The 57,671-nt window shown below is 70.8% G+C and carries 40 protein-coding genes, 2 tRNA genes and 1 pseudogene (1 of these 43 running past the window's edge); 20 read left to right on the top strand and 23 right to left on the bottom strand.

The window, feature by feature from the left end; genetic code table 11:
- The 4 genes in view from ACFWM2_RS34700 to ACFWM2_RS34685 are tightly spaced (at most 8 nt apart) and all read right to left on the bottom strand, a layout consistent with a single transcriptional unit that may run on beyond the window.
- Positions 1-1,718: the 5' portion of a glycoside hydrolase family 36 protein gene (locus ACFWM2_RS34700; RefSeq protein WP_383288293.1), read on the bottom strand. It extends 130 nt beyond the left edge of the window; the window shows 1,718 of its 1,848 coding nt (coding positions 1-1,718); its start codon is at positions 1,716-1,718; the stop codon falls past the left edge of the window.
- An 8-nt stretch (positions 1,719-1,726) separates the two neighbouring features.
- Positions 1,727-2,596: a carbohydrate ABC transporter permease gene (locus tag ACFWM2_RS34695; RefSeq protein WP_383288290.1), complete on the bottom strand. Its 870-nt coding sequence runs from the start codon at positions 2,594-2,596 to the stop codon at positions 1,727-1,729.
- Positions 2,593-3,534 (bottom strand): carbohydrate ABC transporter permease, encoded by a 942-nt coding sequence (locus ACFWM2_RS34690; RefSeq protein ID WP_383288287.1) that lies wholly within the window; start codon positions 3,532-3,534, stop codon positions 2,593-2,595. The genes ACFWM2_RS34695 and ACFWM2_RS34690 overlap by 4 nt, the downstream gene beginning before the upstream one ends.
- A complete protein-coding gene (locus tag ACFWM2_RS34685; RefSeq protein WP_383288285.1) occupies positions 3,531-4,922 on the bottom strand; it encodes an ABC transporter substrate-binding protein in 1,392 nt (463 codons plus the stop codon). The genes ACFWM2_RS34690 and ACFWM2_RS34685 overlap by 4 nt, the downstream gene beginning before the upstream one ends.
- Positions 4,923-5,164: 242 nt before the next feature.
- On the opposite strand from ACFWM2_RS34685, the gene ACFWM2_RS34680 reads away from it, so the two are divergent.
- From ACFWM2_RS34680 to ACFWM2_RS34650, 7 genes are all read left to right on the top strand, one after another.
- Complete coding sequence (locus ACFWM2_RS34680; protein ID WP_383288282.1) at positions 5,165-7,153, top strand: hypothetical protein; 1,989 nt, start codon at positions 5,165-5,167, stop codon at positions 7,151-7,153.
- A gap of 423 nt (positions 7,154-7,576) precedes the next feature.
- Positions 7,577-8,863 carry an MFS transporter gene (locus ACFWM2_RS34675; RefSeq protein WP_383288655.1) on the top strand — a complete coding sequence of 429 codons (1,287 nt, stop codon included), beginning with the start codon at positions 7,577-7,579 and terminating at the stop codon, positions 8,861-8,863.
- 216 nt (positions 8,864-9,079) lie between these two features.
- The gene (locus ACFWM2_RS34670) at positions 9,080-9,604 is read left to right on the top strand and encodes a toxin (protein WP_383288279.1); all 525 of its coding nucleotides are present in this window, start codon (positions 9,080-9,082) and stop codon (positions 9,602-9,604) included.
- Positions 9,601-10,767 carry an MAB_1171c family putative transporter gene (locus ACFWM2_RS34665; protein ID WP_383288276.1) on the top strand — a complete coding sequence of 389 codons (1,167 nt, stop codon included), beginning with the start codon at positions 9,601-9,603 and terminating at the stop codon, positions 10,765-10,767. Before ACFWM2_RS34670 ends, ACFWM2_RS34665 begins: the two co-directional genes overlap by 4 nt.
- Positions 10,768-10,828: 61 nt before the next feature.
- The gene (locus ACFWM2_RS34660) at positions 10,829-12,007 is read left to right on the top strand and encodes an MAB_1171c family putative transporter (RefSeq protein ID WP_383288273.1); all 1,179 of its coding nucleotides are present in this window, start codon (positions 10,829-10,831) and stop codon (positions 12,005-12,007) included.
- A gap of 14 nt (positions 12,008-12,021) precedes the next feature.
- Entirely contained in the window at positions 12,022-13,461 is a 1,440-nt protein-coding gene (locus ACFWM2_RS34655; RefSeq protein ID WP_383288270.1) for an NAD(P)/FAD-dependent oxidoreductase, read from the top strand.
- Positions 13,462-13,681: 220 nt separating this feature from the next.
- The gene (locus tag ACFWM2_RS34650; RefSeq protein WP_383288267.1) at positions 13,682-13,921 is read left to right on the top strand and encodes an XRE family transcriptional regulator; all 240 of its coding nucleotides are present in this window, start codon (positions 13,682-13,684) and stop codon (positions 13,919-13,921) included.
- Between the two features lie 221 nt (positions 13,922-14,142).
- Here ACFWM2_RS34650 and ACFWM2_RS34645 read toward each other — a convergent pair whose 3' ends face one another.
- From ACFWM2_RS34645 to ACFWM2_RS34635, 3 genes are all read right to left on the bottom strand, one after another.
- The gene (locus ACFWM2_RS34645; RefSeq protein WP_383288264.1) at positions 14,143-14,583 is read right to left on the bottom strand and encodes a hypothetical protein; all 441 of its coding nucleotides are present in this window, start codon (positions 14,581-14,583) and stop codon (positions 14,143-14,145) included.
- 140 nt (positions 14,584-14,723) lie between these two features.
- A complete protein-coding gene (locus ACFWM2_RS34640; RefSeq protein ID WP_383288262.1) occupies positions 14,724-16,103 on the bottom strand; it encodes an APC family permease in 1,380 nt (459 codons plus the stop codon).
- 52 nt (positions 16,104-16,155) lie between these two features.
- The gene (locus tag ACFWM2_RS34635) at positions 16,156-17,037 is read right to left on the bottom strand and encodes a carbon-nitrogen hydrolase family protein (RefSeq protein ID WP_383288259.1); all 882 of its coding nucleotides are present in this window, start codon (positions 17,035-17,037) and stop codon (positions 16,156-16,158) included.
- A 106-nt stretch (positions 17,038-17,143) separates the two neighbouring features.
- Here ACFWM2_RS34635 and ACFWM2_RS34630 point away from each other — a divergent pair, with 106 nt between their 5' ends.
- The 5 genes from ACFWM2_RS34630 (at position 17,144) to ACFWM2_RS34610 (ending at position 21,629) form a co-directional block, all read left to right on the top strand.
- Complete coding sequence (locus tag ACFWM2_RS34630) at positions 17,144-17,878, top strand: FadR/GntR family transcriptional regulator (RefSeq protein ID WP_383288256.1); 735 nt, start codon at positions 17,144-17,146, stop codon at positions 17,876-17,878.
- Positions 17,879-18,030: 152 nt separating this feature from the next.
- A complete protein-coding gene (locus tag ACFWM2_RS34625) occupies positions 18,031-18,690 on the top strand; it encodes a LysE family translocator (RefSeq protein ID WP_383288253.1) in 660 nt (219 codons plus the stop codon).
- Positions 18,691-18,934: 244 nt separating this feature from the next.
- Positions 18,935-19,828, top strand: coding sequence for a YihY/virulence factor BrkB family protein (locus tag ACFWM2_RS34620; RefSeq protein WP_383288250.1), 894 nt, complete (start codon positions 18,935-18,937; stop codon positions 19,826-19,828).
- A gap of 114 nt (positions 19,829-19,942) precedes the next feature.
- Positions 19,943-21,055, top strand: coding sequence for a serine hydrolase domain-containing protein (locus ACFWM2_RS34615; protein ID WP_383288248.1), 1,113 nt, complete (start codon positions 19,943-19,945; stop codon positions 21,053-21,055).
- Positions 21,056-21,350: 295 nt separating this feature from the next.
- Complete coding sequence (locus ACFWM2_RS34610; protein ID WP_383288245.1) at positions 21,351-21,629, top strand: hypothetical protein; 279 nt, start codon at positions 21,351-21,353, stop codon at positions 21,627-21,629.
- 225 nt (positions 21,630-21,854) lie between these two features.
- On the opposite strand, the gene ACFWM2_RS34605 is transcribed toward ACFWM2_RS34610, so the two are convergent.
- The 4 genes from ACFWM2_RS34605 to ACFWM2_RS34590 all read right to left on the bottom strand — a co-directional run bounded on the left by ACFWM2_RS34605 (position 21,855) and on the right by ACFWM2_RS34590 (position 26,099).
- Positions 21,855-24,026 (bottom strand): hypothetical protein, encoded by a 2,172-nt coding sequence (locus tag ACFWM2_RS34605; RefSeq protein ID WP_383288242.1) that lies wholly within the window; start codon positions 24,024-24,026, stop codon positions 21,855-21,857.
- A 133-nt stretch (positions 24,027-24,159) separates the two neighbouring features.
- Positions 24,160-24,981: an NAD(P)H-dependent oxidoreductase gene (locus ACFWM2_RS34600; protein WP_383288239.1), complete on the bottom strand. Its 822-nt coding sequence runs from the start codon at positions 24,979-24,981 to the stop codon at positions 24,160-24,162.
- Between the two features lie 167 nt (positions 24,982-25,148).
- Positions 25,149-25,221 (bottom strand) — tRNA-Arg (locus ACFWM2_RS34595).
- A 149-nt stretch (positions 25,222-25,370) separates the two neighbouring features.
- Entirely contained in the window at positions 25,371-26,099 is a 729-nt protein-coding gene (locus tag ACFWM2_RS34590; RefSeq protein ID WP_383288236.1) for a hypothetical protein, read from the bottom strand.
- A gap of 282 nt (positions 26,100-26,381) precedes the next feature.
- On the opposite strand from ACFWM2_RS34590, the gene ACFWM2_RS34585 reads away from it, so the two are divergent.
- A complete protein-coding gene (locus tag ACFWM2_RS34585) occupies positions 26,382-27,314 on the top strand; it encodes an NAD(P)-dependent oxidoreductase (RefSeq protein WP_383288233.1) in 933 nt (310 codons plus the stop codon).
- Between the two features lie 183 nt (positions 27,315-27,497).
- Here the strand turns inward: ACFWM2_RS34585 and ACFWM2_RS34580 are convergent, their stop codons facing one another.
- Positions 27,498-27,824 (bottom strand): hypothetical protein, encoded by a 327-nt coding sequence (locus ACFWM2_RS34580; RefSeq protein ID WP_383288230.1) that lies wholly within the window; start codon positions 27,822-27,824, stop codon positions 27,498-27,500.
- Positions 27,825-28,016: 192 nt separating this feature from the next.
- On the opposite strand from ACFWM2_RS34580, the gene ACFWM2_RS34575 reads away from it, so the two are divergent.
- A complete protein-coding gene (locus ACFWM2_RS34575) occupies positions 28,017-29,009 on the top strand; it encodes an LLM class flavin-dependent oxidoreductase (RefSeq protein WP_383288227.1) in 993 nt (330 codons plus the stop codon).
- Positions 29,010-29,186: 177 nt separating this feature from the next.
- Here ACFWM2_RS34575 and ACFWM2_RS34570 read toward each other — a convergent pair whose 3' ends face one another.
- Positions 29,187-29,402 carry a hypothetical protein gene (locus tag ACFWM2_RS34570; RefSeq protein ID WP_383288224.1) on the bottom strand — a complete coding sequence of 72 codons (216 nt, stop codon included), beginning with the start codon at positions 29,400-29,402 and terminating at the stop codon, positions 29,187-29,189.
- 201 nt (positions 29,403-29,603) lie between these two features.
- On the opposite strand from ACFWM2_RS34570, the gene ACFWM2_RS34565 reads away from it, so the two are divergent.
- Positions 29,604-29,750 carry a hypothetical protein gene (locus tag ACFWM2_RS34565; RefSeq protein WP_383288667.1) on the top strand — a complete coding sequence of 49 codons (147 nt, stop codon included), beginning with the start codon at positions 29,604-29,606 and terminating at the stop codon, positions 29,748-29,750.
- Positions 29,751-29,826: 76 nt separating this feature from the next.
- On the opposite strand, the gene ACFWM2_RS34560 is transcribed toward ACFWM2_RS34565, so the two are convergent.
- Positions 29,827-30,348, bottom strand: coding sequence for an RNA polymerase sigma factor (locus tag ACFWM2_RS34560; protein ID WP_383288221.1), 522 nt, complete (start codon positions 30,346-30,348; stop codon positions 29,827-29,829).
- A gap of 70 nt (positions 30,349-30,418) precedes the next feature.
- Positions 30,419-31,852 (bottom strand): protein kinase, encoded by a 1,434-nt coding sequence (locus ACFWM2_RS34555; RefSeq protein WP_383288218.1) that lies wholly within the window; start codon positions 31,850-31,852, stop codon positions 30,419-30,421.
- An 811-nt stretch (positions 31,853-32,663) separates the two neighbouring features.
- Between ACFWM2_RS34555 and ACFWM2_RS34550 the strand changes: the two genes are divergently transcribed.
- The 3 genes from ACFWM2_RS34550 to ccrA all read left to right on the top strand — a co-directional run bounded on the left by ACFWM2_RS34550 (position 32,664) and on the right by ccrA (position 46,522).
- On the top strand, positions 32,664-41,387 hold the full coding sequence (locus ACFWM2_RS34550) for an amino acid adenylation domain-containing protein (protein ID WP_383288215.1): 8,724 nt from the start codon (positions 32,664-32,666) through the stop codon (positions 41,385-41,387).
- Positions 41,380-45,186: a type I polyketide synthase gene (locus ACFWM2_RS34545; RefSeq protein WP_383288212.1), complete on the top strand. Its 3,807-nt coding sequence runs from the start codon at positions 41,380-41,382 to the stop codon at positions 45,184-45,186. The genes ACFWM2_RS34550 and ACFWM2_RS34545 overlap by 8 nt, the downstream gene beginning before the upstream one ends.
- A gap of 106 nt (positions 45,187-45,292) precedes the next feature.
- Entirely contained in the window at positions 45,293-46,522 is a 1,230-nt protein-coding gene (ccrA, locus tag ACFWM2_RS34540; RefSeq protein ID WP_383288209.1) for a crotonyl-CoA carboxylase/reductase, read from the top strand.
- 287 nt (positions 46,523-46,809) lie between these two features.
- Here ccrA and rho read toward each other — a convergent pair whose 3' ends face one another.
- From rho to nrtL, 6 genes are all read right to left on the bottom strand, one after another.
- The gene (gene rho, locus ACFWM2_RS34535; RefSeq protein ID WP_383288207.1) at positions 46,810-48,870 is read right to left on the bottom strand and encodes a transcription termination factor Rho; all 2,061 of its coding nucleotides are present in this window, start codon (positions 48,868-48,870) and stop codon (positions 46,810-46,812) included.
- Positions 48,871-49,261: 391 nt separating this feature from the next.
- A complete protein-coding gene (gene thrB / locus ACFWM2_RS34530; protein ID WP_383288204.1) occupies positions 49,262-50,191 on the bottom strand; it encodes a homoserine kinase in 930 nt (309 codons plus the stop codon).
- Between the two features lie 237 nt (positions 50,192-50,428).
- Positions 50,429-51,487 (bottom strand): threonine synthase, encoded by a 1,059-nt coding sequence (thrC, locus tag ACFWM2_RS34525; protein WP_383288201.1) that lies wholly within the window; start codon positions 51,485-51,487, stop codon positions 50,429-50,431.
- A gap of 6 nt (positions 51,488-51,493) precedes the next feature.
- Positions 51,494-52,786: a homoserine dehydrogenase gene (locus ACFWM2_RS34520; protein ID WP_383288198.1), complete on the bottom strand. Its 1,293-nt coding sequence runs from the start codon at positions 52,784-52,786 to the stop codon at positions 51,494-51,496.
- A 158-nt stretch (positions 52,787-52,944) separates the two neighbouring features.
- On the bottom strand, positions 52,945-54,336 hold the full coding sequence (lysA, locus tag ACFWM2_RS34515; protein WP_383288195.1) for a diaminopimelate decarboxylase: 1,392 nt from the start codon (positions 54,334-54,336) through the stop codon (positions 52,945-52,947).
- 7 nt (positions 54,337-54,343) lie between these two features.
- Positions 54,344-55,507, bottom strand: coding sequence for an ArgS-related anticodon-binding protein NrtL (gene nrtL / locus ACFWM2_RS34510; RefSeq protein ID WP_383288192.1), 1,164 nt, complete (start codon positions 55,505-55,507; stop codon positions 54,344-54,346).
- Between the two features lie 31 nt (positions 55,508-55,538).
- On the opposite strand from nrtL, the gene ACFWM2_RS34505 reads away from it, so the two are divergent.
- The gene (locus ACFWM2_RS34505; protein ID WP_383288189.1) at positions 55,539-55,841 is read left to right on the top strand and encodes a hypothetical protein; all 303 of its coding nucleotides are present in this window, start codon (positions 55,539-55,541) and stop codon (positions 55,839-55,841) included.
- A gap of 23 nt (positions 55,842-55,864) precedes the next feature.
- On the opposite strand, the gene ACFWM2_RS34500 is transcribed toward ACFWM2_RS34505, so the two are convergent.
- Positions 55,865-56,440, bottom strand: a complete 576-nt coding sequence (locus tag ACFWM2_RS34500) for a response regulator (RefSeq protein ID WP_383288652.1) — start codon at positions 56,438-56,440, stop codon at positions 55,865-55,867.
- Positions 56,441-56,631: 191 nt separating this feature from the next.
- Here ACFWM2_RS34500 and ACFWM2_RS34495 point away from each other — a divergent pair.
- Positions 56,632-56,703, top strand: a tRNA-Arg gene (locus tag ACFWM2_RS34495).
- A gap of 228 nt (positions 56,704-56,931) precedes the next feature.
- Here ACFWM2_RS34495 and ACFWM2_RS34490 read toward each other — a convergent pair.
- Positions 56,932-57,554 (bottom strand): annotated as a pseudogene (locus tag ACFWM2_RS34490) (replication initiator); the annotation flags it as partial.
- Positions 57,555-57,671: the final 117 nt, after the last annotated feature.

Here is a 57,671-nt window from a genome sequence, read left to right as displayed (position 1 = left end):
CGCAACGGCCGGTCCCCGCCGGTCACCTCGATGACCAGACGGTCCGAAGCCGTGCCGTTGACCAGGGTGATGTCGTCGTACGCGGCGGTGTCGACGGGCACGGTCCGGTCGCTGTGCACGGTGGTGACACGGGCCGTTCCCCGGGTCGCGCTGACCAGCGTGTAGAGCTCGTCGGGCCGGCCGGGCTCGACGTCCCCGTGCAGCAGCACCGGCCGCAGCCGCCGCCACTCGGCGAGCCAGAACGCGAGCGTCTCGCGGTGTTCGCGGGACAGCTCGGTCAGCCGTACGGAGATCTGCGGGACGCAGTGCAGCGAACCGATCAACTGCCGGGCCACGGCGTACGTGGGCGCTTCCCGGTCCCACAGGAGCATGTCGCCGTGGACCGCGCCGCCGACAGCGAGCAGGGCGGTGTCGAGCGTGCGCACCCGGTTGCCGGTGGCGTCGCCCGGGCAGTCGAAGGAGCGCAGCATGTTGCCGAAGGGCGCCATGCCGGGTCCGACGTAGGGCTGGCGCAGTTCCAGCAACAGGTCGCCGTGGGGCCGCAGTTCTTCGAGCGCGGCGCGCAGATCGGTGAGCAGGACGGTCATGGCCTGGCCGACATCGCCGATGTCGGTGCCTTCGTGGTGGGCGTGCGCGCCGTCGCCGCGGTAAGCCATCGCCTCGTCCAGAAAATCGATCTTGAGCCCGTCGAGGCCGTGCTCGGCGACCAGCCGGGTGCACAGGCGGATCACGTGCTCACGCACCTCGGGGCGGCGCGGGTCGAGGACGTGGGCGCCCGGGACTCCGGCGGGCGCGGGAGCGTAGGGGGCGAGCCGTTCGGCGCAATCCGCGCCGGGCCCGAGCAGCAGCGGAGCGACCCAGGCCAGATAACGCAGGCCCTGCGCGCGTACGGCGGACACGTGCGCGGTGAAGGCGGGGAATTTCGCCGGGTCGGGGCGCCAGTCGCCGCACCCGGCGTAGCCACGGCCGCTGCCGTACTCCTGCCAGCCGTCGTCGAGGATGAGCACCTCGCAGCCGAGGGAGGCGGCGACGCAGGCCTCGGCCTCCACGGATGAGGCGTCCACGCGCTGGTTGAAGGCGTACCAGGTGGAGTACACGGGCGCCTGGGCGCTGTCGGGGACCGGCATGGGAGCGCACTGCGGCTGCTGGGCGAACCACTCCCGCAGCCCGCGCAGGGCCGTCGCGACCGTGGGCGCCGAGCGGGCCAGCAGAACCCGGCGCGGGCCGCCGTCGGGGGCCGGAGCCAGGTGCAGATGCACGACATGCGTGTCGTTCTCCTCCGAGACCCCGAAGACGACATCGGTCTCGGGGACCGGGTCGGCGACGGCGAAGGTGAGCCGGGTGCGGCCGTCGTGGTCGTAGAGGCAGCCGGCGGCGGTGCCGTCGACCAGGCTGACCCGCGAGCGGCCCGCCCAGTCGGCGACGAGGGTGCGCTCCCAGCCGGCGCCGGGGTGCCAGTAGCCGGCCGCGTCGCCGAGCGGCACGCTCATCCGCACCTCCGTCGGTGCCGGCCCGCCGTCCGTCCGGATCTCCAACAGGGCTCGCCCGTCGCCGAGTTCGGTGACCGTCCAGTGCGCGCGGGCGTCCGGCGCATGGGCGAGGACCGCGATACGGACGCCGTCGAGGAGCGGCTCGTAGCGCGCCGGGGGAAGTTCGGCCGTGGTGACGGGCGGGGTGGTCACGCCGGAGGTGACACGCTGGGCGGTGCTCAGGGTCATTGCGGGGATCATTCCTTCACGGCACCGGCGAGGAGCCCGGAGACGAAGTGGCGCTGGAGTGCGAGGAAGACGAGGGCCATCGGGATCGCGGCGAGGGCCGTGCCGGTGAGCAGCGCGCCGTAGTCGGTCTGGTCCAGGCCCTGGAGCGACGCGAGCGCGACGGGGATCGTGAACTCACCGGCGTCACGCAGCACGACCAGCGGCCAGATGAAGTCGTTCCACTGGAAGAGGAACAGGAAGATGGCCAGGGCGGCGAGCGCCGGTTTCATCGGCGGCAGCACGATCTTGAGGAAGAGCCGGAACTCCCCGCACCCGTCCATCCGTGCGGAGTCGATGAGTTCGTCGGGCAGCGCGGCCATCGACTGCCGCATCAGGAAGATCCCGAACGGCAGGGCGAGGTTGGGCATGATGACGGCCTGGTAGGTGCCCAGCCACTCCAGGTCGACCATCATCTTGAACAGCGGGATCAGCGTGACCTGCGTGGGGATGACGAGCCCGAGCATCAGCAGGCCGAACAGCGCGCCGCTGCCGCGGAAGCGGAACTTGGCGAAGCCGTAGCCGGCCAGGGTGCAGATCGCTCCGGCGGCGACCGTGTAAATGACCGTGATCAGCAGCGAGTTGACGATGACGTCGCTGAACTGCGCCGTGGACTCCAGGGTGGAGAGGTTGTCCATCAGGTGACCGCCGGGCAGCAGCGGCGGCGGGCTGTCGAAGATCTCCTTGGAGCTGTGGGTGCTGGCGACGACGAGCCAGTAGAACGGCAGCAGGACGGCCGCGACGGCGATGCCCAGGGAGGAGGTCAGCAGGATGGAGCGCGAACGGGCCGGGCCGGGGCCGGATGTGCGGCCGGGCCGCGGCCGGGTGGCGGTGAGGGTCACGACTTCTCTCCCAGCAGGCGGAACTGCACGATGCCCAGGATGCCGATCAGGACGGTGAGGATGTAGGCGACGGCGGAGGCGTAGCCGAAGTCGAAGTATTTGAAGGCGTTCTGGTAGAGGTACACGCCGATGGTGAGGGTGGCGTTGTCGGGACCGCCGCCGGTCAGCACGTACGGCTCGTCGAAGAGCTGAAGGGTGCCGATGGTGGACAGCACGGTCGTCAGCAGGAGCGCGGGGCGCAGCCCCGGCAGCGTGACGTGGCGGAACGACTGCCAGGCGGAGGCGCCGTCGACGGCCGCCGCGTCGTACAGCTCGGCGGGCAGCGACTGGAGCCGCGCCAGGAAGATCACCGCGTTGTAGCCGGTGTAGTGCCAGGTCAGTGCGAGGCTGAGGGAGATCCTGGCCCACAGCGGGTCGGTCAGCCAGGGGACGTCTCCGATGCCCACCAGGCCGAGCAGCCAGTTGACCAGTCCGTACTGGGTGTTGAGCAGGACGGCGAAGATGATGCCGTACGCGACGAGCCCGGTCACCGTCGGCAGGAAGAAGCCGAGCCGGAAGAAGGCGCGGCCGCGCAGGAGTGTGGAGTTGATGGCGACCGCGATGCCGACGGCCAGGGCCAGCATGACGGGCACCTGGACGACCAGGATGATCGCGGTGTTCTTCAGCGCGGTCCACAGCAGCGGATCGTCCAGCGCCCGGGTGTAGTTGCCCGCGCCCACGAACTCCTGGGTGCCGTTGACGTTCTCGTACAGGCTCATCAGGAACGACGAGCCGATCGGATACAGCCTGAAGACCGTGAAGAGGACGAGCGCGGGCAGGACGAAGAGGTACGGGACGGCTCGTCGTCGCAGGATCCGTCCGGTGGGGCGGGGTGCGGTCGCCGGGCGGGAGGCGCCGGCGGCCTTGAGGATGCCGTCCGGGGTGGTGGTCGTGGTCATGAGGCGAGCTCCCGTCCGGTCTGGCGGGCGAGCTGGTCGGCGGCGTGGCGCAGGGCGCGGGCGGGGTCGGCCCCCTTGAGCAGCACCTGGGTCTGCGCGTCGGCGACGGTCTTGAGCGCGCGGGCGTAGTCGGCGGAGTAGTTGACGGCGGGCGACCGCGCCTTGAGGGCGCCCAGGAAGATCTCGCCCTTGTGCTGACCGCTGAAGAACTTCGACGGCTCGTGGAAGACGGGCGCCTCGTACGCCTTGAGCAGGGCGGGGGCGATGCCCTTGCTGCGGTAGATGGCCTCCTGCGACTTCGGCCTGGTGAGGACGTACTCGACGAACGCCCAGGCGGCGGCCTGGTGCATGCTGGAACCGGCGACGGCGAGATGGGTGGAGTTGACGGTCGCGGACGTGGTGCCGCCGCGCTTCACCGCCGGTGGGAGACGGACCTTCCACTTGCCGGATTCCTTGGGGACCAGGCCCTCGATGATGCTGCCGAACCAGGTGGGCCAGGGCAGTACGGCCGCGGTGCCGGCCTTGATCGAGTTCTCCAGTGCGGTCCAGCCGCCCGCCAGATCGCTGACCAGGCCGGCGTCGTTCATCTCCTTGATGAGGGTCATCGCGGTGATGGCCTCGGGAGAACTGAGGGTGATCCGGCCCGCCGCGTCGAAGTAGAACGTGCCCTGGAGCTGGAGCAGCATCTGGAAGAAGTTGGCGGCGTCCGGCTGCGACGCGGGCTTGTCGATGCCCAGCAGATGGACCCCGGTCCTCTTCTTGATCTTCTTCCCGGCGTCGATGGCGTCGTCCCACGTCACCAGCGCCTCGCCGTCGACTCCGGCAGCCTCGAAGATGTCGGCCCGGTAGTAGAAGCCGGCCGAATTGGCCTCCCAGGGAAGGGCGTTGACCTTGCCCTTGCGGGTCACGGTCTGCCACATGCCGTCGGCGAAGGCGTCGCGGTAGCGGTCCGCGCCGAGCGGGCCGAGGTCGGCGAGACCGTCCGGGAACTTCTCGGTGTAGGCCGGCAGATAGTCGACGCCGATGTGCAGGACGTCCGCGAGACCCTGACCGCCGGCCGCCATGGCCGTGGTGATCTTGTCCCAGATCGCCGGGTTTCCGATGTCCTGCACGGTGACGTCGATCCCGGGGTGCTGCGCCTTGAAGGCGGGGACCAGGGCCTTCATGGCGGCGGCGGGGCCCTGCCAGCTCCAGACGGTGATGGCGGCCCGGTCCGGGTCGCCGAGGGTCCCCACCTTGGTGGCACCGGTCACCGAGCAGGCGCCCAGCAGGGAGGCCCCGGCCCCGGCGGCGAGGAGCGAACCGCCGAGCGCGAGCAGGCGCCGTCGGTCGAGCCCACCTCGCGGAGGATCGTCCGGCGGTGGCTGGTTGAGGGGCGAGACGTCCATGGCTGCTCCGGGGTCCGGCGAGTGCGCGGCTCTTGTGGCGCGGCTGGAAGCTAACAAGTGACGGTCGGCACTTGCAAGAGTTCGTTGAAAACTTTCTGCCAGTGCACCTACTCAGAGTGGCACCACGGCTGCATGTCTTGCATGTTTCTTGCGTATGACCATTGAATCTCCTCTTCGGCCCCTGCTAGCTTTCCGCCACCACTGGGCCGCCCGCCCGAGGTCACCGAAGACCGGGAGATCCTATGAAGCCGTCCAGGCTGATGCTGTTCACCGCTGTTGCCCTGCTCGCACCGATGGCCCCGGCACTTACGGCCACGGCTGCGCCGGCCGGCGGCACGGCTCCCGGGTCGGAAACCGTCGCCCGGCCGCAGCTCGCCCTGAGCGACCCGGGCTTCGAGGACGGCGGAACCGGCTGGACCTTCGGCGCCGGCACCGGCGTCGGCACCGGCAACAAGCACGGCGGCGTCCGCTTCCTCTACCTCGACTCCGGGGCCGGCAAGAGCGCGAAGCAGACTCTCGTCGCACCCCGGAACGGCAGCTACGACTTCTCCGCGTGGATCGGGAGCGCCGGCACCGGCGGTACGTACACCGTCCGTGTCAACGGCAAGACCGTCGAGACGGTCAACCTGCCCCAGCACCCCGGGTACGCCCGGTACACCATCAGCCGCGTCGAGCTGAGGACCGGCGACCAGCTGGAGATCTCCTTCGGCTCGGGCAGCAGCTGGGTCAACGCCGACGACCTGATGATCTCCCCCGCCGCGCCGGCCGACCCCAAGGTCACCTCGTCCGACCCCGAGGTCGTCGCGATGTTCGGCTGGGCCAAGAAGAAGGCCAACAGCTGGGTGCAGCTGCCCGGCACGACGGGTCCGGTCAACGTCGACGAGAACCAGACCGGCGGCACCGGCACCGCGCCCTACGAGGCCACTTACTGGGCCGGATACGCCAACCGCAGCGCCTACTACTCCCGCGACATGACCCACCAGCTCGCCGGCGCCCACATCCTCGGTCTCGACACCGAGAACAGGACGATGCTCCGCTCGTACGCGTCGTCGTCCACCGCCGCGCACAAGTACTTCCCGGTGTGGTCCCTCAACTTCGACGCCAAGACCTACCTGAGCATCGACTACAAGAGCCCGGACAACTTCGTGCGTGAGGTGCCGGCCGTCTTCGAACTCGTCGAGAAGGCCGGCCAGGCGTACCTCTGGACCGGCGACAAGAGTTACGTCGACGACCCGGCGCTGTGGGACTTCTACCGGCACTCCACCGAGCAGTTCATCGACCTGCACAACTCGGCCAAGTCCAACGGCAAGGTCAAGGTCGCCGAGGGCACGGGCAACGGCATCTTCTCCGGCGCCGCCAGCTACAACGAGCAGGACGGCGACGGCCTCGCCGAGGCCGGGGACGGCATCGCCTCGGAGTACCAGGCGTATCTGGCGATGGCGACGCTCGCGCGCGGCAAGGGCGACACCGCGCTGGCCAACAAGTACGACCGGCGTGCCGCCGACCTGAAGGCCTACTTCAACGACGACTGGAGCGGCGGCGGAAGCCGAGGCGACATGGTTCGCGCGTACACCACCTCCGGCGCCCCGATCACCGGCTGGGGCAAGGAGAACAGCGTGTTCATGCCGATGAAGCAGATCATCGACCCCGGCCCGCGCAACGACACCTACCTCGACTACATCGAGGCCCAGGAGGCCGGGCCGCAGGGGTCGACCAACATCGAGTCGACGACGTACCTGCCCGACATGTTCTTCAAGAACAACCGCAACGACACCGCCTGGACGTGGATGAAGAAGATCTACGGCCAGCGGGAGATCCAGCACGTCAACTCCAGCCAGGGCCCCAACGGCGACTACCCCGAGGTGTCGTTCACCCTGGTCAGCCAGACCGTCGAGGGCCTGATGGGCATCGCACCGGACGCGGCGAACCACAAGGTGACCACCCAGTCGCGGCTGCCGTCCGGCATGAAGTGGCTCAAGTCGGCGGACGTGCCCATCGGCAAGAGCACGATCACCGTGCGACACGACGGTGCGACGAAGTCGACGCTGACGAACAACGCGCGCAGCGGTGCCTACACCTGGGAGGCCCGCTTCAAGGGCGTCCACGAGAAGATCACGATCAACGGTGTCCCGCAGCGCGTACGCACCAAGAAGGTCGACGGCGTGACGTACACGTACGCGACGCCGACGGTCCGGGCCGGGGCGACCACGGTGGTCAAGGTATCCGGCTGACGCGAGCGGGACGTGACCGAGTGCCGGCCCGGCACTGCCCTTTCCCGGGCGGAGCCGGGCCGGAATTCGTTTGTCGCGCGGCTGCGCCGAGGACTACTGTCCGCTCACCGAGTGACCCCCACGAGGAGCTGAGGAATGCCCGGTCGTCCGAGCGCGCGTTGACGTCGTAGGCCGTGATCGGCCCGTCATCGCGTGCTGCCCTAGATCCGCGGCACAGCGAGCCTTCCCCCACCGGCATGTCCGCGCTTGTCGCGCGCCGGTTGGCGGGCCCTCTCCTCCGCGATCCAAGGGTCCCCTGTGTCGTCCTCTTCTTCGGCAGCTTCCGATTCCGCCTCTTCCGCAGGTTCCGCTGCCGGTTCTTGCGCACGTTCCGATTCCACTGCTTCCGCGGTTCCCGATTCCGGTCGGCCTGGGCCGCCGAGCCTGTGGCGGGGCGGCGACTTCCGCAGGCTCTGGCTGGGCCAGACGGTCTCCCAACTCGGCGAGCACGCCTGCCTGGTGGTCCTGCCGATGATCGCCGTTGTGACCTTCCACGCCGGCGCGGGCGAGCTGGGCGCCCTCCGCGCCGTGGGTCAGGCACCGTTCCTGGTGCTCTCGCTGTTCGTCGGTGCATGGGTCGACCGATGGCGGGCCCGGACCGTGATGATGCTGGCGGACCTAGGTCGAGCGCTGGCGCTGGGCGGAGCCGTCGTCGTGGGGCTCCTCGGCGGGCTCGGCCTGCCGGCACTGCTCGTGCTCGCCTTCACCGTCGGTGCTCTCTCCGTCTTCTTCGACGTGGCCTACCAGGCCTCGCTCGTCCAGCTGGTGACACGCGATCAGCTGATACGGGGCAACAGCGCGCTCGAGGGCAGCCGTTCCGCGGCCCAGATCGGCGGGCCCGCGCTCGGCGGTGCCTTGGTGTCCCTGGTGTCCGCGCCGATCGCCCTCGCGTGCGGCACGCTGTTCTTCGCCCTGTCGTTTCTGTCGATCCGGCGCATCCGCCACGTTCCTCGCGTTCACCCCCGAGGACTGATCGAGCGGCGCGCGGAAAACCCCTCCCGGGTCTGGCGGCAGGTCCACGAAGGCATCCGTTTCGTCGCCAGGAACACCTCGCTGCGGACCATCGGCCTCGCGTCGGCCGCCGCCCAGTTCTCCTTCGCGGCCATGATGACCGTCTATCTGCTCTTCCTGCCACGGGAGCTGCACCTGTCGGGCACCGCCGTCGGGATGACGCTCGCGGCGGCGGGACCCGGCGCCCTGCTGGGCTCCGTGCTCGCCGCCCGCCTCCCGAGCCGGTTCGGGCACGGCGCGGTGCTCGTGTGTGCGGCGGCACTCGGCGACGGCGTACTGCTCTGCGTGCCCGCGTTGCCCGCCTCCTCCGCGATCACGCTCCCCGCGCTGCTGGCCGTCAACTTCACGTTCGGCACCTTCGGCCAGCTGGTCAACGTGACGGTCATGGCCGTCCGGCAGGCCGTCACCCCGGAAAGGCTGCAAGGCCGTACCGCCGCAACGATCACCTGCGCCGGCATGGGTACGACTCCCTTCGGCTCGTTGCTCGGCGGCTACCTGGCGGTGGAGTCGGGCTTGCGCACGGCCCTCCTGATGACGGCTGCGGGCATGATGCTGTCGCCGGTGCTGATGGCTGCCTCCCCGCTCGGCCGGCTGGGCCGGTCCCTGCCGGGCCCGCACACGGCCGAGCGCGATCCCTCAACTCCCCCGTACCGACGATGAGATGCGGCAATACCCGACATTGCCGCCTGGTGAACGGCAGAGCCGATAGCCTCGGGTCGAACGAAGGTCCTAACCGGACGACGCGCCTTGGAGAACGCTCGGTGGCAGCAGACACCTTCCCCCGACATGGTCGTCGGCGACCTCTCCCGGCGCCGGCCAAGTCCCGTCGAGCCACCCGATGCCGCCGGCCACACACAACCGATCGCGGGGAGAACGGTGCGTAGGAGCAAGGAGATGCGCCGGCTCGCCGACACTCTCGTCGATCCCATCCGGGTGCAGTTTCCGGCGGATCCGGATGCCCTGTTCACCGCGCTCGTCGAATCCGTCAGCCGGTGGCGGGGGCGCGAGATCCACGTCGTCAAGGCACACTTCCCGCCGCACACGGCGACCGGACTCTGGCTGGCACGCGAGACCCGCGACGACGTCATCATCGAGGAACGCGCCGCCGTCTGGCACCAGATGGTGATCTTCTGCCACGAGGTGTGGCACATGAACCAGGAGGACGCGCCCCCGGGCGACCGTCTGCCGGACGGCCGGGGAGCCCAACCCGTCGCCGCACGGACCGACTTCAGCCTGGCGGCCGAGCAGGAGGCCGACCGGTTCGGCATGCTCGTCGGCCGTCGGCTCAAAACCTGGCTGGAAGCGTCCGCCCATTCCGTCTACGCAGCCGAGACCAACGGCGCCGACGATCTCGCCGGCCGTATCGGGGCTGCCCTCAACTACCGCGGGAAACGCGGATGAGCGGCCTCATCAACTACCTCAGCTTCGGTGTGCTGTGGGTCGGACTGGCGGCGAAACTCCCCGACCTGGCCCGCGACCGACGTGATCCGTTCCTGCGCGCCATCTGCGTCGTCATGGCGTCTGCCAGCCTCTGCTTCCTCCTCGGCGCACCCCCGTCGGTAGGAGCGGTCAACCGCGTCAGCGGCGTCCCCAACCTCGCCGCGCCGCTCACGTACGCGTCGATCACCGCGTACAGCGCCGCGTCCCTGGTCCTGATCCTCTACTGGCGGGGCGGACCGGACGTACGCCGTGTCGTCCGCCGCTGGATCCTCGGCTACGCAGGCGTCCTCGTCGGCATCGCCACGCTGTTCGCTCTGGGCCACGCGTCCGAGGAGCGCCGTACCGATTTCGACACCTACTACGCGACGACTCCGTTCACCTCCGCGATGATCGTGCTGTACCTGGTCGCGCATCTCACCGCTGTCACCGTCACGGCGATCCGGTGTCTGAACTGGGCCCGGGGGGTGTCCGGTTGGCTGCGCGCCGGCCTCCTGACCATGGGCGCCGGCACCGTCGTCGGGGCCGGCTACAGCATCTCCAAGCTGGCCGCCGTGATCGCGCGCTGGGGCGGCCGCGACTGGGCGGCCCTCAGCTCGCGGGTCTCCCCGGGGCTCGCGGGCCTGGGTGCTCTGATCACGGTCGGCGGGATCCTGATACCACTGGCCGGGCCCACCCTGACGGCCTGGCAGCACAGCCGCCACACCTATCTCCGTCTGGGTGCGCTGGAGCGCGTGCTGGACGAGGTGCTCACCCGCCGTAACCTGCGCCTGCGCCGCCCCCACCGGTTCTCCCCCGCCCTCCTCCTGATGTGGCGTCAGACCAGCATCAACAACGGCCTGGGGTTCCTCAACGGTCTCTTCGACCTCCGGCTGTACGACGAGACGCGCGCGGCCGTTCTGGCGGCCACCGGCGACCACGCCCAGGCGGATGCCACCGCCTGGGCCGCGATGATCGCCGCGGCGGTGGAAGGGGAGCGCGACGGGCAGCAGCCCTCCGGGGCGGGACGCCTGGTGGGCCGGCTTCCGGAACCCGCCGTGCTCGTCCGTATCTCCGAGGCCCTGTCGGCCGGGACCGCCGCCACGGCCCGCCTCCCTGGCAGCCCGGTCCCCGAGGGCGTCGTATGAACCGCAAGCCGACCGCTGCACCACCCCCCACCGCACGCGGAGCCGAACGGAGTACCCAGGCGTGAGCCTTGTCGTGTATCTGGCTGCCGGTGTGTTCGGCGCGTCCGCTGTCCTGCTGTTCCGCAGCCCGTGTACAGCGCTGCGCAATCCGCTGACCGCGTCCACCTGCGCGTCGGTGGCGCTCGGCGCACTGTGCTTCTTCTGCTCCGCGCCCGTCACGCTGGCCGCTGTCAACAGCCTGACCGGCATCCCCAACTTCGGCGCCCCGCTGACGTACAGCGTGATCTCCGCCTACAGCTGCTCCCTGTTCATCCTCCTGGTCCAGTGGCGAGGTGGCCCCCGCGCCGAGGTCAGGCGTATGACCCTGCGCGGCGTGGCCCTGTACGGCGCGCTGATCGTTGCGATCATCGTGCTGTTCACGCTGGCGGACGCGCCCACCGAGAGGCTGACGGACCTCGACACGTACTACGCGAACACGCCCTACATGCGCGAGATGATCGTGCTCTACCTGATCGGGCACGGCGTCTGCACCGTCGCGATGTGCGCCGTGTGCCTGAAGTGGGCACGCAAGGTGACAGGCCTGCTGCGGACCGGGCTGCGGCTGATCCTCGCCGGACTGCTGCTGGACGTCGTGGGGTTCGAGATCGCCAAGTCCTCTGCCGTAGTGGCGCGTTGGCTGGGCCACGATCTCGACTTCCTCTCCACGACCGTCGCCCCGCCCGTGGTGTCCTTCGGCGCGCTGCTCTGCGCTGTCGGCTTCGTGCTCCCCAGGCTCCTCCCGTCGGCGTTCGCCCACTGGCGCAGCCTCGGCGACTACCGCAGGCTGGCGCCTCTGTGGTCCGAGGTACGAGCCGTGGCGATCGCGCCGAAGCCTTCCCCTTCGTGGTGGCAGCTCCCGCAGACGCGACTCCACTGGCTGGAGGTCTCCATCCACGACGCGTTACTCGCGCTGGCCCCGCACTTCGACGACCGGGTGCGCCGGACGGCGCTGGAGGCAGCGCTCGCCCAGGGCAACGGCCGGCGCCGGGCCCTCGTCGTGGCGGAGGCAGCCATGCTGGCGCATGCCGTACGTCATGCGGCGACCGGCACCCAGACCCATCTCGCGGAACCCAGCGATTACCGCCTGCTCGCCACCGGCACCCCTGACACCAGCGGGCTGGTGGAACTCGCCCAGGCGCTGGAGCGATCGCCCCTCGTCACCGCGGCCCGCCAGGGCTCGGTGACGGCATCTCATGAATGAACACAAGGAGACCCATGTCGCGTAGAGCTGTCGTCATCGGAGCTGGACTCTGCGGTGCACTGGCGGCGGCGGCGCTGTCCCCGACCGTCGACGAAGTGATCGTGCTGGACCGCGACGAGCTGCCCGACGGACCCCAGCATCGAAGGGGGATCCCGCAGGGTCGTCACGCCCACCTCCTGATGCCCGGCGGCCTGGCCGCCATGGAGGACCTGGTGCCGGGGGTGAGCGTGCGAAAACACCTGCTGGCCGCGGGTGCCCATGAGATATCGCTCAGCTCGGGGATGGTCGTGCTGACCCCCGAGGGCTGGTTCCGTCGCTGGCGGCACGAGGACCATCACCTGATCACCTGCAGCCGGGCCCTGCTGGACTGGGCCGTGGTGTCCGCGGTGGTGGACAGCACCGCCAATATCGAGATCCGGACAGCGAAGGCCGTCGAACTGATCGGCGACGCCGGCCGGGTCCACGGCGTCCGCATCGAAACTCCGCTGGAGACAACGGGACTTGACGCCGACATCGTCGTCGACGCAAGCGGACGCGGATCACGCATCGTGACCTGGCTGGCCCAGCTCGGCATCACCGACGTGCACGAGAAGCAGATCGACTCGGGGCTCGTGAACGCGACGCGGATCTACCGCACACCAGCAGGTGCCGAAAGGTTCCCTCTGACGATGGTGCAGGCCAACCCGTACATGTCCCTGCCGGGCCGCAGCGGGGTGATCGTCCCGATCGAGGGCAATCGCTGGATGGTCAGCCTCGGCGGCTCCCGCGGCGGCGAACCCCCGGCGAATCCCGACGACTTCGTACGGTACGCGCTCGATCTTCCGCACCCCATCGTGGGCCGGCTCGTCTCCGCCGCCGAACCTCTCACCGATGTGTTCGTCAGCCGCAGCACCAGCAACGTCCGCCGCTACCTGGAGAGGATCCGCGACTGGCCGGACGGCCTCGTGGTCCTCGGTGACGCACTGGCCACCTTCAACCCGGCCTACGGGCAGGGCATGTCGGTGGCCGCGCTCGGCGCCCGGACGCTGGGCCGTGAGGTGCGAGGCGCCGACCCGACCGCACCCGGCCTGGCCCGACGGGTCCAGCGCGCCGCCGCCAAGTCCGTCGACGCGGCTTGGAGCATGGCGGTCAGCCAGGACGTCCTGTATCCGGAGGTACGCGGCGCCCAGCCGACGTTCGTGGACCGGCTCGCCGCCCGGTACACACGGCGCCTCACCAAGGCGGCCACCGGCTCGTACGGCGCGGCGTCCGCCTTGTGGGACGTGACCGGTCTCAAGGCCGGCCCCACCCGCCTGCTGAGACCGGGGACCGTGGCATCCACCCTGACCGGCTCTCCGTTGCCACCCCTGTCCGGGCCGCCCCTCACCGCGCAGGAGCGGGAGTTCCTCCGCACTCTGGAGGACACCTCCCCCTCCTCCTCCCACGGCGGAGAGCCTCCGGCCGAGACGGTGTGACGCGCCGGGCTCGGAACGGGGAGGCCGTCCAGGGCACGTTCGGCGTCCGGCGACACGGCCTCCCGGTACGGCGTACCTTGCGCCCTGCCTCTTGCCGTCCGCGACAAGGCAGGCCCACCACGAGGCCGGCGGCTGTCGCGATCTGTGAACATCCCGTGGCGGATCCGCACATCACCCGAACGAGTCGGGTGAGCTGCCGACATGGGGACACCCGTCAGACATGGACGACCTCTCAGAACTGCTGCAGCGGACGATGCGCCGCCGACGCGTGACCGCCCAGGGTCTCGCCGACCGCACGGGGATTCGCACCCCACGCATCCGGGCCTTCGCCGAGGACGGGAATCACGGACCCGTCCAGCCCACCGAGCAGGAGCTGGTCGAACTCGCCGCCGCACTGGCCCTGCCGCCGCCCGACGTACTGGCAGCCGCCAGGGCTCCGCACGCTGCAACGCCGGCCTGACAACGGCGGCCGCTGATCCAGGGGCGCCGGACGCACCTGGCTGCGATGGCGACTGCGGTACTTCGACGTACGTACGTCGAAGCACCGCACCACGCACGTGTCCTCCCGCCGCCCCGGCGAGCAACAGTCCGCGCTGTCCGGGGCAGCGAAACGCCCGGGCCCGCCGGAGCACAATGCTCTGGCGGGCCCGGGCGGGGCGTGCCTCGGTGGCGTCCGGGTGTTCAGAGACGGCCGCCGGTGAGACGGGAGAGCGGTCCGCGCTGCCGCAGGCCGGCACGGCGGCCGACCGTGTAGGAGCAGAGGACCACGGTGGCGGTCCCCGCTCCGGCAGCGGCGGCCACGACCTTCCTGGCCTTCAGGAGGGTCCAGGCCACGCCGGCCTTCCCGACCGTCTGCTCGGCGGCCGACACAACGGTGCCCTGCACTGTCCTGGCTGCCTCCTTGGCCTTCTCCGACGCCGCTCCACCAAGGCTCACCAGGGCTTCCTTGCTGCCGCGGCCGAGTGCGCCGGCCGCCTCTCCGGTGTTCTTGGCCGCATCGGTGGCAGCCTGCTGCGCCTCCTTCGCGGGGGCCGAGGCCCCTTCGGTCACGGTCTTCTTCGCCGCTCGCGCGTTGGCGGTCGGCGACTGTCCGTTCGTCGTCTTGTTGCTCGTTCCAGCCATGCCCGTCGGTTATCCGGTTCTGCGGTCGGCAAACCGGTCATGCGTCGTACGGGGCCACCGATGGCCGCCCTGCGTCCCGCCGATCCGGCAGCCGTTGTGCCCACGGCCGCCCCAACCGGCCTGCGGCGCAGGCACGTTGACTACTGGGGCACGGGCGCAGCCGCTTCGTCGTCCGCTGCCTTGTCGAACGCCATCGCGGGCGGTGGGATGCGGAACATCCGGGTGAGGTAGGCGAGATAGACGACACCCACGCAGAGCCAGATGAGCCCGAGGGTGAGGGCTCTGCCGTCCAGGTTGTACAGCAGGTAGAGGTCCACGACCGCGCCGATCGCGGGTGCGACGGCGTACGTCACGGGGTTCGGCCGCTCGCCCTCCCGGCGCAGACGGAGGTACGTGGCGATGACGGCGACGTTGACGAAGGTGAAGGCGAGGAACGCACCGAAGTTGATGAACGAGGTGGAGGTCGCCACGTCGAGGCCCAGGGCGATGAGTCCGATCGCACCGGTGAGCAGGATGTTGAGGGCGGGGGTGCGGTAGCGCGGGTGGACGCGGGCGAAGAACGTGCGGGGGAGGGCGCCGTCCCGGCCCATGGCGAGCAGCAGCCGGGACGCGCTCGCCTGGGCGGCGATGCCGGAGGCGAACTGCGCCACCACGAGTCCGGCGAGGAAGATCGAGGAGAAGAGGTCACCACCGATGGTGCGGGCGATCTCGAAAGCGGCCGATCCCTCGTCGTCGAAATGCGCGCCCGGGTGGGCGAGTTGGGTGGCGTAGGCGACCGTCACGAAGATGGCGCCACCGATGAGGGCGATCAGCAGAATCGCGCGCGGCATCGTGCGCTTGGGGTTGACCGTCTCTTCGGTGAGGGTGGTGACGGCGTCGAACCCGAGGAAGGAGTACGCGGCGATGGCGGCGCCCGCCGAAATGCCGGACAGTGTGGTCGCGCCGTTCGAGAAGGGGGTGGTGCTCGCCAGGGCTCCGGCGCCACCGAGGTGGAAGACGTGGCGCAGGGCGAGGACGACGAAGATCAGAATGACCAGGACCTGGAAGACCATCAACAGGTCGTTGACGCGTTCGGCGGTCTTGATGCCGCGCACGTTCAGCGCCGTGGTGATAGCGATGAACGCGACGATCCAGACCCAGAACGGCACGCTGGGGAACTGTGCCTGAAGGTATGCGCCGCCGATCAGCCAGATGACCATGGGCAGGAAGAAGTAGTCGAGCAGAGTCACCCAGCCGACCAGGAAGCCGAGGCGCGAGTCGAGGGCCTTGCGCACGTAGGTGTACGAGGAGCCCGCCACCGGATACGTCGCGGCCATGCGCCCGTAGCTCTGCGCCGTGAAGAGCATGGCGACCAGCGCGAGCAGATAGGCGGTGGGGACCGCCCCGCCCGTGGAGGCGGCGACCACGCCGAAGGTGCCGAGCACGATCATCGGGGTCATGTAGGCGAGACCGAACAGGACGACCGATCTGAGGCCGAGGGTTCGGTCGAGGGTGGGTGCGGCGTCGTTGCCGTGGGACATGGGGTGCTCCGGGGACTGAGTAAAAAGGCAGGGCGGGGAGCCGCGGAGAGGCTCAGGCTGTGGGACGGCCGTGGGGACGCCAGTTCCGCGGGTCGATACGTCCGCCGTAGAGCGGTAGCTCGATGGGCGCGTCGTCGTCGGTGAACTGATCCCACATGCGGGTCACGCCTGCGGTGCCGTAGGTCCGGACGCGGGTCACGTCGTCCAGGTCGATGACGTCGGTGAGGACGGTGCTGCCGTCGCCTGCCGCCTCGGCCCGGATGCGGCCTTCGGGGTCGACGACGAGGCTGTGGCCGCGGCCCACGGGGCCGGCGGTGTTGACGCTGACCACATGCACCTGGTTGACGATGGCGTTGGCGCGGGCCAGAACGGTTTCCTGGGCCCGGTCGGCGGTGGTCGTCATCACGGGGTTGACGATGACCTCGGCGCCCATCCAGGCGAGGTGGCGGGCCACCTCCGGGAACCAGACGTCGTAACAGATCGCGAGGCCGATCCGCCCCGTGCCGGGGATGTCGAACACGACGAACCGGTCTCCCGGGTCGTAGGGCTCACTGGGCCGCCACGGAAAGATCTTCCGGTACGAGGCCACCAGGCGGCCCTCGGGCGAGAGGACGACGGCGGTGTTGTACAGCTGTCCTTCCGGACCGCGCTCGCACACCGTGCCGGGAACCAGCCACAGGCCCAGGTCTCCGGCCAGCTCTGCCAGCGCCTTGACCCGCGGCCCGTCCAGCGGCTCGGCGATGTCCCTCAGCTGCTCGTGCGTCTCCGCACCGAGGCCGTCGACGCCGCAGAGGTGCAGCTCGGGGAAGACTGCCATGCGGGTATGCGGAAAACGGGATCGGATGCTCTCTGCTTGTGCAGCAAACTCGCTGACCTGCGCGTTCGCGGGGAGAGGAGGGAGCTGAGCGAGGGCAAGCGGAAGAGGTCGGGACATGGCCGGAAAATTAGTTCAAGATGAGCAGTTAAACAAGAGCTCCCGGAGCGGACAGCCCTGTGGATCTTCTTCCGCCTCCTGGAATGAGCCCGTTAGGGTGACGCTCATGGCCCGCACCGACGACACCGAGACGCTCCCTTTCGCCACCCTGAACGGCGTGAGCAGGCTCTCCGCGCTGGAGGCCGTGCGCGCCAGGATCGCCTTGGCCGTCGACCTCGGACTGCTGGCCCCCGGGGAGCGTCTTCCCGGCACCGCCCAGATCGCCGGCGGTCTGGGCGTCGGCGAGATCACCGTCCGTCGAGCGCTGGTCTCCCTGTGTGCCGACGGGGTCCTCGAACGCCGGCGGGGACGCAACGGCGGCACTCACGTGGCCGAGAGCCCGGCGCACGGGACGGTCGACGCCGCGGACGCGTACCGCACCGACTCCCCCGCCGTTCATCGCCTGATCGACCACCGGCTCGCCCTGGAATGCGGCATCGCCCACCTCGCCTCGAGCCACGCCTCGCCGGACGACCTGTCCGCCCTGCAGGATCTCGTCGAGGAGATGGACCGGGCGCCGAGCTGGGCGGAGTTCCACGGCTGCGACGAACGGTTCCATCTGCGGCTGGCGGAGGCGACAGGCATACCCTCGATCACCGCCCCGTACGGCGCCGTCCTTCGCGAGCTCTACCGCTACTACCTGCCGTACCCGATGGAAGCCCTCAGGGAATCCAACACGGAACACCGCCTCCTCATCGAGGCCCTCCGCCGCAACGACGCGGCCGAGGCCGGCGAGCTGACCCGCCGCCATGTCGAGGTCCTCCACCGCACGATGTTCGTCGGCCTGATGAACACGGACTGAAGGCCGCCCGCCAGGCCACGTCACCGAGGCCCGCAGCGCGCGTACAGCGGGCCCCCGCACCCGCACCCGCACCCACACCCGCATAACCCGTATGCGAAGTGGAACCCGGTCCAAACGCGCGCCCAGTTGGGGCGTGCAGGACGGAGCGGACGATGTCGGTCAACCTGGCTGGATTCCTCGGCGTGGTCTTGCTCGCGTACCTCGTTCCCGGCCCGGACTTTCTGGTGATCGTCAGGGCGGCGGCACGGCGACCCGCGCTGGGGCGGTCGGCCGCTCTCGGCGCGCAGGCGGGACTGTGCGTGCATATGTGCGCCGCGGCCCTGGGCCTCTCCGTCATCGCCACCCGCTCGGCGCTGGCCTTCACCGTCATCAAACTCGCCGGGGCCCTCTACCTGATCTATTTGGGCGTACGAGTTCTCCTGGACGCCCGTCGGGAAGGGCGCGAGGCCGGGCGCAGCCCACTGGCCCGTCAGCCCGGCGCCACCAGTGGGCGTCCGCCGACCCCCAAGCGCCGGACGCGCCGCCGTGACAGCTTCGTGCAGGGCTTCCTGACCAACGTCCTCAATCCCAAGGCCGCCCTGTTCTTCCTCAGCGTCCTTCCGCAGTTCGTCGATCACGGCGGTTCCCTCACCCGGCAGATCTTTCTGCTGGGGGTCCTGGACATCGTGATCGGCATCGTCTACTGGCTGTTCCTCGTGGGCGTGGCAGCACGTCTGCGCACCGTTTTCGGCCCGGCCCTGCGCCGCCGTTGGGAACACATCAGCGGATGGCTGTTCATCGCGATCGGCATCGGCGTCGCAGCGACCGAATAGACCTGACCGTCCGGAGACGCATGGCCTTCCAGCCCTTGGTCGTCTTCCTGACGTACGTGTGCGCGGGATCCCAACGGGAAGGCGTCCGGTATGCGTCCTCTCCAGCGCCCGGGTCTCCGGCGCCACCGAACCGCAGCACGCCGACTCCAGGCGCGCCTGCGAGCCGGGCGTCACGGCCGTCGGCCGCCGCGCACCCGCTGACCTGCACCGCCGCGACATCGCGAGCACGGCTCGTCAGCACACCATGGACACCACAGGAGGACGCGTGGCCCTGCCGACCACCCCGACGCACACAGCGCCACGAGCGCACGGGACAGCCGACTGGCCACGCGCCATGCGCCGGGTTCCGCTGTCCCTGTGGAACGACAACGTCTCCGACTGGGCCGCGGCACTGACGTACTACGCCGTCCTCGCGCTGGTGCCGACCCTGCTCGTGACCCTCTCCCTCATCGGCCTGGTCAGCCCCGATCTGACGGACCAGCTGATCGCGCACGTCACGGCCTGGGCACCCGCACCGTCCGGCACGGAGCTCCAACAGGCGCTGCGGGACATGGCCGATGAGCGTTCCGCCGCGTTGACACTGGCCGTGGCGGGCGGAATCGGCGCGCTGTGGTCGGCCTCCAGCTACCTCGCCGTGTTCCGGCGCGCCCTGCACACCATGCACGGAGTTCCCGACCAGCGCCCGCTCTGGCACAGGATGCATCGCATCGTGCTGACCGCCCTGATTCTGCTGGCCCTGCTGGTCGCGAGCGCCTTCGTGCTGGTGCTCACCGGGCCGCTCGCCGTGGGCCTGGGCCGGTGGACCGGTGTCGGCGGAACCGCCGCCGCAACCTGGTACCTGCTGCGCTGGCCCGTCCTGGTGTGCCTGGTGACGCTGCTGGTCCTCATTCTCTTCCGCACCGGTCCCCCCGCCGCGCGGCGGCGCAGCCACGCACTCCCCGGAGGCGCGATGGCCGCACTCCTGTGGCTTGCCTCCTCTGCCTGCTTCTCGCTCTACGCCTCCGGCATCGGGAACTACGGGCAGCTCTACGGATCCCTGGCGGGCGTCGTCGTGTTCCTCATCTGGCTGTGGGTGTCCCACCTGGCCCTACTGGCCGGAGCCCAGTTCGCGGTCGAACTGAGCCGCCTGCGCCGGTAGTCCAGTTCGTAGGCCGGCCTGTCATCTCAACGGGGCCGCCTGACCGATGGGCCCCGCAGCCGCCCCCGGAAACTCGGTTGACCGTGTCCGGGCCGTGACCGCTAGATTCCACACATGGCTGACATTCAGGGCTCGTACGATGATCTGTTCACCGCTGTGCCCAACGCGCTCGCCACGCTCCTGGACGCCGGGGACATGGGCGCCTCAGCAGCGGTCTACGTGGACGGCGAGCTCGTGGTGGACATCTGGGGCGGATTCGCCGACGGGGACCGTACGATCCCGTGGCAGCGCGACACGATCGCCAACGTCTGGTCGGTCACCAAGACGATGACGGCGCTGTGCGCCCTGATCCTGGCCGATCGCGGTGAGCTGGACCTGTCCGCGCCGGTCGCCCGGTACTGGCCGGAGTTCGCCGCGGCAGGCAAGGAAGGCGTGCTGGTGAGGCACCTGCTCTCGCACACCGCGGGCCTGCCCGACTGGGACGTACCGCTGACCACCGAGGATCTCTACGACTGGCCGTCCGCCACCGCACGGCTCGCCGCGCAGGCGCCGCAATGGGAGCCGGGCACCGAGGCCGGGTACCACTCGCTCACCCAGGGATTCCTCGTGGGCGAGCTCGTCCTGCGGATCACCGGCCGCACCGTGGGCGAGTTCCTCGCGGACGAGGTGACCGGGCCGCTGGGCGCCGACTTCCACATGGGGCTCTCCCCCGAGCACGACCACCGGGTCGCGCTCTCGGTGCCGCCGCCGTCGCACGACGAGGACTACGCCAGCACCGCGCCCGGCGCCACCGCGACTCCCCCGGCCGGCACCCGCGTACGGGTCCGTGACGGCAACAGCACGGCGTGGCGCCGGGCGCAGATCCCCGCGGCCGGCGGCTTCGGCAATGCCCGCTCGGTCGCTCTCGTGCAGTCGGTGATGGCCTGCGGGGGAACGCTGCGTGGGACGCGGCTGCTGTCCCAGGCGGGCTGCGACCGTGCCTGGCAGGAGCAGTTCAGCGGCGAGGACCGCATGCTGGGCATGCCGATGCGCTGGGGCATGGGCTATGGCCTCTTCGGCAACACCTACGGCTGGGGAGGATGGGGCGGCTCGATCGTCATGATCGAACCCGACGCCCGCCTGGCGGTGTCGTACGTGACGAACCAGATCCTCGCCCCGGAGAACGACACCCGCGGACTGGAGGTCGTCATGGCCGCCTACGACGGGGTGATGGGCCTGCGCGCCTGACCTCACCCACCGCGCGCGCATCACGGTGCGGACGACGGTCTGCGGCTGTTCGAGAGCCCCGGCGAACAGCCGCAGCACCCGCTGGAGCGCGTAGCTCACCGGCAGGCCGGAGTCGGTGGCGCATTCCTCGCCGGGGTTGCGGTCGCCGACGACGACGGAGTGACACTTCCGTACCGGATACCAACGACCCGATGATCCGAATGTCCCGGCCGCCATGGAGGATTGGCGAATGCTCCCTCCCCGACTGCTGTGGTGTGACCCCCGGCCCATCCCCCGGTTCAACAGGCAGGAGCCGGTGACCCAGATCGTCCGTGATCCCGGCTTCTACGAACCGAACGATGAGGACGACTGCTCGACGTTCGGGTACTTCTGCCAGACGCATGACCGCCACTACCGGCACGAAACCTGCGGGGAAGGACGGCATCTCATCGCCCTGCACTGCCAGGAGCACGGGCCGGAGAACATGTGGCCGCAGCCACTCATGCTGGTATTCCCAGAAGGCTTCGATCCCCCTCTGAGCGGCACTCAGCTGGCCTGGGTGCTGGCGGAGGACGAGGCTGTCCAGGACCGGTGATTGGCTGACGCCGTGCTCAACCGGTCGTGCCCGCGCGGAGACGCCATGCTCAACCGGTCGTGCCCGCGCGGAACAGGCCCTCAGAACAGCACGGGCGGCACTCGCGCGGTGAGCGCGGGCACCGCCCGGAGCGATGTCGACGGCGAGGAAAGCGAAGGAACTTGTTTCGGAGAGTGAATTGAGAAGGAAGCCCCTTCATGGCCTCGCCGTGGGCAACGCTAGCATTCAGCCCGGGATCAAGTCGCGCAGATTTTCGAGGGTGATGACCCGGGACTCCGGGTGCAGCCCCTCGGGACGTTCAAGACCGATGTACGTCACTGGCTCGTCCGGGACCGGCTCGCCGTCCCACAGATCCACGGCCGTGGTGGCGTGGGACATCAGGTCGATCAGGTAACGCACCGTCAGCTGCTCGCGCTCCACGATGGCGCGCACCACCTTGGACACCGACACCTGGTTCTCCTCGACCCGGTTGGCCGAGGAGATGCCCTTCAGATACAGATGCAGCCACTTCGCGCGCCACCGGCCGTCGTCCTCGCGCCGGAACACCAGCGGCAGCGCCACTCGCCCCGCCCCGCGAAGCTCCGACTTCATCCGCACCGTGCGCGGCTCGAACGGCCGGCCCTTCTGCTCACCGTCGCGCACCATGAAGCCGAAGAACGACTCCTCGACCTCCTCGAAGCTCTCTCCGGCGTAGATGTTGACCTGCGGAACGATGAATGCGCTGCGTACCCGGTCCAGGGACAGGTTGATGAATTCCGAGGCCCCGTCGGGCGCCTCTGTGACATCGCCCGAGTGCTCGCCCCCGACAGCCGTGAGCGAGGTGTAGGAGAGCCAGGAGTCGGTGCTGTAGTCCGAGTGGAGAAGCAGCGCCGAGAGGTCGTAGTCGGTCCGGCTCTCGGTCTCCTTCCAGTACACGAAGAAGCGCAGCTGTTCGCCGTCGACCGCAGAGACCGAACCTCGGGGCAGTACGCCGAGCCCGGCCGCGGTCGCCCTGCCGCTGAGCGGGAGGGCCACGTCGAGGACTTCGGGGTCGAGCAGCAGCCGGCCCGGCGCGGGGAGCCTGCGGCGCATCTCGGCGTCGAGCGCGGCGATCAGGCGATCGCGGTCGGCGGCGGGGACGGGCGGCCGGTCGTCGGGGGCGACCCAGCCGCGGCCCCGGCGGTTGACGAAGATCCGGGGTTCGTCGGTCTCCCGCTCCCGGTTCTGGAAGTGCTCGCGGACCGACAGCACCACCCGGCCGGAGACCTCGGGAGCGACCCGCACCGCGGCGGCCACCACCGCGTCCCGCTCCTCCTGGTCGGCGGCGATACGCAGCAGGAGGTCCAGGGCGCGGAACAGCTTGCCGGGAGCGGACCCCAGCAGCTGCACCGCACCGAGGACGTCGAACTCGTCGAGCAGCTTCTCGGCACGGCTGTCGAAGGACCGCGCCTCCTTCTCGCCCCGCGCTACGGCGAACACGTCGGCGGCGTGCGGCCAGCGCGGGTACTCGTGCGGGTGGAGACGCTCACCGAGCCGCTTGAAAGGCTCGCGGTGTGCGTGCACATCGGCCAGCTTGGCGGGGTTCTCCGCGATCACGGCGTCGAGGCCCGCGAGCAGCGCACGGCGGGCCGGCCGCGAGAGGGCCCGAAAGCGGGTCGGCTCCTGCAGCGTCACGTCGCCGCCCGACAGCGCGCACGCCAGCCGCAGTACATCGGTGACGGTGTCCAGCAGGAGGTCCGCGCCGACAGTGAGACGGGCCTCGTTGACGACTGCTCGGTTCTCCCGGACCGGGATCGACTCCGGCTGGGGACCGAGCGCGCACCGCTCGGCGAGGGTCTTCAGGTCGCGCAGGTGGTCCTCGCCCAGTGGCGTCGTACTGCCCGCCAAGGCCAGGTACAGGTCCGTGAGCTCGTCGTCCAGGTCCCGTCCGAGGTGCAGAACAGTCACTCGATCGCCCGCGGAAGCGATCAGCTCGTCCTGCGCCGCGAGCATCTCCTCGTAGGTGTGCTGGTAGCGGCCGTACGCAGGAAGGCTGAGCAGGTCCAGCACCCCGTGTGCCAGCTGGGTCACCACGTTCTCGCGCGACTCGTCGTCGCCGAGCGCCTTCGCCACACACCGCATCCAGAACTCTTCGGTGTCCGGCACGTTCGCCGGAAAGTCGATGAAGTACGAGTTGTGCCGGGCGTGGTCGCCCACCATCTCGCTCACGGTACGCAGTGTCAGCTTGGCGGTGTGCACGACCGCGGGCGCGGACAGTCCCGACAGGCGCTCCAGCAGCTCCGCCGAGAGCTTGAAGCCCACGGATGTCAGCGCGGCGTCGAACTGCCGCGCGGCGGTGGCTCCTTCCCCGACGGAGCCCGTGGGGGAGGCAAGGCGGTGGGTGTGCCGGATGACCAGCGGTTCGAGACTGTGCGCCATCCGGGAATGATCGCAGAGGTGTGCGAGCCGGCGCACGGGAGTTCTTTGCAGGCGCCCCGACGCCGTGATCACTTCCGCCCCGCAAGATCATCTCGCCCGCGCAGGGTACGCCCGCCGGGAAGGGACACACTTCCTAACGGGCCGCCTCGGAGGATCCCCCGGCCCGCTCGCAGGCACCCGCATCCGGCTTCGCCCAGTGGATGCCGATGCCCTCCTCGCCGGGGGCGAGTTCGGGTCGCAGGAGGAGGTGGTCGTCGTAGTCCCCTCCGTTCTGGCGGCGGTAGGGCAGGGGGTCGGTCTCCGGGAGGGTGAGGAGGCGCTTGCGCAGCTGCTCCACCGCCTCCTCGTAGTCCTCCTGGGACAAGCGGACCGCACCATTGACCACCAGCGGAGGAAGGACGGACATGCCCGTGTACCAGAGGGTGCCGTGCAGCAGCGGGAAGAGGGTGTCGTTGATGTCGCCGTGAATGCCCCGCGGCCCGGTGGTCGCGGCGTTGGCACCGACGGTGGTCAGCACGAAGGCACGGCGCCCGGACAGACCGCCGTCCCCGTAGCGCAGCGCCCGCCCGGTGTCCGGGTCGGGGATGCCCTGGGCGAACCCCTGGATGAACAGGCGGTCGAACCAGCCCTTGAGGATCGCCGGCATGCCGAACCACCAGAGCGGAAACTGCACGACCAGCGTGTCGGCGTGGAGCAGTTTCTCCTGCTCACTCCGGATGTCGTCGCTGAGAGTGCCTTCGTTCAGCGCGCGCTCGGACTCGGGCAGCACGTCGAGACGCTCGGCGGGGTCGTGCTGGAAGTCGCCGTGGTCGACCACCGGGTTCCAGCGCATCGCGTACAGATCGGACTCGACGACCTCGTGTCCGGCCTGTCGCAACGCGGACACTCCCTCGTCTCGGAGCGCCCCGTTCAGCGAGCGGGGGTCAGGGTGAGCGGACACCCAGAGCACGCGCATACGACCATTCTCCTTCGGGCTATCGGTCACCGTGCCGCGCGCATACCCAGGAGAGGGGAAGCGGATCACCCCGGCTGACGTGGCAAAGCTCACCCGTGAGCCACTGGAGCGATGGCCCCCACCCGCACAACAAAGAACCCCACCCCGGACGACCGGGATGGGGTTTGTGGAGCGCCGGGCAGGCCTTGCACCTGCATCTCCCCACAGGAAGCGGGGCGTCTTTCCTTGGACTACCGACGCGAGACGCTTCACCGGAATTTCGGCGGCGCGCTCAAGATCGAGTATAGCGCAGCAACGAGGGCTCACGCACCCGGCCGTGACGGGAGCTCAGGCCAGGCCTGCTCCATGTGTGGCAGGCACCGTGGACCCACGGTGCGGGACATCCCGTATCAGCTGACCGCGGACGTCGCGGCGATCTCGTAGGCCTCCAGGCCCGGAGTAGCGAGGAGGTCTGCGACGCACTCGGCCGATCCGCCGACGTACGTGCTCACCAGGTCGACGTCACCGCCCACGCACCAGGCGCGGTCCTGCGGCCACCAGAGATCCGGGAGTTCCCTCAGTACCTCGTGGGAGTCCCGCATGGGCGAGTCGGCATCCTCGAGGGGTCCGGAGAGCAGGACTTCGTCGCGGCCGGGTGTGCGGAAGACGGGAACGTCGTCCCAGTCGTAGCGGCCGTAGCCGTGCCACAGGCCGTACCAGCAGTGGCCGGCGGTACGGGTGTGGCGGGACAGCACCGGGATGAGGGAGCGGGCCACGTCGGCGGGTGTGGGGCCCTCGTCCGGGTGCTCGTCCCAGACGCCGGGGACGGCCGGGGTGTCGTCGTTGCGGAAGTGGAACTCGTCCTCGACGCCGATCAGTTCGTGCCAGCGCGTCCCGGCGGTCACCCTCCGGCCGTACAGGGCGGCCACCCGGTCCCAGCGCACGGGTGCGACATCGAGCCGGGCCGGGTGGAGGATCCGCGCGTACGCCTCGAAGCCGGGTGCGCATACTCCCGCCACCGTGCCGAATCCGTCGTTGCCAGGAGGTCGTTGCTCCAGCCAGCGGGCGGGCGTGAGGTCGCGAAGCTCGACGCGGAGGCGGCCGTAGACGGATGGGCTCGGGAACCTGTGAACGTGCATGCCCGCAGTGTCCCTCGCGTCGGTCCGCCCACGCATGGGGGTATGGGTCGGGGGCGGCGGCTCATGCCTGGGCGCCGTGGCGGGACGGTCCGCGGGCCCAATGCGCGAGCGGCTCGTCGCCGTACTGGCCGCGTTTCCGGCGGGCGAAGACCTGGGCGTGTCCGAGTCGTCCATGGGACGACGACCGTACGAGCACCCGTGGCGACCGGCGCGGTGATTCCTTGTCCGGCGCTGTGAGTACTTGCCCGGCGTTGCAATTTCTCTGCCCGGTGCGGTGAGTCCTTGCCAGGAAAATGTCGGGTTCCCGGCGGACCATGGAGTGGGGGCAGACAAAGGGAGTCTTGTATGTCGCACACCTCTACCGTCGCTGTTCTCGGTGCGGGCGCGCTGGGCGCCGCGATGGCGACGCGGCTGGGAGAGACCGGCCACGAGGTCCGGCTGTGGAACCGTACACGGTCAAGGGCCCGTGCTGTGGCGGAGCAGGCCACGGGTGTCACGGCGGTGGATGCGGTGGGCGACGCGGTCTCCGGTGCGTCCGTCGTCCTCACGGTGCTGCGTGACGGCGCCGCGGTCGCGGACGTGATGGCGGACGCCATCGGCCGGCTGGACGACGACGCCGTATGGGTGCAGGCGAGCACGGTGGGTCCGCAGAGTGCGATCGGCCTGGCCGGCCAGGCGCGCGAGCACGGTGTCGCGTTCCTCGACGCCCCGGTGTCGGGCAGCACCGCTCCGGCCCTTCAGGGCAAGCTCGTGTGGCTGGTCGCCGGCCCCGAGGACATCCTTGAGCGGGCGCGTCCCGTGCTGAACGATCTCGGGGCGTCGGTGCTGCACGTCGGGGCGGGGGTCGAAGGCAGCGCCCTCAAACTCGCGGTCAACGCGTGGATGGCCGCCTCGACGGTGGCCATGAGTGACGTCCTCGCGCTGTGCGACGAGCTCGGCGTCGAGCACACGACGTTCACCCGGGTGCTCAAGGCGGGGCCGCTGGCCATGCCGTACGAACTGCAGAAGGTGGACGCGATGGACATGGCGTCGTACGCGCCCGGATTCGCGGTGCAACTCGCTCTCAAGGACATCGACCTGGCCGCGGTGGCCGCCGCTCCCAGCCCCCTGCTGCAAGTCGTCCGTGACCGTCTGAAGGCGACCGTCGCCGCCGGGCACGAGGACGACGACCTCGCCGCCGTCGACTACCTCAGGACGTCGCCGTCGACGACGTGAGGACGGCGGTTCTTCGCCGGCGGCACAGTGGACGAATGCGCGCGGCGTGTGACCTGTGCGCCCGTGCGAGCCTCGGACGGTGCGGAACATGCCGACCGAGGCACCAGCACCCTGACCGCCTGCCGTGGGCGGCGGGAGCCGTCATTCTCGGAGTGCTGCCCAGGCACTCGGCCACTCGGACCATCAGAAGCCCAGGACGACGTAGATCACGAATCCCGTGAAGCCGATGTGGAAGAGGACCATGCAGATCCACTGAGGAGGCCGCATCTGCCAGGACGAGGCGCGAAGGATCTCCCACTCACTCACGGCATAGGCCGCAAGCCCCAGACCGGCCAGCACCCACAGGACGGTCCACCACCCTGAAGGTCCCGTGCCCAGCCGACTGTCGATCGCGGCAGGGATACGCCTCGCGCGACTCAGCAGGAAGAGGGCGAACAGCAGCTTGTGCCAGCCGTGTCTCAGCTTGGGTGTGGTGCCGGCCTGGTCGCCGGAGATGGATCTTGTGGGCATTCGTCCACCTCACCAGGTCCAGGCCACAAGTGCTGTGGCGGAAGCCACAGTTCCGGTCGAGATGCGCATGACCGACCGGGCGAGTCCGGCGGCACGCTGTGACACGCGCTGGGGGCCGTACCAACGGAGCGCTCCCCTCCCCCGCCGGGCCGAGGGGTGTGTGACGCCAACCCGCGCTCCTATGCTGACCGCATGATCACTCTGCCGCTCTCCGCGCTGGAAGTCGCCATGGTTCAGACCGGCACCCGGGCCGTGGACACGCTGGGTCAGACCACCGAGTTCGCCCGGCGCCTTGACGCTCTCGGCTACCGGCGCCTCTGGTACGCCGAGCACCACCACTCCCCCGCCATCGGTGCCTTCCCGCCCGTCGTCCTGACCGCCCACGCGGCCGCGTCGACGTCGTCGATCCGCTTGGGTTCCGGGGGCGTGATGGCTCCCAACCACGCGCCGATCATGCTGGCGGAGCAGTTCGGCACGCTTGCCGCGCTGCACCCCGACCGGATCGACCTCGGACTCGGCCGCGGCCCCGGCACCTTCGACGACTCGACGGCGCGGGCGCTGAGGCGCGGGGCGGGGCCGACGACGGACGACGAGTACCGCGACGACGTGGCGTCGACGCTGCGGTACTTGGTGGACGAGGTCGCACTCGGCCCGCTGCCCGAACCGTGGCTGCTGTCCTCCAGCACGGCCGGGGCGGCGCTCGCCGCGGAACTCGGTCTGCCGATCGCCTTCGCCCATCACATCCGGCCCGACAACACCCTTGCCGCGGTTGACCATTACCGCGCGCACTTCGCCCCCTCCCCCTGGTGCGAGCGGCCTCGCGTGCTGCTGTGCGTCGAGACGGTGTGCGCCGAGACGCAGGAGGAGGCGGCGCGGCTGGCGGGTCCGATGGATGTCGTCAAGGCCGGGCTGCTCAACGGACGGAGCGACGTCCCCTTCCCGACGCCCGCCGAGGCAGCGGTGCACCCCTTCACCGAAGGAGAGCGGAGGGCGCTGGCGAGTTTCCGCGCCTACCAGGCTCACGGCACCCCCGAGGCCGCCGTACGACGACTGACAGAACTGGCCGCCGCCACCGACGCGGACGAACTGATGCTGGTCACACCGGTGTACGCCCTGGCCGACCGGCTGCGGTCGTACGAACTGGTCAAGCAGCACGCCGCCCTGACCGAGGCCGGCACCGGCTGAATCCTGGGTTCGGCTGTGTCAGTACGGCGATCGGGTCCGGCTGAGTCGGCGTCGCGCCCTTGCGCAGGGCGGCCTGCTCTCAAGGCGTTCGTCGGCGGAGGCCGGGCCGGGCGTCGTGCCATGCCGTGCCGTGCCGTGCCGTGCCGGAGGAAGTTTCACCGACAGCTGCCAACAGGCCTAGTTGGCGTGGTTGTTCCCGGGCTGGATGATCTCGTCCAGGGCTCTGCGGACGGCCTCGTACGCGGAGGCGCGGATGTCCGCCGCGGGCCCGTTCGCTTCTTCGGCATCCGGCTTGGCGGACTCCGCCTTCCAGTGCTCTTCCTCCTGCGCGGCCCAGTCGCGGGCCCGCTGGATACGGCGTAGCAATTCGTCAGAGTCCACGACATCGCTCATGGGCGTCACCTACCCCGCAAGCCGCACGGCACCCCGGCAACCGCGGATCAATACGCGAAGCCCCTCTGCAACAAGGGACGTCGGCACCGGAGGCAGTGGGTACAGGTGAAGGCGTGCGCTCTCGGACCCTTACTCCACGGCAGCGGGGTACACGGGCTGTGCACGGATCCGCTTCACCGACCTCGTTACAGGAGGGTTGTCGTGCCAGGAATGATGGACAAGATCAAGCAGTTCACCCGGAGCCCGCAGGGCCGGCGCACGATCGAGGAGGTACGTCGTGCGTCCGCCGATCCGAGGCGACGGGCCCAGGCCCAGCGCCTGCTGGGCAAGTTGCGCGGACGACGCTGAGGTCACAGCGAGGCTCGCTTCTACGGCCCCGTCCGCCTACCGCGCTGCACGCACCGGCCCGTCGCGGTTGTCGGCCTCACGCCGCCGACGGTTGCCAGGCCTCCTGGAAGCGGCGGCGGGCCCGGTGCAGGCGGGAGCGGACTGTTCCTATGGGGAGGGAGAGGGTCTTGGCCATTTCTTCCTCGTTGAGTCCGTAGACCCGCAGGGTGAGGACCTCGCGGTGTGCTGTCGAGAGCCGTTCGAGGACGTCGTTGATGTGGACGGCGTCCAGCGGGTTCGCCTCGTGCCGAGCCTCGACCGGTGAGCACGTCGCCTCGTCGCCGAGGCGCTTGACCGTGCGGACCGCCTCGCGGATGGTGACGGAGCGGACCCAGCCGTAGAAGGCCGCGGGTTCGCGCAGCGTGGCGAGTCCCCGGTAGATGGCAACGAGGGCCTCTTGCGTCGCGTCGGAGCTGTTGTCGTGCGCGATCGAGAAACAGACCCGGGCGACGTACGGCGTGATGTGGGTGAGCAGGTCGTTCATCGCCGGTTCGTCGCCCGCCTGGGCTCGCGGCAGCAAGGCGGCGACCGGTGCGGGGAGTTCGTGCGCGGTCTTCATCTCGGAGGGTTGCTCCTTGCGGGAAGCCGGTGGGGGTGCGGCTGCGGGAGCCGTGGGGGTGCGGTCGCGCTCAGGCCCTGGGCGCGGAGACGGACGGTGCGTCAGCGGCCGCGCCGGACCCGGTGGCGGCGGTCGCCGCGGTCGCGGTTGTCGCCGCGGCGAAGGACAGCAGCGTGGAACGGACGTCGTCCCGCAGTGCCTCCATGAACGCCGCGCTGAAGCACGCGGTGTAGTGCGGGAACTCGATGGCGAGCCGGCCGTCGAAGGAGACCACGCAGGCCATCAACGGGCTACGGCCGGCCTGCGGGAAGTACTGCTCCCGGGCGGGCACCAGGCGTACGTCGGTGACCTCCGCTCCCTCGGGCAGCCGGGGACCCGGTACGGACCCCATGTTGGTGGCGATCACGGTGCCCGTCTGGAGGGCGGGGTTTCGCGGGACCTCCGGCATGATCCGCATGTCCTGGAAGTGGTCACCGCGTTCGATGGAGTCCCGCAGGTGTACGCCGACTTCGCGGGCCAGCGCCAGCGGCTCGGTGTCCGTGTCGACCGTGACGGCCTGCAGATGCGTGCTGACCGCGGCGACCATCACCGTGGGCGACAGCGGCGGTGTCAGGCGGGAGCGCAGGTCTACGGGTGACAGGCAGCCGAGGACACGGGGGCCGTCGCCGCCGAGGCGGTGGCGGGCGGCGATCAGCAGCGCGGCGCTGACCAGACCGTGCACCGACACGCCCGTTTCACGCGCCAGTTGGCGCAGTCGGGCGGTGTGGCCGGCGTCGAGGAGCAGCCGGCGCACCTCGATGCGGTGCCCGTCCGCCGTGCCCGCAGCGCCAGTTGTGACCGCCGCAGCCTGGCCGTTCGTCGTACTCCCGGCACCGACCACCGCCTCCGGGTCCTGCCGAGGCGTGTCGTACGGCACGAGTTCGACAGGATGGCGCCCGGTCTCGGTAAGGCGCCACTCCAGGTACTTGGCGGTCTCCGACTCGTCCGAAGGGGGCAGCAGTTCGCTGACGGGCGCCGGCCAGTCGACGGACAGCAGCTCCGCACCGGCGGGCGGAGGCGTCGGCCGTGCTCCGGTCCCTTCGACGAGCGCCCCGTACCGGTCCCAGAGGGCGTTGAGAAGCGTGATGGCGCTGTGCCCGTCCGTGATGATGTGGTCCACCGTCAGCACGAGCAGATGCCGCTCGGCACCGGGCTCGGTGGCCAGGACCGCGCGGGCCAGCGGACCTCCCACGGACAGCGGGGAGTTCAGCTCCTCGTCGTACACCTCGGGACCGCCGGTGCGCAGGATCAGCCGCGGGCGTTCGGTGTCCGGGAGGAACTCCAGGGCATACCCCGAGCCGTCGGAAGCGATCCGTGCGCGCAGGCCGGGGTGCTCGGCCGTGAGTGTGTCGAACGCCGTCGACAACGCCGCCGCGTCGAGATGCCCGCGTACGGAGCAGGAGAGCACCGCTCTGCTTCTCTGGCCCACATAGAGGGTTTCCACGGGACACAGCGCGCGTCGCATGCGTTCAGCCTTTCTTGCCGTCTCCGCCATTTCACGCGAGACCGAACGACGGTCCTTCGTAAGGGGTTTCCGGAGTGTTGACGCTCTCGGAGCGGGGGTGAGACAAAGAAAAGCGGACGATGCCACTCGCAGGCAAGGCCGGCACGGCAGGTTCAGGTATTTCCCTAAAGATGGCTGCACAAGGCAACTTGGTCGCATCGGCGACCGTGACGCGCGCGGCGCGGGCGGCGCGCCCGTTCACCCCTCGCCCACCGGATACCTGGCCCTGGGCCACACCTGAACCCACACCGACGTAGGCCCTGGCCTCCGTAAATCCGCCCCGGCGCGGGCATCGGCCGCAGGGCCGCGCTCCACCATCAACTCCCGGTCAAGGGAACGCAGACACCGCCGCAGCCGACTCCCGGCGAACACATCAGAGAAAGTCGATGACGATTCCCGAAATCGAGGCGCGCGGCGCGAACCAAAGCAGGGCGCAAAGCAAGCCGCGCCTGCACCCAAACGCGAACAGCGGAGTCGGCCGCACTTTCTAGGTGTTTCCCTAGGATCCAATTCCGTATGCCCCGGGACGCCCTTGACTGCCCGACTCGGCGTCATGCAAGGTGATGCGGCGCCAGGAGATCGCAGCCGACCAAGCGATTCCGGCGCCTGAGTGTGCGACCGCTTCCCTGTCTATTCACCCCCTGTTCGTGTGGGGCGCCGGACGCGCGCCGGCCGGGGCGACAGGCGGTGGCACCGACTGCGGCCCGTCCGGCTCCGCCGGGCCTTTCACCGTGATTCGTCTGAAGACCGCTCGCCACTGAGGGTTGGTGCCATGTCAGTCCATGAGGACGATCGTCGACCGCTGTCCGGAGCACAGGAGGGCCTCTGGTTCGCCCAGCGCCTCGCACCGGGCACCGCCGCCTACAACACCGGCGAGTACGTGGAGATCCACGGGCCGGTCGACACCGATCTGTTCGAGACCGCGCTGCGCCGCACTGTCGGCGACGCCGACACCTTCGCGCAGCGTTTCCTGGACACCGCCGACGGACCCCGGTGCGTCCGGGCGGAGGCACCCGACGACTGGCCGCTGCACCGAGTGGACGTCAGCGGCGCGGTCGACCCGACGGCCGCCGCGGAGGAATGGATCCGACGTGATCTGGTCACGCCGGTGGACATCGAGCCGGGTCCGCTGTTCTCCCACGCCCTGCTGACCCTCGCGCCCGACCGGTACATCTGGTTCCTGCGCGCGCACCACATCCTGTTGGACGGCTACAGCTACAAACTCGTCGCCCGCCGCCTCGCCGACACCTACACCGCCCTCGCCGCCGGTGAACAACCCGCCCCGGCCGTCTTCGAGCCGGTCGGGCGACTCCAGGCCGAGGAAGCGGCCTACCTCGCCTCCGAGCGTCACGAGCGGGACCGTGCCCACTGGGCGGACCGGCTGGCCGGACTGCCCGAACCCGTACGGCTCACGGAACGGACCGCGGCCCCCACCGCCCCCTTCCTCCGTCGCACCGTGGACCTCACCCCCACCGAGGCCGACACCCTGTCCGCCGCGGCGAAGCGATTCGACGTCTCACGCACCGATCTCCTCGTCACCGCCGTGGCCGCTTACCTGCACCGCATGACCGGCGCCACCGACCTCGTACTGGGACTGGCGACGATGAGCCGCCTCGGCAGCGCCGCACTGCGCACTCCGGGCACCGCCTCCGACATCCTGCCGCTGCGGGTGTCCGCCGCCCCGGACGCGCCGGTCGGCGAGCTGGTGCGGGCCGTGGCCGACGAACTGCGGGCCCTGCGCCGGCATCAGCAGTACCGGGGCGAGTTCCTCCGCCGCGACCTGGGACTGCTCGGCAGCGGGCGGCGGATGCACGGGCCCGTGGTCAACATCGTCCCGTTCACCGAGGATCTGGTGTTCGCCGGCAGTCCTTCCACCTCCCACCACCTGTCGGGCGGTGCCGTCGAGGATCTGCAGATATCCGTCCGTCCCGGAGCCGATCCGGACGGACTGTGGCTCGCCTTCGACGCCAATCCCGCGCTGTACGACGAGCGGGAACTCGGCCTCCATCTGGAGCGGTTCCTCCTCGTGCTGCGCCAACTCGCCGACGCCCGGCCGGAGATGCCGGTCGCCGACGCGTCGCTGCTGCTTCCGGGGGAGGATCCGCAGCAGACGCCCGCTCCCGAGCACACCGTCACCACGACGCTCGCCGAGCGTTTCGAGGAGCAGGCGGCCCGTTTCGCGGATCGGACGGCCGTGTCCTGCGAGGGGGCGTCCTTCACCTACGCCGAGCTGAACGCGGACGCCAACCGGCTGGCCCGTCTGCTGGTCGAACGCGGCGCGGGCCCGGGTCACGTGGTCGCGCTGGCCCTTCCCCGCGGACTGCGCCTGATCTCGACCCTGATCGCCGTACTGAAGACGGGTGCCGCCTACCTTCCCCTCGACACCGGTCATCCCACAGAGCGCCTACGTCTGGTCATGGAGGACGTCGGACCCGCCGTCCTCGTCACCGACAGCGCGCACGCCGCACAACTGCCCGCCCCGGCCGTCCCGGCCGTGGTCCTCGGGGCTCCGGACACCGAGAACGATCTGGCGGGGTACGGCGACGACGACCTGACGGACGCCGACCGCACCGGTCCGACCGGGCCGTCCGACATCGCGTACATCATCCACACCTCCGGATCCACCGGCCGCCCCAAGGGTGTACCGGTGCCGCACGCCAACGTGGTCCGGCTGTTCGAGGCCTCCGCCGCGCACTTCCGCTTCGGCGAGGACGACGTGTGGACCCTTTTCCACTCGTACGCCTTCGACTTCTCCGTGTGGGAGATCTGGGGCCCGCTGCTGCACGGCGGCCGGCTCGTCGTGGTGCCGTACGCGGTCAGCCGGTCCCCGCGGGACTTCCTGCGGCTGGTGCGCGCCGAGGGCGTCACCGTCCTCAACCAGACGCCGTCCGCCTTCGAGCAGCTGATGCGGGCCGACGTCGAGTCCGCCCCTGACGCAGCGTCGCGGCCGTCGGTGGGCGCCTTGCGTTACGTCGTCTTCGGCGGCGAGGCCCTGCACGCGGCGCGGCTGCGTGCCTGGGTCGACCGGCACGGACTGGACGCCCCGGCGCTGGTCAACATGTACGGGATCACCGAGACGACCGTGCACGTCACCCATCACCGCGTGACCCGGGACGACCTGGAGGATCCGCGCCGGGCCAGCGTCATCGGCCGGCCGCTCGCCGACCTGCGGGTCCACGTCCTCGACAGCGCGCGCCGGCCCGTGCCGCCGGGTGTGACCGGTGAGATGTACGTGTCCGGGCCGGGCGTGGCCCCCGGCTATCTGAACCGTCCGGAGCTCAGCGAGGAGCGGTTCGTGCCCGACCCGTTCGGGCGCCCCGGTACCCGTATGTACCGGACGGGCGACCTGGCCAGGCGCCGCGCCGACGGCGACCTGGAGTACGTCGGGCGCGCAGACCAGCAGGTCAAGATCCGCGGCTTCCGTATCGAGCCCGCCGAGATCGAGGCCGTGCTCGCCCGGCACGCGTCGGTCGCGCGGGCTGCTGTGGTGGCCCGCCGGAGCGACGGCGGTGAAACACAGCTCGTCGCCTATGCGATCGCCGCCGACGGGCGGCGTCCCGCCCCGGGCGAGCTGCGCGCCCATCTCGCCGAGCACCTGCCCGAGCACATGGTTCCGGCCGCGTGCGTGCTGGTCGAGGAGCTGCCGCTGACCGCCAACGGCAAACTCGACACGGAGGCGCTGCCCGCACCGGACTTCGCCGCGTCCGCCGGCGGAGCTCGTCCCACGACCCCCCAACAGGCCCTGGTCTGCCGCCTGTTCGAGGAGGTGCTGCGGCTTCCCGCGGACACCGTCGGCACGGACGACAACTTCTTCGACCTCGGCGGCCACTCCCTGCTCGCCACCCGGCTGCTGGCCCGGCTGCGCGCCGAAACGGGCACCGACGTACCGATCGCCGCGCTGTTCGACACGCCGCGGCCCGGCGCTCTCGCCACACGGCTCACCGACGGCACCGACGGCCGGTCACGCCTGCCCGCGCTCGAAGCCGTCGTACGCCCCGAGCGCACTCCCCTGTCCTTCGCGCAGGAACGCATGTGGTTCCTCAACCGGCTGGACGAGGCGTCGGCGACGTACAACATCCCGCTGGTCGTCCCGCTGCGGCGGGCGCTCGACGACGAGGCGCTGCGGGCCGCTCTCGGCGACGTCGCCGACCGGCACGAGAGCCTGCGTACGGTGTTCGCGCAGGACGGTGGCGCCACGTATCAGCGGATCCTCGCGCCCGGCGAGTTGCGGCCCCGGCTGCGGGTCGTGGACTGCCCTGCCGAGGAGGTCGCGGCGCAGGTCGCCGCCGCGCTCCGGCACCGGTTCGATCTGACCCGCGAAAGCGCCCTGTGGACCGCCGTGTTCGGCACCGGAGACGACCGCACGCTGCTGCTGGTCCTGCACCACAGCGCGGCCGACGGCTGGTCGCTCAGGCCGCTCGCCGACGACCTCGGCGCCGCCTACCGGGCGCGGACCGAGGGCGACGCGCCTCGTTGGGAGCCGCTGCCGGTGCAGTACGCCGACTACGCCCTGTGGCAGCGGCGGTTGCTGGCGCCGGCGCCCGACGGGCCGGGCCGTCTGGAGGAGTTGACGGCGTTCTGGCGCGAGGCGCTGGACGGGCTGCCCGAGGAGAGTTCACCGCCGGCCGACCGGTCCCGGCCCGAGGCCACCGCGGGCGAAGGCGCGAGCGTGACCGTTCCGGTGGACGCCCGCCTGCACCAGGCCCTGTTGCGGCTCGCGGACGCCGAGGGCGCCAGCCTCTTCATGGTGCTGCACGGAGCGCTGGCCGCCCTGCTGACCCGGTGGGGCGCCGGGGAGGACGTGGCGATCGGCACCCCGGTAGCCGGCCGGTCCGAGCCCGCACTCGACGACGTGATCGGGCTGGTCACCAACACGCTCGTCCTGCGGACCGACACCTCCGGCGATCCCGGCTTCCGTCAACTGCTCGCACGGGCAAGGGACTTCGACCTCAAGGCGCTGGACCACCAGGATCTGCCCTTCGACCGGCTGGTGGACGAGCTCAATCCGCCCCGTCATCCGGCCCGGCACCCGCTGTTCCAGGTGATGCTCGCCCTGCAGAACAACGAACGGGCCGTGCTCGCACTCGGGGACGACGCGGTCCCGCTGCGACCCACCGCGACCGGCACCGCCAAGTTCGACCTCTTCGTGGACGTCCTCGAACGCCACGACGCGCAGGACGCGCCCGGCGGACTTGAACTGCACGTCGAGTACGCGACGGACCTGTACGAGGCGGCCACCGCCGAGCAGTTCGCCCAGGGACTGCGCGCCCTCCTGGAGGCCGTGAGCGCCGACCCGGAGGTCCGGATCGGCGCGCTGACCCTCCCCGCCCGGCCGTCCGCCCGGTCGGCCACCGGCCCAGGTGCCGCCGCCGCGGCGGTGCTGGAACGCACGGCGCTGTCCGTCCCCGGGATCCGCGACGCGGTCGTGCTCCCCGCGCCGGACGAGGGGCCGCCGACGGCGTACGTGGTGCCGCACCGGGCGGGTGCGGCCGACCAGGTGGAACAGGCCCTCGGCGGATCGGCGGCCGGCACGGTCCGGATCACCGCGGTCAGCGACCTGCCCCGCTCGGCGGACGGCGCTCTGGACACCGGAGCGCTGCGTGCCCTGCCCCCGGTCGACCGGCGGGCCGCGGAGGCATGGCGCCGTCCGCTCACCCGCGTGGCGGGTGTCCGTGAGGTCGACGTCCGCCTGGAGGACGTACCCGAGGAGCTGGATCGCCGGCACGTCGGCGCCCTGCGTCCGGCCGGCGGGCCACCGCCGCAGACGGACGACGCCCAGGACCTCGCCACGACCGCGCCGGCTCTCAGCGAGGGCCCCGCGCTGCCCGAGCCGTCGGTGCCCGACTGGGCGACCGCCCTCACTCGCGCGGCAGGCCGGGCGCACGGCGAGATCGTGCACGTACGCGCGGACGGAAGCGAGACCCGGCGCAGCTACGAGTCGCTCGTCGAGGAGGCCTCCCGAGTACTGGCCGGGCTGCGCAGGGCAGGACTCCGGCCCGGCGACCAGGTGATCCTCCAGTGCGGCGACACCGAGGACTTCGTCGCCGTGCTGTGGGGCTGCGTCCTCGGCGGATTCGTCGCCGTACCGCTGACCGTTCCCGCGTCCTACGCGACCGCCTCGGCCGCCGTCACCAAGCTCGAGGGCATCTGGCGGATGCTGGACCGGCCCTGGATCGTGGCCTCGCGCGAGAGCGAGCCGGGGCTGCGGGACCTCGCTGCACGGCACGAGTGGCCGGGACTGCGCCTGACCACGGCCGACGCCCTGCGGGACGCGCCCGAGGACCGCGACTGGCACCCCGTACGGCCGGACGACCTGATCCTGATGCTGATGACCTCCGGCAGCACGGGCCTGCCCAAGGCGGTCCGTCTCACCCACCGCAATGTGCTGACCCGTTCCGCGGCCACCGAGGCGATGAACGCCCTCGGGGAGCAGGACGTCACCCTGAACTGGATCCCCCTGGACCATGTCACCGGCGTGGTGATGTTCCATCTGCGGGACGTCTATCTCGGCTGCCGGCAGATCCACGCGCCGACGTCATGGATCCTCGAGGATCCGCTGCGCTGGGCGGACCTCGCCCACCGCCACCGCGTCAGCGTCACCTGGGCGCCCAACTTCGCGTTCGGGCTCCTCGCCGAACAGGCACACCGGTTCGGGGACCGCGCGTGGGACCTGTCCCCCATGCGGCTGGTGATGAACGCCGGTGAGGTCGTCGTCGCGTCCGCCGCACGGCGGTTCCTGCACGCACTGCGTCCTTTCGGGCTGGCGCAGGACGTCATGCATCCCGGCTGGGGCATGTCGGAGACCTGCTCGGTGGTCACCGACTGCGTGCTCCCGGGTGAAGCACCGGACCACGACGAGTCGTTCGTCAGCTGCGGACTGCCGTACCCCGGGTTCGCCATGCGGATCGTGGACGACCAGAACACCGTGCTCGCCGAGGGCGACGCCGGCCGGCTCCAGGTGCGCGGGACGTCCGTGACGGGGGGTTACCACGACAACGCGAAGGCGAACGCCGAGTCGTTCACGGACGACGGCTGGTTCGACACCGGTGACCTGGCGTTCCTGCGTGCGGGCGAGCTGTACATCACCGGCCGCGCCAAGGACGTCATCATCGTCAACGGCGTCAACCACTACAGCCACGAGATCGAGGCCTGTGTCGAGGAACTGCCCACCGTCGTAAGGAGTTTCACGGCGGCCTGCGCGGTGCGCTCCGATGCGTCGGCCGGCACCGACGAACTCGCCCTGTTCTTCCACCTCTCCCCCGGCCAGGACCCGGCGGCCGCCCTCCGGGAGATCGGCGGCAAGGTCACCCGCGAGATCGGCGTCAGCCCCGCCTTCCTGATCCCGGTCGCCGCCGACGCGATCCCCAAGACGGAGATCGGGAAGATCCAGCGCACCAAGCTCCGCAAGAGCTTCGAGGCCGGCGACTTCGACGATGCCGTGCGCGAGGCGCAGCTGCTGCTCGGTACGGCCGCCACCCTGCCCGACTGGTTCCTTCGTCCGACGTGGCAGCGGGCCGAGGCCCTGCACCGGAGGGCACGCCCGGCGGGCCACCACACGCTGGTCCTGGCGGGTGGCGATCCCCGCACGGAGGACGTGGTCCGGCACATCGCGGGCCGGCTGCGCGCCGGGGCGGGACTGTGCACCGTCGTCACGGACGGTCCGGCGTACGAGCGACTCGACGCCGCCCGATACCGGATCCGGCCCGGCAGTGAGGAGGACCATGCGGCGCTGCTCGCACAACTGGCCGCCGACGGACGGTCCGTGGACACCGTCGTGCACCTGGGCTCGCTGCACGGCCTGCCGGCCGACGGCCCGTGGGAGGGGCAGGACAGCGCCGGATCGCTGCTCGTGCTCGCCCGCGCCCTGGCCGGGCGTCCGGTTCCGCAGCGTCCGCTGGACCTCCTGTTCGTGACCGCCGGGGCCCAGAGCGTCACCGCCGACGACCGCCCGGGCCTGGCCCAAGCCACCGCGGGCGCCCTGCTCAAGTCGCTGCGGGAGGAGCTCCCTTGGCTGCGGGGCGTCCACCTCGACCTGCCGCCCGGCGGGGAGGCGGAGCCGACCGACGCGATCATGGCCGAGGCCCTGAGTCACCCCACCGACGTCGAGATCGCGCTCCGAGGCGGACACCGCCATGTGCGCCGGCTGGCGCCGCTGCCCGAGCCGCTCCCCCGTACCGCACCATCCGGGGACGACGGCTTCCACCTGATCAGCGGTGGTCTCGGCGGTGTCGGGAGCGAGGTCGCCGCCCATCTGCTGAAGACACCGGGAACAAGGCTGCTGCTCCTGGGACGCACCCGGCTGCCCGCCGAGGGGACCTGGCAGCGGCACCTCGACGACGCGGGACCCGCCGCCGGCCGGATCGAAGCGCTGCAACGGCTGCGGCAGCTCGGCGAGGTGCGCTACGAGTCCGTGGACGTCACCGACCCCGAACAGGTACGGGCAGCCGTGCGCGAGGCCGCCGACACCTGGCACGTCCCGCTGACCTCGGTGCTGCACCTGGCCGGCGCCTTCGACGAGCGTCCCGTCCAGGAACTCGCGCCCGCCGACTGGGCGGAGGCGCTGGAGGCGAAGGTCCGCGGCGCCTGGACCCTGCACTCGGTCGCCGCCGAGCACCCGGTGACCTCCTTCGTCACCTTCTCCTCCGTCAACGGCTACTTCGGTGGCGCGATGAACGCCGCCTATTCGGCCGCCAACGCCTTCCTGGACGCCCTCGCCGTGCACCGGCGCCGGGCCGGCCTGCCCGGGCAGAGCCTGGCCTGGAGCATGTGGCGCGACCGCGGCATGAGCCTGGGCTACCAGCTCACCTCGCTGACCGAGGCCCGCGGCTACCGGGTGCTGGAGGCTGCCGCCGCGCTGCGCTCGTTCGACCTCGCCCGCACCGTGGACGCCCCGCACCTCCTCATCGGCGCCGACCGTACGGCCCCGTGGGTGCGCAGTCATGTGCTGTCCCCCGTACGGCAGTTGCGGCGCCTCGCCGGTCGCGTCGCACTCGACGAGGGCGCCGATCTGGGCGCCCTGTACACGGCCGCGGCCGGTGCCGCCGAGACGGCCGGCGCCGGTGACGCCTGGGTGCTGCGGTCGGCGGGCACCGCCGCACAGCCGTCGGACCCGGGAGCCGGGGAGGAACTGCGCCGGCTGGAGAACGAACTCGCCACGCTCTGGTGCGGTGTGCTCGGACGCGACCGGGTCTCCCGTGACGAGAACTTCTTCGACCTCGGCGGCAACTCGCTGCTGCTGGTCACCGCGCAGACGACCATCAACAAGGCGCTGGGCTGCGAACTGAGCGTGGTCGACCTGTTCGCGCACCCCACGGTGCGGGCCCTCGCCCGGCACCTGACCGAACAGGGCGCCACGGTCCCCGCGCCCGCGCACGGGGTGACGGCGGCGCCCGAGCCGACCGGACTGGACCGGGCCAAGGAACAAGCACAGCGGCAGCGCGAGGCCCGCACGGCGCGCCGCTCCGCACGGGAACGGAAGGACCGAGGCCATGGATGAGACGACGGACCCGCAGGACGGTGCGGCACCCGCCGTCGCCGTGATCGGCATGGCGGCCCGCTTCCCCGGCGCGGACGACGTGGACGCGTTCTGGGACAACCTCGCGAACGGCCGGGACTCGGTACGGCCCGTCACCGACGAGGAGTTCCTCGCCGCCGGGGGCGACCCGCGCGACCTCGACGACACCTCGCTCGTCCGCATGGCCTCGGTCATCGACGGCATGGAACTCTTCGACTCGGGCTTCTTCGGCTACAGCCCCGCCGAGGCCGCCGTCGTCGACCCGCAGCAGCGGCTGCTGCTGGAGACGGCCTACCACGCCCTGGAGGACGCGGGCTGCCCGCCCGAGTCGGCCGCCGGAACGGTCGGCGTGTACGCGGGCAGCGGTGACAGCCGCTACTACCCCGCCCACGTGTACCCGAGGTTCGCCGGGCAACCCGGCTCGGTGGAACTGGTGCATGCGGCCACCTCCAACTCCCTTGGCACGCTCGCCACCCGGATCTCCTACGAGCTCGGTCTGACCGGCCCGAGCGTGTCGCTTCAGACGGCGTGTTCCACCGCGCTCGTCGCGCTGCACACCGCGTGCCAGGACCTGATCGAGTACCGCTGCGACACCGCGCTCGCCGGTGCGGTGTCCCTCAACCCCTCGGCGCTGCTGGGCTATCGGCACGTCCCGGGCGGCCCGTTCTCGCCCGACGGGCGCTCCCGCACCTTCGCCGCCGACGCGGCCGGCACCTCCTCGGGCGACGGGGTGGGAGCGGTGGTCCTCAAGCGCCTGGAGGACGCTCTCGCCGACGGCGACCGCATTCGCGCGGTGATCCGGGGCACGGCCATCAACAACGACGGGCGCCGCAAGGTCGGCTTCACCGCCCCCAGCACGCCCGGCCAGACCGAGGTCGTCCTCGCGGCGCAGGCCCAGGCGGAGGTCGACGCCGACACCATCGGGTACGTCGAGGCGCACGGCACCGCCACCCACATCGGCGACCCCATCGAGGTGGCCGCGCTGACCGAGGCATTCCGGCAGAGCACCCAACGGCGCGGATTCTGCGCCCTGGGCTCGGTGAAGGCCAACATCGGGCACCTGGGTGCGGCCGCCGGCATCGCCGGGTTCATCAAGGCGGTCCTCGCGCTGGAGCACCGCAAGATCCCGCCGAACCTGCACTTCGAACGGCCCAACCCGCTCATCGACTTCGCCTCCGGGCCGTTCCGGGTACCGACCGCACTGGAGGACTGGCCGGCGGGCGACCATCCGCGGCGGGCGGCGGTCAGCGCCTTCGGTATCGGCGGCACCAACGCGCACGTCGTCCTGGAAGAGGCACCTGCCACCACCCCGGCACCGCCCCGCCCACCCGAGGACGGCCACCGGCACGTCCTTCCGCTGTCCGCGCGGACGGCCGGCGCACTGCGCGGCCAGGCCGACGCTCTCGCCGACCACCTTCAGGCACGGCCCGGCCTGCGGTTGGACGACGTCGCCCACTCGCTGCGCGTGCACCGGCCGGCCCTGCGCCACCGGCTCACCGTCACCGCGACCTCGGTCGACGAGGCGGTCGCCGCCCTGCGCGCCGGCGGCCCGGCCGGGGCACCGGTCCCCGACGAGACCCCGAAGGTGGCGTTCCTGCTGCCGGGCGGCGGAACGCAGTACGTGGGCATGGGCAAGGAGCTGTACCGCGACAACGACGTCTACCGCGACGCCGTGGACCGCTGCGCCCGCATCCTGCGCCCGGTGACCGGCCACGACCTGCGCACCGTCCTGTTCGAGGACGCCGAGCCGGGCAGCCCGTCCGCGTTCCTCGCGCTCGTCGTCACCGAGTACGCGCTCGCCACCACCCTCATCGAGGCGGGCATCCGCCCCGACGCGCTGATCGGGCACTCGCTCGGCGAGTACACCGCCGCCTGCCTCGCCGGCGTGCTCGACCTGGACGAGATGCTCCCCGTCGTCGCCGAGCGCATGCGGCTCATCATCTCCTCGGGCGGCGCGACGGTCGGGGTGGCGGCCCCGGCCGAGACCCTGTTGCCGCTGCTCGACGACCGGCTGTCCCTGGCCGCGGTCAACGGTCCCGCCGCCTGCACGGTCGCCGGGCACACCGACGCGGTGGCGCGGCTGGAGCAGGAACTGACGCGCCGCGACGTGCCGTTCCGCCGACTGCGCGTGCCGGCCGCCGCACACTCCCACGTCCTGGACCCGATCCTGGAGACCTTCGCGGGCCATCTGCGCTCCCTCACCCTGCGCCCGCCGCGCATCCCGTACGTCACGAACGTCACCGGCAGCTGGGCCACCCCCACGCAGGTCACGGACCTGCGGCACTGGCTCGACCACACCCGGCGCACGGTCCGCTTCGCCGACGGCATCACCGCGCTGTGGGAGCGCGACCGTCCCGTACTCGTCGAGATCGGGCCCGGTGACAGCCTCACCAAGCTGGCCCGCGCGCAGCTCGCGGACCACGGCCCGGTGACGGTCACCACGATGCGGCACGCCAAGGCCGACAGCCCCGACGGCTTCGTCCTCGCCGAGGCGCTCGGCCGGCTGTGGAGTGCGGGCGTGGACACCGCGCTCCCGGACGGCGCCGGCAGCGCCGTACCGCCGAGGCGGGTTCCGCTGCCCGGCTACGCCTTCGAGCGCCACCGGCACTGGATCGACGCCCCGGGCGCCCGCACCGGCGCCGGCCAGGCGTCCGCGACGGACACCGCCGACAGCGGCAGCTCGCTCGCGCCGCGACCCCACCTGACCACGCCACACCTCGCGCCGCGCACCGAGCACGAACGGGCGGTGACCCGGCTGTGGGAGGAGACACTCGGCATCGGCGGCATCGGGGTCAACGACAACTTCTTCGACCTCGGCGGCGACTCCATGCGTGCCGTGCTGCTGGCGGGACGGCTGCGCCAGGCCGGGGTGCTGGACGCGCCCGCCGCCTCGCTGCTCGCCGCACCGACCGTGGCGGGGCTGCTGGAGACAGTCGGCCAGGACAACGCCTCCGACGCCCTGCGGCCCCTGCTGCCGCTACGGACCGAGGGCACCGATACGCCCCTGTTCTGCGTCCATCCGGGAGCGGGCGTGTCATGGCGCTACACCGGGCTGCTGCCCCATCTGGGCGCGGACCAGCCGGTGTTCGGCATCCAGGCCACCGGACTCGACGGCACCAAACCGCCTGCGCCGGACGCCGCTTCCATGGTGGCGACGTACGTGGAACTGGTCCGCGAGGTGCAGCCCCGGGGCCCGTACCGGCTGCTCGGCTGGTCCTACGGCGGATTCGTGGCGCACTCGATGGCCTGTGTCCTCCAGGAGCAGGGCGAGAAGGTCGAACTGCTCGCCCTCCTCGACGCGCCCCTGCCGCACCGCGTCCCCTACTCCCCCGAGGCGGCCGAACAGCAGGTCGCGGCCCTGCTGATGCGGGTGACCGGGCTGCCGGTCACCGCGCAGTCGGACATCCCGGCCGTCGACAGCGTCCTCGAACGCATCGGCGAGCTCGCGAGCGCCGACGACGCCTCTCTGCCGGTGACGCGTGAGGAGGCGGCCGCTATCGCCACCGTCATGCGCAACAACCTGCGCATCGCACCGGAGTTCACCCCGGGCGTGTTCCACGGCGATGTGCTCTTCTTCAGCGCGGCCGAGGATCCCGCCGCTTCGGACGAGGCGGCCGACCTTGCGCTCGCGCCCGGCAAGGCGGACAGCTGGCGCCCCTATGTGGACGGCACGTTCGCGGACCACACCGTGCCGTGCGGGCACTACGAGATGACCGAGCCGGAGCCGATCGCCCACATCGGGGCGGTGGTCGCCAAGGCGCTGCGCCCCGCGTCCGGTTGATGCGCGCCGGGCCGCCTTCCTCGCACCCCCTCGACTCGCCGGGGCGCACCCCGGCTACCGGCCGGTTCCCGCGGCCGACGACGATCCCACCGCTCAGGAGATCCCCGTGACCGTGACCCAGGACCTCTACGAACTCGGCGACGCACCCGAGATCGGTACCGCACCACGACAGATGTACGCCTCACTCATCCGCCGCGAGCGCTACGGGCAGCCCATCAACGCCTTCCGTACCGAAGTGGTGGACGTCCCGCTGGTCGGCCGCGGCCAGGTCCTCGTCAAGGTGATGGCGGCCGGCGTGAACTACAACAACGTCTGGGCCGCTCTCGGTTCACCCCTGGACGTCATCACGGCACGCCAGAAGGCGGGCGCGCCGGAGGACTTCCACATCGGCGGCTCGGATCTGTCCGGCGTCGTGTGGGCGGTCGGCAAGGACGTGCGCGGTCTCCGGCTCGGCGACGAGGTGGTCGTGCTGGCCAACCGGTGGGACGAGTCGGCGCAGGACGTCCGGCTCGGCGGTGAGCCGGCCACCTCCGCCTCCCAGCGGGTGTGGGGATACGAGGAGAACTACGGTTCCTTCGCCCAGTTCGCCGTCGTCGACGACTACATGTGCCACCCCAAGCCGGCCCGGCTGTCCTGGGAGGAGGCCTCCTGCTACATGGCGACGGCGGCGACCGCCTACCGTCAGCTGTTCGGGTGGCCGCCGCACACCGTCAGGCCCGGCGACCCGGTGCTGATCTGGGGCGGCGCCGGCGGCCTGGGCAGCATCGCCATCCAGCTCGTACGGCATGTCGGCGGCATCCCGGTCGCGGTGGTGTCCAGCGAGGAACGCGCCGAGTTCTGCGTGAAGCTGGGCGCCCAGGGCTGTATCGACCGGCGCGAGTTCGATCACTGGGGGCGGCTGCCCGACGCGTCGGACGAGGAGGCCATGGCCTCCTGGCTGGCCGGGGCCCGTGCCTTCGGCCGGCGGTTCTGGGAGGTGCTCGGGGAGCGCCGGGCACCGCGGATCGTGCTGGAGCACTCGGGCGCGGACACCGTGCCGACCTCGATCTACCTGTGCGACAACGCGGGCATGGTCGTCATTTGCGGCGGCACCACCGGCTACAACGGCGATGTGGACCTGCGTTTCCTGTGGATGCGGCAGAAGCGCCTGCAGGGCTCCCATGTCGCCAGCGCACGGGAGGCCCGCGAGGTGACCCGCCTGATCGACCAGGGCGTCGTCGACCCGTGCCTGTCCCGGACCTTCTGCTTCGACGAGATCGGCCTGGCCCACCAGCTCGTCCACGACAACCAGCACCCGCCGGGGAACATGGCCGTGCGGGTGAACGCGCGGGGGTGAACGCGCGGACGGTCGTGGGGGGGGGGAGGGGGGGAAGGGGGGGACAAAACGCGGCGTTCCCGCGGGGGGTGGCGGCGGCCCCGCTGCGTGATCACGAATCCGCGTGAAACGGCGCTCACCTGCGATTTCAGCCCGTCGCGCCGACCCCCCGACGACCCGCCCGGCTCGTGATCCTTGTGGCAAAGATCTCGGTCGTGGCCTTACCGGTGCTCTTGTCCGGGTAAAACGCCGAGGGCCGCCCCCCATGAAGCGGGAGCGGCCCTCGGCGTGGATCAGCAGGGAACGCGTCAGTCGTTGCCGTTCGACGGCGTCGTCTTCGCGATCTGCATCAGGAACTCGGCGTTCGACTTCGTCTGCTTCATCTTGTCCAGCAGCAGCTCGATGGCCTGCTGCGAGTCGAGCGCGTGCAGCACCCGGCGCAGCTTCCAGACGATCGCCAGCTCCTCCGGGTTGAGGAGGATCTCTTCCTTACGGGTGCCGGACGGGTCGACGTCCACCGCGGGGAAGATGCGCTTGTCGGCGAGCTTCCGGTCGAGCTTGAGCTCCATGTTGCCGGTGCCCTTGAACTCCTCGAAGATCACCTCGTCCATGCGCGAGCCGGTGTCGACGAGCGCGGTGGCCAGGATGGTCAGCGAGCCGCCGTCCTCGATGTTGCGCGCGGCACCGAAGAAGCGCTTCGGCGGGTAGAGCGCGGTCGAGTCGACACCACCGGACAGGATGCGGCCGGAGGCCGGGGCGGCGAGGTTGTACGCACGGCCCAGACGCGTGATCGAGTCCAGGAGTACGACGACGTCGTGACCCAGCTCCACCAGGCGCTTGGCGCGCTCGATGGCGAGCTCGGCGACCGTGGTGTGGTCCTCGGCCGGACGGTCGAAGGTCGAGGAGATGACCTCGCCCTTGACCGACCGCTGCATGTCGGTGACCTCTTCCGGACGCTCGTCGACCAGGACGACCATCAGGTGGCACTCGGGGTTGTTGACGGTGATCGCGTTGGCGATCGCCTGCATGATCATGGTCTTGCCGGTCTTCGGCGGGGCCACGATCAGTCCGCGCTGGCCCTTACCGATCGGCGCAACGAGGTCGATGATGCGGGTGGTCAGCACACCCGGGTCGGTCTCCAGACGGAGCCGGTCCTGCGGGTAAAGAGGCGTCAGCTTGTTGAACTCCGGGCGGCCACGGCCGGATTCGGCGGCCATGCCGTTCGCGGAGTCGAGACGGACCAGCGCGTTGAACTTCTCGCGGCGCTCGCCGTCCTTGGGCTGGCGGACCGCACCGGTGACGTGGTCACCCTTGCGCAGGCCGTTCTTGCGGACCTGGGCCAGGGACACGTACACGTCGTTCGGACCCGGCAGGTAGCCGGACGTACGGATGAACGCGTAGTTGTCGAGGATGTCCAGGATTCCCGCGACGGGGATCAGGACGTCGTCGTCGGCGACCTGCGGCTCACCGGCGGCGAACTCGTCACGGCCGCGACGGCCCCGACGGTCGCGGTAGCGCCCACGACGGCCGCGGCGGCCGCCCTCGAAGTCGTCGTCGTCCTGCGGGCCGTTGTCACGCTGCTGCCGGTCCTGGCGGTCCTGACGGCCGCCGCCCTGCTGCTGCCGGTCCTGGCGGTCCTGACGCTGCTGGCCGCCACCACCCTGGCCCTGCTGCTGCTCGTCGGCCTTGCCACGGCGGTCGCGGTCACGGCCACTGCGCTCTCCGCGGTCACCCCGGTCGCCGCGCTGGCGGTCGCGACGGCCCTGACGGCCGTCGTCACCGGCGTCGCCCTTGGCGTCGACGGACGCCTCGGCCCTGGTGTCGTTCTTCGCCTCGGCGGCGACCGTCTCGGGGCTGCCCGCCTCGGCAGTGGCCCGGCGCCGGCGGCGGTCACCCGCAGGGGCGTCGTCTCCCCCGCGCTCGGCTTCGCTCGCGCGGGCGGGGCCCCCAGCCGGCTGGCCGGGGATGTCGATCTGCTGCTGGGCCACGGCCTTGTCGGCCTTCTCCGCCTGCTTGTCGGCGGTCTTCGCGGCGGGCGCGGCCTCGTCACCCGTACGGGCCTTGGAGGTGGCCCGGCGCTTCGGCTTGGTCTCGTCGGCGGTCTTGGCCGACGCGCCCGAAGCGGCCTGGGAGCCCCCGGCCTGCGCCTCCTTGATGACCTCGATCAGCTGGCTCTTGCGCATCCGCGCGGTGCCCCTGATGCCGAGGCCCGATGCGACCTGCTGCAGCTCGGCCAGCACCATGCCCTCGAGGCCGGTACCGCGGCGCCGCCGGGAGCCGGCACCGTTGGCAGGCGCGGAGGCGTCCGTGGCGGGCGCGTCAGCGGTCTCCTCGACACGCGCGCCCATCAGATCGGTGGTGTCGCTCACGAAGGGTCCTTCCCTGGAGCGGACGTCGGCCTGTCTGGCTCGGCGACCGGTTGTGCTGTCCGGCTTTGGTCCTGTCTCTGTGGACCGTGCCGGGGCGGTGGTCCGCCTAAGCGGCGGAAGAAATATCTGGTGATGACGATTCCTGAGGCGTGGCACGGAGTGTCTGTGTCACGCGGCTCGGTCACGCCGGTTCCGGAGCGTGCTCGGCAAACCGCTCAATGTCGTCGCACGATGTACGCGACACAGTGTGGTTTGGGAGGCTCCCGGAAGAAAGGTTGTCCCGGACGGGGACACGAAGCACCTCGCCATGGCTGGGGCAGGTGCAGACTTGAGGTTAACACTACCGGATCCAACAAACATTCCCCCTCTCGAAATCCGGCAACCGTGGCTCCTAATTGACGCTGACGGGCGCGAGCGGCAGCACGCCGGCCCCCTCCGCGTCCAGGTCCAGCCGGTTGGCCGCCCAGCCCGGACCGGCGAGATGGGCGACCTTGTCGGCGCTCGCCTCGTCGACCAGTGCCAGCACCGTGGGTCCGGCGCCGGAGATCACCGCGGGCACTCCGTCGGCCCGCAGCCGCTCCACCAGAGCCGCGCTCTCCGGCATGGCCGGGGCGCGGTAGTCCTGGTGCAGTCGGTCTTCGGTGGCGGGCAGCAGCAGCTCGGGGCGCCTGGTGAGGGCCTCGACGAGCAGTGCGGCGCGGCCCGCGTTGGCGGCGGCGTCGACGTGCGGGACGGTGCGCGGCAGCAGTCCCCGGGCGGTCTCCGTGAGGACCGGCTTTCCGGGTACGAAAACCACCGGAACGATGGAATCCGCGGGGTCGAGCCTGATCGCGCGCGCCGCGCCGCCCTCCATCCAGGAGAGCGTGAAGCCGCCGAGGAGACAGGCCGCGACGTTGTCGGGGTGTCCCTCGATCTCGGTGGCGAGCTCCAGCAGGGCCGTGTCGTCGAGCCTGCTGTCACCACCTATGGTCACGGCGCGCGCGGCGACGATGCCGGCGCAGATGGCGGCCGACGAGGAGCCGAGGCCGCGGCCGTGCGGGATGCGGTTGGCGCAGACGATCTCGAGGCCGCGCGGCTGTCCGCCCAGCAGGTCGAAAGCGGTGCGCAGGGAGCGTACGAGCAGGTGGTTCTCGTCGCGCGGGAGCGTCTCGCCGCCCTCACCCGCGATGTCGATGTGCAGCCCGGAGTCGGCCACCCGGACGACCACGTCGTCGTACAGCCCCAGTGACAGGCCGAAGGCGTCGAAGCCCGGGCCGAGGTTGGCACTGGTGGCGGGGACGCGCACCCGGACGGCGGCGGCGCGGAACGCTGGACCGGCCATCGCTCGATGACTCTCCTTGAGCTGCGTGATGTGCGAGATTTTCGAAGAACTGCGAGACGTACGAAGACCCGGAGGCCGCTATGACGGCGCGGCACCGCGGCATATGCGGCGGGCGGGTTCGGTACAGCCTATCGAAGGAAGGTTCTGTGGCGACATAGGGCGCACGGGAGGCGCACGATGCGTGTCGTAAGCCCCCTGTGCACCCCCCGTCGGGCGTTCCCTCGATATGCGAGGCCGTTATGCGAGGCCGAGGCGCTCGGCGGCCGTGACCGCGTCCACCGGAACCGTCACCGGCTGCGGGGCGCCCGCGACGGCCCAGTCCGGGTCCTTGAGCCCGTTTCCGGTGACCGTGCAGACGATCCGCTGGCCGGGGTCGACCAGCCCGCGCTCGGCGGCCTTCAGCAGACCGGCGACCGACGCGGCGGAGGCGGGCTCGACGAAGACACCCTCCTGCGCGGCCAACAGCCGGTAGGCGCGCAGGATCTCACGGTCCGTCACCTCGTCGATGAGGCCCCCCGACTCGTCCCGCGCGGCCAGCGCGAACTTCCAGGACGCCGGGTTGCCGATGCGGATCGCGGTGGCGATGGTCGACGGGTCCTTGACGACCTCGCCGCGCACGATGGGCGCGGAACCGGAGGCCTGGAATCCCCACATGCGCGGCGTCCGCGTGGCGATCCCGTCGGCGGCGTACTCGGTGTAGCCCTTCCAGTACGCGGTGATGTTGCCCGCGTTGCCCACCGGCAGGACGTGGATGTCGGGCGCGTCGCCGAGCATGTCGACGATCTCGAAGGCGGCGGTCTTCTGGCCCTCGATGCGCACCGGGTTCACCGAATTGACCAGCGACACCGGGTAGTTGTCGGAGAGGGAGCGCGCCAGCGTCAGACAGTCGTCGAAGTTGCCGTCGACCTGGAGGATCTTCGCGCCGTGCACGAGGGCCTGGCCCATCTTGCCGAGCGCGATCTTGCCCTGCGGCACGAGGACGGCGCAGACCATCCCCGCGCGGACGGCGTAAGCGGCCGCGGACGCCGACGTGTTGCCGGTGGAGGCGCAGATGACGGCCTTCGCGCCCTCCTCCTTGGCCCGGGTGATGGCCATGGTCATACCGCGATCCTTGAAGGACCCCGTCGGGTTGGCGCCCTCCACCTTGAGGTGGACCTCGCAGCCCGTGCGCTCGGAGAGAACCTGCGCGGGCACGAGCGGCGTGCCGCCCTCACGGAGCGTCACGACCGGCGTGCTGTCGGACACCGGAAGCCGGTCCCGGTACTCCTCGATGATTCCGCGCCATTGGTGGGTCATTGCTGGTTACTCTCCTTCAACCCGCATGATGCTGGCGACACCCCGGACGGTGTCGAGGCTGCGCAGCGCTTCGACGACCCCGTTGAGAGACGCGTCGGACGCTCGATGGGTGACGACGACGAGAGAGGCCTCACCGTCCTTGCCTTGCTGCCGCACGGTATCGATGGACACCCCGTGCTCGGCGAAGACGGTGGCCACCTGGGCGAGAACACCCGGTTTGTCGGCCACGTCCAGGCTGATGTGGTAGCGCGTGACGACCTCGCCCATGGGGCTCACCCGAAGCTGCGCGTAGGCGGAGTCGCCGGGTCCGGTCGCTCCGCTGAGCCGGTTGCGGCACACGGCGACCAGGTCACCGAGTACGGCGGAGGCGGTCGGCGCGCCACCCGCGCCGGGGCCGTAGAACATGAGCTGACCCGCGGCGTCCGACTCGACGAACACGGCGTTGTACGCGCCGCGCACCGAGGCGAGCGGATGGCTGAGCGGAATCATGGCCGGGTGCACGCGCGCCGTGACGGAGCCGCCGTCGGCCGCCCGCTCACAGATGGCGAGCAGCTTGATGGTGCAGCCCATCTGCCGCGCCGAGGCGAAGTCGGCGGAGGTCACCTCGGTCATGCCCTCGCGGTACACGTCGTCGAGGCGTACGCGCGTGTGGAAGGCGATTCCGGCGAGGATCGCGGCCTTGGCGGCGGCGTCGAAGCCCTCCACGTCGGCGGTGGGGTCGGCCTCGGCGTAGCCGAGCGCGGTGGCCTCGTCGAGGGCCTCCTGATAGCCCGCGCCGGTGGAGTCCATCTTGTCGAGGATGAAGTTCGTCGTTCCGTTGACGATGCCGAGCACCCGGTTGACCTTGTCGCCGGCGAGGGACTCGCGCAGCGGGCGGATGAGCGGGATCGCACCGGCGACGGCGGCCTCGTAATAGAGGTCCCGGCCGTGCTCCTCGGCGGCGGCGTGCAGCGCGGCGCCGTCCTGGGCGAGCAGCGCCTTGTTGGCGGAGACGACGGAGGCGCCGTGCTCGAAGGCGGTGGTGATGAGCGTACGAGCCGGCTCGATGCCCCCGATGACCTCGACGACGACGTCGATGTCCCCTCGTTTGACCAGAGCGGTGGCGTCCGTGGTGACCAGCGCGGAGTCGATGCCCTCGCGCACCTTGGCGGGCCGGCGCACGGCGACACCGGCCAGTTCGACCGGGGCCCCGATGCGCGCGGCGAGGTCTTCGGCGTGCGTCGTCATGATGCGCGCCACCTCTGAGCCGACAACCCCACAGCCCAGCAGCGCCACCTTCAGCGGACGCGTACGCATCATCCGACCTCGTTTCCTCATACCGTCACGGTTGGACCAGTCTCACTCACCGGACGGGAGTTTCTATCCCTCGTCCGGATCGTGAGACATCTATTTCATTTTCGCCGGGGTGGAAGACCGAAGATCTTCCGTCGGCTCCAGGGGCGGTGCGCCATGCGATCTCAGCCGACATCCAGGCGGAGCAGATCCTCCTCCGTCTCACGACGCACGATCACCCGGGCCGCTCCGTCGTTGACGGCGACGACCGGCGGGCGCAGCGCGTGGTTGTAGTTGCTGGCCATGGACCGGCAGTACGCGCCGGTCGCGGGGACCGCGATCAGATCGCCGGGGGCCAGGTCGGACGACAGGAAGGCGTCCTTCACGACGATGTCCCCGCTCTCGCAGTGCTTGCCGACGACGCGGACGAGCATCGGCTCGGCGTCGCTCCTGCGCGACACGAGCGCGACGCTGTACTCGGCGTCGTACAAGGCGGTGCGAATGTTGTCGGACATGCCCCCGTCGACGGAGACGTAGGTGCGCAGGCCCTCGAGCGGCTTGATGGTGCCGACCTCGTACAGCGTGAAGGCGGTCGGCCCGACGATGGCGCGCCCCGGCTCGACGGAGATGCGCGGTGTGCGCAGCCTGGCCGCCTCGCACTCGCGGGTGACGATCTCGCTCAGCGCCTTGGCGATCTCGTGCGGCTCGCGCGGATCGTCGTCGCTCGTGTACGCGATGCCGAGACCGCCGCCGAGGTCGATCTCGGGCAGCTCGACGCCGTGCTCGTCACGGACCGCGGCGAGCAGCGCCACGACCCGGCGGGCGGCGACCTCGAACCCGGCCATGTCGAAGATCTGCGACCCGATGTGGCTGTGGATACCGATGAGTTCGAGCCCGTCGAGCATGAGCGCACGCCGTACGGCCTCGGCGGCCTGGCCGTCCGCGAGCGCGATCCCGAACTTCTGGTCCTCGTGCGCCGTGGCGATGAACTCGTGGGTGTGCGCCTCCACGCCCACCGTCACCCGGATCTGTACGCGCTGCCGCTTGCCGAGGGACTGGGCGATGTGGGCGACGCGGACGATCTCCTGGAAGGAGTCGAGGACGATGCGTCCCACACCGCTCTCGATCGCCTCGGTGATCTCGCGGACGGACTTGTTGTTGCCGTGGAAGGCGATGCGGTCGGCGGGCATGCCGGCGGACAGCGCGGTGGCGAGCTCACCGCCCGAGCAGACGTCGAGGTTGAGTCCCTCTTCGTACAGCCAGCGCACGACGGCCCGGGACAGGAAGGCCTTCCCGGCATAGAAGACGTCGGCGTCGTGCCCGAAGGCGGTACGCCAGGCACGCGCGCGTGCCCGGAAGTCGGCCTCGTCGATGAAGTAGGCGGGGGTGCCGAACTCCTCGGCGAGCCGCTGCACGCCGATGCCGCCGACGCTGACGACTCCGTCCGGGTCACGGCTGACCGTCTGGGCCCACACCTTGGGGTCGAGGGCGTTGAGATCGGCGGGCGGGGCGCTGTAGTGCCCCTCGGGCAGCACATCGGCGTGACGGGGCCCGGCGGGGTGTGCGGAACGGCTCATTCTTCTCTCACAGGTAGTCAGGGGCGCTGATGCCGAGCAGGGACAGGCCGCCGGCCAGCACCGTCCCGGAGGCTTCGGCGAGCGCGAGCCGGGCACGGTGGGCGGCCGAGGGTTTCTCGTCGCCGAGCGGCAGCACGGTGTGCTGAAAGCCGAGAAGCGCGTCGGCGACGGCGACGAGCTGCCGGGCGACCCGGTCGGGCGCCCGATGAACGGCAGCGGCACGCAGGGCACGGGGGTGGTCCGCGAGGGCGCGGAGCAGGTCTTCTACGGGGGCGACGGGCTCCCGGGTGGGGGGCGCTTGTACGTCGCCGGGGTGCGGCTCCGGGGTGGGGGGCGCTTGCACGTCGCCGGGGTGCGGCTCCGGGGTGGGGGGCGCTTGCACGTCGCCGGGGTGCGGCTCGTGGGCGGCGGTCGCTCGTACGTCGCCGGGGGCGCTTTGGAACCCCAGGTCGGCGGCGTTGCGGGCGAGGGCCCGGGTACGGGCGTGGGCGTAGCGGACGCGGAAGAGGGGGTTGACCGCGCGCTGTACGAGATGGTCGGCGGTGATCCGCGGCCGGTCGTGGGCGGCGGGGTGGAGCAGGGCCCACCGGGCGGCGTCGGGACCCAGCGGGGTGGGGTCTTCGGGCGCGGGGACCGGGCGCAGAGCGATGGGCTCGGGTTCGCCGGCCCGCACGGTCTCGCGACCGGCACCGCTCATGTACATGTGCATGTGCTCGACCTCGGTGCGGCCGCCCTGGGTGGCGATGATCCGGACCAGGGAGTCGGCGACGACTTCGGCACGGATGTCGTACGGGATCCGCAGCCGGACGACCTGACCGGCGAGGGCGTCGCTGTGGCCGTAGGAACCGCTCTGGATCTCGCGTACGAGACGGGCGGCGGTGTCGGCACGACCGTCGAGGTGGATGTTGAGGAACCCGGGCCCGGTGATCTCGACGTCGGCGACGCCGTCGGTGCACGCGAGGTGGGGCCGCAGGATCTCGGCGACCTGCAGGGGCGGCCGCCCGGAGGGCCGCGCCAGCTGCAACGCGATGGTGGTCGCGTAGTCCCCGCGCCCGCCCGGCCCCGGCACGCTCACCACGGCCCGTGCGGGCACGGCCACGCTCAGCTCCCCCGCGTCCACAGCACGACGCACCGCGCGCAGCACGGTACGGGAGAGCTCGGACGGGGTCACGGGACAAGCGTATGGGAGGAGGGGGGTGGGTATGCGAGCCAGTTTCGCCGAGGTCCGGGATGTGGACGGTGGAGGCTGCCCGGATGAGGGCCGACGTACGGCGCCGGGGGGTGTTGTTGTCTCCCGTGATTCCGGTGATTCCCGTGATTCCGGTGATTCCCGTGATTCCGGTGATTCCGGTGATTCCGGTGATTCCGGTGATTCCGGTGATTCCGGTGATTCCGGTGATTCCGGTGATTCCGCGTTCGACGTTGCTGCCTTCGACGTCGCAGCCTTCGACATTGTTTTGCCTTCGGCGTTGCTGCGTTCGGCGTTGGTGCGTTCGCGTTGGTGATTTAGAGGTTGCGGCCGTAGACGTCAGTTACCGGCGCGGCCGGCGCGTTCGGCACCGCCGACGGCGTGGGAACTCCCGTGAGGACCGCCGTGGGAGCTGCCATGGGAAGTCCCGTGTGGGGCCCCATGGGGGCTTCCGTGCGAGCTTCCGTGGGAGGTCCCATGAGAACTCCCCAAGGGAGCCGGCGCTCCCACGGCCCCGCTCCCCCACGTCCCGTCCAGCTCGGGGACCTCGCCTTCCCCGCTGCCCCGCTCCATCAACTGCCGTACGAGACGGACCAGTTCGGCGGGCTCGAAGGGCTTGGCGAGGAAGGCGTCGACACCGACGTCGAGCCCGCTCTCCACCTCGTACTGCGTACAGGCGCTCACGATGGCGAGGGGAACGCTCCGGGTGCGGGGGTCGGCACGCAGCCGGGCGGCGGTACGGAGTCCGTCGAGCCGGGGCATCACCACGTCCAGGGTGATGACGTCGGGCCGCACCTGATGAACGATGTCCAGGCACTCGGCACCGTCAGCAGCGGTCACGACCTCGATGCCCTCCAGCTCGAGGTTGACCCTGATCAGCTGCCGGATGACCTTGTTGTCGTCCACAACAAGCACCCGGCCGGACGCGCCTGACACAACTCGAGAGTAGGTCCGCACCCACCACCGCGTCCGGCTTTTCCCGACTTCCACCCCCTCCGGGTCACACCCCCCAGCTCAGGGCGCCGACCCCCACGTAAACCCGTTCATGGCACCCCCTCACAAGCTGGTAGGGTTCTACCCGTCGCCGCACACCAAGTGCCAGACACGCCCCCGTAGCTCAGGGGATAGAGCAACGGCCTCCGGAGCCGTGTGCGCAGGTTCGAATCCTGCCGGGGGCACCCTGTATGAGGTGCCCGAAGACCCCGCCATCAGCGCTTTAGCTGAGGACGGGGTCTTGGCGTTTGTGCAGACGTATGCAGCCCGAAGCGGCTCTATGTCGGGGCCTGCGGACTATTCGTGGACAGGATCTTGAGGCATCGCCCCAGGTCAGCATCCAGAAACGACGAAGGCCCCCGGACGTATACGTGTCTAGGGGCCCAGCGTAGCGACGCCGGTGGTCAGTCGTACTAGGTCAGCAGACCGTCAATGCGGCTGTTGGCCACCGCTTGCCTGCCGTCCCAGCACTTCGCATAGCGGCCGAGCAGGACCTCGACGCTATTACCGGCGCGCTCAGCAACCTCGGTCGGGTCAACTCCGGCGTTGAGCCAGGTCGACAGAGCAGAGTGGCGAAGGTCGTACGGCCGCCGAGCCAGTGGCGAGGCCGCCGCGGCCGGCGGGAAGGCGAACAGTCGGGCTTCTTGCCAGGCTCGCGAGTAGGTCGAGGAGGCCACCACTCCCCCGCCCTCGCTGTAGAAGAGGCGCCCGTCTGCAGCCGTCCCGAAGGTGTCGAGGTGCTCGCGGAGCATGACGACGAGTGGCGGCGGAATCGGGACCCGGCGGACGTCCTCGGACGGACGATTCTTTAGCCCGCGGTCGTCGTGGCTCTCCCCGTGGACGTGGGCAGCGGCTGCGCCGATGGCCTCGGTGAGCAGCTCGGCGGCGGCCCAGGCCGGGGGCGAGGTATTGCCGCCTTCGGGTCCGTCGATGCGGATTCGTGGAAGTGGACGGCGCCCCGCTTCTGGTATTCGGCAACCTTGGCGAACGACACCCGGGCGTACTGGCGGAACGCGCGCTGTGAGAGCCCGGCCCGCTTGGATCACGCCAGCACTGGTCCTCTGCGCTTCCGACGAGGCCTGGGAGTGGCTGTACGAGGGCCGCATCGAGACGAGGAGAGCTCTCCTGCACTCGGAGCCCTGCACGGTCACGA

The organism is Streptomyces sp. NPDC058371 (genome assembly GCF_042723265.1).
Taxonomy (GTDB): Bacteria; Actinomycetota; Actinomycetes; order Streptomycetales; family Streptomycetaceae; genus Streptomyces.
The sequence above is the reverse complement of the archived record's forward strand: the minus strand, read 5'-3'. Positions and strand labels throughout refer to the sequence as shown.

What these genes read in the sequence shown, in the direction of transcription:
- ACFWM2_RS34690 (WP_383288287.1), bottom strand. Translation starts at nt 3,534, where the DNA reads ATGACCACGACCACCACCCCGGACGGCATCCTCAAGGCCGCCGGCGCC.
- ACFWM2_RS34685 (WP_383288285.1), bottom strand. Translation starts at nt 4,922, where the DNA reads ATGGACGTCTCGCCCCTCAACCAGCCACCGCCGGACGATCCTCCGCGA.
- ACFWM2_RS34680 (WP_383288282.1), top strand. Translation starts at nt 5,165, where the DNA reads ATGAAGCCGTCCAGGCTGATGCTGTTCACCGCTGTTGCCCTGCTCGCA.
- ACFWM2_RS34665 (WP_383288276.1), top strand. Translation starts at nt 9,601, where the DNA reads ATGAGCGGCCTCATCAACTACCTCAGCTTCGGTGTGCTGTGGGTCGGA.
- ACFWM2_RS34655 (WP_383288270.1), top strand. Translation starts at nt 12,022, where the DNA reads ATGTCGCGTAGAGCTGTCGTCATCGGAGCTGGACTCTGCGGTGCACTG.
- ACFWM2_RS34650 (WP_383288267.1), top strand. Translation starts at nt 13,682, where the DNA reads ATGGACGACCTCTCAGAACTGCTGCAGCGGACGATGCGCCGCCGACGC.
- ACFWM2_RS34645 (WP_383288264.1), bottom strand. Translation starts at nt 14,583, where the DNA reads ATGGCTGGAACGAGCAACAAGACGACGAACGGACAGTCGCCGACCGCC.
- ACFWM2_RS34640 (WP_383288262.1), bottom strand. Translation starts at nt 16,103, where the DNA reads ATGTCCCACGGCAACGACGCCGCACCCACCCTCGACCGAACCCTCGGC.
- ACFWM2_RS34635 (WP_383288259.1), bottom strand. Translation starts at nt 17,037, where the DNA reads ATGTCCCGACCTCTTCCGCTTGCCCTCGCTCAGCTCCCTCCTCTCCCC.
- ACFWM2_RS34630 (WP_383288256.1), top strand. Translation starts at nt 17,144, where the DNA reads ATGGCCCGCACCGACGACACCGAGACGCTCCCTTTCGCCACCCTGAAC.
- ACFWM2_RS34625 (WP_383288253.1), top strand. Translation starts at nt 18,031, where the DNA reads ATGTCGGTCAACCTGGCTGGATTCCTCGGCGTGGTCTTGCTCGCGTAC.
- ACFWM2_RS34620 (WP_383288250.1), top strand. Translation starts at nt 18,935, where the DNA reads ATGGACACCACAGGAGGACGCGTGGCCCTGCCGACCACCCCGACGCAC.
- ACFWM2_RS34615 (WP_383288248.1), top strand. Translation starts at nt 19,943, where the DNA reads ATGGCTGACATTCAGGGCTCGTACGATGATCTGTTCACCGCTGTGCCC.
- ACFWM2_RS34605 (WP_383288242.1), bottom strand. Translation starts at nt 24,026, where the DNA reads ATGGCGCACAGTCTCGAACCGCTGGTCATCCGGCACACCCACCGCCTT.
- ACFWM2_RS34600 (WP_383288239.1), bottom strand. Translation starts at nt 24,981, where the DNA reads ATGCGCGTGCTCTGGGTGTCCGCTCACCCTGACCCCCGCTCGCTGAAC.
- ACFWM2_RS34590 (WP_383288236.1), bottom strand. Translation starts at nt 26,099, where the DNA reads ATGCACGTTCACAGGTTCCCGAGCCCATCCGTCTACGGCCGCCTCCGC.
- ACFWM2_RS34580 (WP_383288230.1), bottom strand. Translation starts at nt 27,824, where the DNA reads ATGCCCACAAGATCCATCTCCGGCGACCAGGCCGGCACCACACCCAAG.
- ACFWM2_RS34575 (WP_383288227.1), top strand. Translation starts at nt 28,017, where the DNA reads ATGATCACTCTGCCGCTCTCCGCGCTGGAAGTCGCCATGGTTCAGACC.
- ACFWM2_RS34570 (WP_383288224.1), bottom strand. Translation starts at nt 29,402, where the DNA reads ATGAGCGATGTCGTGGACTCTGACGAATTGCTACGCCGTATCCAGCGG.
- ACFWM2_RS34560 (WP_383288221.1), bottom strand. Translation starts at nt 30,348, where the DNA reads ATGAAGACCGCGCACGAACTCCCCGCACCGGTCGCCGCCTTGCTGCCG.
- ACFWM2_RS34555 (WP_383288218.1), bottom strand. Translation starts at nt 31,852, where the DNA reads ATGCGACGCGCGCTGTGTCCCGTGGAAACCCTCTATGTGGGCCAGAGA.
- ACFWM2_RS34550 (WP_383288215.1), top strand. Translation starts at nt 32,664, where the DNA reads ATGTCAGTCCATGAGGACGATCGTCGACCGCTGTCCGGAGCACAGGAG.
- ACFWM2_RS34545 (WP_383288212.1), top strand. Translation starts at nt 41,380, where the DNA reads ATGGATGAGACGACGGACCCGCAGGACGGTGCGGCACCCGCCGTCGCC.
- thrB (WP_383288204.1), bottom strand. Translation starts at nt 50,191, where the DNA reads ATGGCCGGTCCAGCGTTCCGCGCCGCCGCCGTCCGGGTGCGCGTCCCC.
- thrC (WP_383288201.1), bottom strand. Translation starts at nt 51,487, where the DNA reads ATGACCCACCAATGGCGCGGAATCATCGAGGAGTACCGGGACCGGCTT.
- ACFWM2_RS34520 (WP_383288198.1), bottom strand. Translation starts at nt 52,786, where the DNA reads ATGATGCGTACGCGTCCGCTGAAGGTGGCGCTGCTGGGCTGTGGGGTT.
- lysA (WP_383288195.1), bottom strand. Translation starts at nt 54,336, where the DNA reads ATGAGCCGTTCCGCACACCCCGCCGGGCCCCGTCACGCCGATGTGCTG.
- ACFWM2_RS34505 (WP_383288189.1), top strand. Translation starts at nt 55,539, where the DNA reads ATGCGAGCCAGTTTCGCCGAGGTCCGGGATGTGGACGGTGGAGGCTGC.